We start from the raw sequence: 55286 nt of genomic DNA, 5'->3' as shown, positions 1-55286 counted from the left end.
GCAGCACCGTCCTGGAACAGATCACCACCCACCTCGGCACCCACCGCGCCTGGGAACGCTTCACCCCCCAGATCTGAGGACGGCGGACGGTCCGGGGAGGTCCGGCGGCCGGATCGTTCCCGGAGCGTTCGGTGAAGTGCTGTTCGCGGGGCAGACGTCCCCCGCGAACAGCACTTCTGTGCGACGCCGGCAATGAGCGAGGAGACGTGACATGGCTGTGCACCCGGGCGAGTCGCGCGGACACCTGCTGCCCGTGAGCATCCGGCTGCCGGGGATCCTGCTGGGGGTGGGGCTCGGCGGATTCGTCGACGGCATTCTGCTGCACCAGATCCTGCAGTGGCACCACATGCTCACCAGCACCGACGACGACCGGATCGGCGTGAAGTACTACTCGCCCCGCACGGTGTCCGGACTGGAGATGAACACCGTCTGGGACGGCGTCTTCCACGCGATCTGCTGGCTGGCGGTCCTGGCGGGCCTGGCCGTCCTCTACGCCCGCGTCACCCACGACCGGCGCAGCGTGTGGACCTCACGGGTGCTGTGGGGGTGGATCCTCGCCGGCTGGGGCCTGTTCAACCTCGTCGAGGGAGTGCTGGACCACCAGATCCTCGGCATCCACCACGTCCACGACGGTCCCCACCGGCTCTGGTGGGATCTCGGCTTCCTGCTGCTGGGTGCCCTGCTCCTGGTCGCCGGGTACCTCCTGCGGCGCGGCGGCCGGTCCTTCGACCCCGAGGCGCCGGAGGTCCCGGAGCGGCCGGACGCGACGGGGCGGCCGGACGCGACGGGGCGGCCGGACGCGACGGGGCGGCAGGGCTGACCGGCGCCGGCATGCACCTCACCCACACCGACGGCCACACCCACGTTCCCGCCGGGCACGACGGCACGGGGGAGACCTGGGCGCCTCTGGCGGCCGCCCTGCTGCTCGCCTGCGGGTACCTGCTGCTCGCCCGGCGGGCCCGGCGGCGCAACCCCGCCCGCGGGTGGCCGCGCCGGCGGACCGCGAGTTTCCTCGCCGGGTGCGCTCTGCTCGGCGCGGCGCTGGTCCCCCCCCGTCTCCACGTTCGGCCACACGGACTTCCGCGGGCACATGACGCAGCACCTGCTGCTCGGCATGTACGCGCCGCTCCTCCTGGTCCTCGGCGCGCCCGTCACACTGCTGCTGCGGACCCTGCCGGCCGCGCGCGCCCGAACGCTGACCCGGCTGCTGCACACCCGGCCGGTGCGCGTGCTCACCCACCCCGTTCCCGCGCTGCTGCTGAGCACCGGGAGCCTCGCGGCGCTGTACTTCACCTCCCTGTACGACGCACTGGCCCGCCGGCCGGACCTGCACGGGCTGACGCACGCCCATTTCGTGCTCTCCGGGTGCCTCTTCGCCCACGCGATCGCCGGCCCCGACCCCGCCCCCTCCAGGCCCGGCGTACCCGCCCGGATCGCGGTCGTCGGGGTGGCCGTCGCCGCCCACGCGACGCTGTCGCAGCTCATGTACGGGGGTTACCTCGTCGACGTGCACGCCCCCCTCGAACAGGTGCGGGGCGGTGCGGAGATCATGTACTACGGCGGTGACCTCGCCGAACTGCTGCTCGCGGCAGCCCTGGTCGCGACCTGGAGGCCGGCGCGGAGTCCCGGTGCCCGGAGCCGGCCCGGCTCCGCGACGGCCGGCGGCACGGGCGGACACGGTGAGCGCGGTGCGAGGGAGCCGGTCCGGCATGGCGGATGACGGGACGGCGGGCCGCGGGGCGCCGGGAATCCTCGCCCGTGCGGCGCGCTGGTGCGGGCGGGCCGTGCGGGAGGCGGACGCCGAGCGGAACACCCTGCTGCTGATCGGCAAGAGCACCCTGGCCGCCACCCTCGCCTGGCTGGTGGCGTACGACCTGATGGACGCCCCTTCCCCGGCGTTCGCGCCGTTCTCCGCGGTGACGATCATGTACGTCACCGTCTACCAGTCCGTGGTGCAGTCCCTGCGCTACGTCGGAGCGGTCGCGGCCGGGGTCGCCGTCCAGGGGGTGTTCGGCTTCCTCGCCGGCCCCGATCTGCTGACCTTCGTCCTGGTGGCGGTGATCGCCCTGGCGCTCAGCCGGGCACGGGTGCTCGGCGCGCAGGGCCCGCAGGTGGCGACCGCGGCGTTCTTCGCGTTCTCGACGTACGTCAGCGCCACCGACCCCGCGAGCAGAGCCGGGCAACTGGGACAGATCGTGCTGCTCGTCCTCATCGGCTGCGCCATCGGCACCGCGGTCAACGTCACCGTCGCCCCGCCGCTGCGCTACCGCAGCGCCGAGTACGGCGTGCGCGTGCTCGCCCGTACGCTCCACGAACTGACCGCCGACATGTACCCGGTGGTGCGCGAGGGCGGCCTCGACGCGGGGACCACCGCCGGCTGGCGCGACCGCGCCGCCCGGACCGGCGGCCTGATCGAACAGGCCAGGGCCGGCCTCGACACCGCGATGGAGAGCGTCCGCTACAACCCGCGCCGCCTGGTGCGCCGCCACCGGCGCCATCTCACCTTCGAGGGGTACGCCTCCGTGCTCGGCGCCCTGGAGCGGACCCTGTACCAGTTGGCCTCCATGACCAGGAGCCTCGACCAGTGGCAGGACGAGGAGGACGCCTACGTCTACCAGCCGTTCCTGGACCGGTACGCCGCCTTCCTGGAAGCGGTGTCCGGTACGGCGCTCACCCTGAGCACGCTCGACGAGACGACGCTGCCGCAGCAGACGGAACGCCTCGCCCGGCTGGCCGGCGAGGCCGAGGACCGGTGCCGAGAGGTCGTCGAGGAGGCCGCGGCACGCGCCCTGCCGCTCGCCGACCCCGCCCGGCCCTACGGCGTCCTGGTCGTCGAGGCGACCCGCCTGTCGGAAGAGGTCCGCTACACCTGCGACACCCTACGCAGTTGGGTCGGGGCCTGAAGGGCCGGCTCGCGGCCCTTCACGCCGTCCGGACCGTGCGACCGTCCGGACCGGGCGACCGTCCGGACCGGGTCAGCCGGCCTCGCGGGCGATGCCGAACAGGGCGCCCTCCGGGTCGCGGACCATGGCGGCCCGCTCGCTCACCGGAAGCCAGCGCTCCACCGTCGCACCGCCGAGCCGCACCGCCTCCCGCACGGCCGCCTCGACGTCCGGCACCGGGAAGTGGGTGTTCCACCGGGGCCAGGCGGCGGCGCGACCGGGGCCCGCGCCGCCGCCGGAGGCGATACGGGCCGCCACCCGGCCCTCCTCCCGGAGCATCACCCCGTCGTCCTCGTAGGCCACCTCGCAGGAGCCCGGCACGTCCGGCGCCCAGTCCAGGACCTCGCCGTAGAAGATCGCGGAGGCGAACGCGTCGACCGCCTGGAGGTCCAGCCACCAGGGCCGCTGGGCCCGCCAGGAGGGCCAGTTCGGCACGAGCTCCCCCTGCCAGAGGCCGAAGCGGGCGCCGTCCCGGTCCGCGGCGATGGCGCCCCGGCCCACGGGGTAGCTGAGCGGTCCGACCGCGAGTGTCCCGCTGCGCTCCCGCACCCGGGCGGCGGCCTTGTCCACGTCCGCCACCGCGAAGTACGGGATCCAGTCGACCACCGTGCGCTCCACCGTGGGCGGCGAACCGAGCCCCGCCACCGGGACTCCGGCGCGCATGGCCACCCGCATCCGCTCGCCCAGTTCGGTGGGGCGGAACTCCCAGCCGAGCACGGCCCCGTAGAACTCCTCGGCCGTCTCGACCTCGGAGGTGCTGAGCTGGGTCCAGCAGGGTGCGCCGAGGCCGCCGCCCGGTCGGGTGCGCGCCCCCGGCTCCTCGGACTGCCGGTCGGTCATGAGGGGATCCCTTCCTGTCGCGCTCGATGGGTACCGCGACCCCGGTGAACCGGGTGCCGAGCCGTGGCCTGCCCGCCGGGGGACGCCGCCCGCACCCGCGCACCGGAGCCGACGCCGCTCACGGCGTCACCACCGATTGTGCCTGCACGGAGGTCCCGGAGGACGGCGCGGAGGTGCGCGCCGCGCGGCGGATCCGAAGCCGCGCACCGCCGGGGCGGGGCCGCGGGCGGCGCGGGCGGGCCGGGAGGACGGCAGGTCAGGACCGCGCGGGCGGGGCCGGCCGGGTCCAGGTCTGGCCCTGCAAACGCTCGATGTCGTGGTTGAACCGGGTGAGGTGGGCGGCGAAATCCGCGACCTCCTCGGCGGTCCAGTCCGCCATCACCGTCTCCAGCGACCTGATGCTGCTGGCACGGTCGGCCGCCAGCCGGCGCTCGCCCTCCGGGGTCATGCTGAACTTGCGGGCGATGCCGCCCTCCGGGTCGGGGATGCGCTCCACCACTCCGGCCCGCAGCATCGCGGCGGTCTGCCGGTTCAGGGTGGAGGCGTCCAGCCCGAAGGCGGCACTGAGCTCGCCGATGGACATCGGGCCGTCCATCTGGAGCCTGCTGAGCAGAAGGTAGGCGCTCTGGTCGAGCAGTCTGGTGGCATTGCGCTTGCGCGCGTTGAACAGATGCGAGTGCCGTCCCAGCAGCATCGCTTCGTACTCGACCAGATGAGTCGGCTTGTCCTCGTGCGCCATGCCCCCATTCTCACCCCCCGCCGGGCCGTGCCCGGCACCGGCCCGCCGCTCCCGGCCCCCGCCGAACGGTCCGGGCCCGCGCACGGCGTGCATCCCCGCCGGACGGCTCGTACCGGCGTGTACGTACCGGCGCACGCGTCGGTGCTCGCACCCGCGCCCGCGACCTCAGGAGGCCGCCTCCACGCGTCCCGCGTCCACCTGTCCCGCGTCCGCGGGATACGGGTCCGCGAGATTCGCGTCCGCGGTCCGCGCGCGCGGGACGACCACGGGGGAGCCGTCCACCGGGGCCCGGAGGATGTCCGCCTCCACCCCGTACAGGCTGCGCACCAGTTCCGCGTCGACCGTGTCGCGGGGGGCGCCCTCGCCGACCACCTCGCCGTCCTTCATCGCGATGACGTGGTCCGAGTAGCGTGCGGCGGCGGCCAGGTCGTGCTGGACCATGACGACGGTCCGGCCCTCGCGGGCCACCGTACGCACCAGTTCGAGGACGTCCACGACGTGGCCCAGGTCCAGTGCGCTGGTCGGCTCGTCGAGCAGCACGACCGGGGTCTGCTGGGCCAGCACCATCGCCAGCCAGCAGCGCTGGCGCTGCCCGCCGGAGAGCCGGTCCAGTCGTTCGCCCGCCAGTTCGGTGGTGGAGGTGGCCTCCAGCGCCTCGCGCACCGCCCGCTCGTCCGCGCGGGACCACTGGCGCAACAGCCCCTGGTGCGGATGGCGGCCGTAGCGGACGAGTCCCGCGACCGTCACCGCCTCGGGCGCGCGCGGCGACTGGGGCAGCAGGGCGATCCGGTGGGCGGCCTGCCGCTGCCCCGACTTCCACACGTCGGCCCCGTCCGCGAGCACGGTGCCCCGCGAGGGGCGGTGCAGCCGGGCGAGGGCGCGCAGCAGGGTGGACTTGCCGCAGCCGTTCGGGCCGACCACGGAGGTGACCGTTCCGGCGGGCGCGGAGAAGCCGACGTCCCGGACGACGGCCCGGCCGGGGTAGCCGACGTGCAGGCCGCGGACCTCGAGACCGGACGGCGACGACATGTTCTTCATGGGAGGGTTCACGCCTTTTCCGTGGTCCGGTCCGAGCGGAAGAGCACCCAGAGCAGGAAGGGGCCGCCGAGGACGCTGGTGATGACGCCGACGGGGAGTTCGACGGGGGCGACGACGCGGCCGAGCGCGTCCGCCGCGGTGGTGAGGGCCGCGCCGGTGAGCGCGGAGCCGATGACGGGTACCCGGGTGGGGCCCGAGAAGCGCTGGGCGAGGATCGGGGCCGCCAGCGCGACGAAGGCGATGGGCCCGCCGATGCCGACGGCGATCCCGGCCAGCGCGACCGCCAGGGCGAGCGCGAGCGCGCGCACCCGGCGCGGATCGACGCCGAGGGTGGTGGACACGTCGTCGTCGAAGCGCAGGTACTGGAGCCGGTGGGCGGCCGCCAGGGCGAACGGCAGCAGGATCGCCAGGGCGGTCAGCAGCGGTGTGCCGACCGACCAGTCACGCCCGTTGAGGCTGCCGACGGCCCACAGGAACACGCCGCCCGCGGTGTTGTCGTTCTCGCGCGACATCAGCAGGTCGCTCACCGCGCCGATGAACGTGGAGACGCCGATGCCGGTGACCAGGACGCGGTAGCCGGCGGTGCCGGCGCCCCCCGCGCACAGCACGACGAGGACCGCGGCGGCGACCGCCCCGACCGGGCCGAGCCACCAGACCCCCACCATGCCCACGGAGGAGCCGGCCGCGGCGGCCACCACGGCGGCGGTGGCGCCGTCGTTGACGCCGACCACGTCGGGCGTGGCGAGGCGGTTGCCCGCCAGGGTCTGGGTGAGGCAGCCGGAGACGCCGAGCGCGGCGCCGATCATGAGGCCGACGGCGACCCGGGGAAGACGGAACTCACGGATGATCATCACCGTGCCGGGATCGCCGGTGCCGAGAAGCCCGGAGACGGTGTCGGGGAGGCTCATGCCGGTCGAACTCGCCAGGATCGCGAGGACGACGAGGACGAACGCCACCGGCGTCAGCACCGCCGCGGCCAGTGCGCTGCGGCGCGGGAAGAGCCAGGAGTAGGCGCCGGCCCGCAGCACCGCGCTGTCCGGCGGGGTCACGTCCGGCAGGACGGCGGTGCCGGTCCGGTCCGGTTGCGGCTCCGCGGTGCCGGCCCGCTCGACGTACGAGTCCCTCATGCCGACGCTCCCGCCGTGGAGAGCCGGGACGAGCGGGCGATCCAGATCAGCAACGGCCCGCCCACGAAGGCGAGGAGCACGCTGACCGGGGTCTCCCAGGGCCGGATCACGATCCGGGCCAGGATGTCGGCGAAGATCATGACATTCGCCGCGATCAGTGCGGAGAGCAGGAGTTGGGCCGCCATCCGCGCTCCCGCCACGACGCGTGCCGCGTAGGGGGCCAGCAGCCCGAGGAAGGCGATCGGGCCGGCGATGGCCACCGCGCAGCCGGCCAGCAGCGACACCGCGCCCGCCACCACCAGGCGTACCCGTCCCGGGTGATGGCCCAGCGAGCGGGCGCTGTCGTCGCCGAGCCCGAGCGCCGACAGGGGGCGCGCGCAGGCGAAGGCGGTGGCCAGCCCCACGGCGATCAGCGGCAGCAGCGGCAGGAGCGCGGCGGCCTTGACCCCGGCGAGCGAGCCGATCGTCCAGTACCGGTAGGTGTCGAACGTCGACTGGGTGCCCAGCAGGACGTAGGAAGTGAGGCCGTGGAAGGTGGCGCCGAGCGCGGAGCCGGCGAGGACCAGGCGCAGGGGCGAACTGGAGGTCCGGCCGGAGGACGCCATCAGGAGGACCACCGCACTGGCGGTGATTCCGCCCAGAAGTGCCCATACCAGGAGTGAAGTAGAGGAGTTGGCGCCGAAGAAGGTGAGTCCGAGTACCACCGCGAAGGCGGCTCCGGCGTTCACGCCCAGCAGGCCGGTCTCCGCGAGCGGATTGCGGGTCGCGGCCTGCAGCAGGCAGCCGGCCGTCCCGAGGCAGATCCCCACCAGTGCCCCCGCGAACGTACGCGGCAGCCGTACGTCCATGACGGCGAGCCGCAGTTGGGCGTCGGCCCGCGCGGCCGGATCCCCCGTCAGGAACTCCCAGGCGCGGGCCGGTGAGCTCGATCCCGTTCCGACGAGCAGGGAGAGCAGTCCGAGGGCGAGGAGGGCGGCGAGGGCCACGGCGGCCCACCGGAAGGGGTGGCCGCCGGGCGGGACGGGCCGGCGGCCGGAGGGGAGACCGGAGGGCAGGGCCCTCGGGGGTGGGCCCACGTGCACAGACGACATATGGTTAGCCTAACCTAAGTGCGTCGGCCCGGAGCTGGCGGCCCCTGCGGCCGTCACCCTCCGACGAACCGTCTCATGGCCCGGACCAGGGGTGAATTGTGCCCCGGTCCGGCCCGGTGCTCCACCTGTCAGCGCGAGCGGGCCCCACCCGCACGATCAGCCCTCCGGAGGTTTTCAGGCCATGGCGCCGAACCCGTTCTCCCCGTCCCGTTCCACCCGCTACGCGCTCGTCGCCGCCGCCGGCGTCTGCGCGCTGGCCCTCACCGGGTGCGGATCCTCGGACGGGGACTCCGCTTCCGGAGACACCCGGAAAGCGGCCTCCGTCACCGTCACGGACGCGGCGGGCACCGAGGTGAAGGTCCCGGCATCTCCGAAGCGGGTCGTGGCGCTCAGCGAGATGGACCTCGACTCCGCCCTCGCCCTCGGCGTCGAGCCCGTCGGACTCACCGCGGGCCGCGGCCAGAAGGGCGCCCCCGGTTACCTCGCCGACCAGGCCGCGTCCATCCCCGTCGTCGGCGCCGTCACCGGCCCGGACATCGAGAAGGTCGTCCAGGCCGAGCCCGACGTGATTCTCGCGGGCCAGTCCGCCGACGCCCAGGTGCTCGCGCAGCTCCGCAAGATCGCACCGACCCTCGTGACCATCGGCGGCGACAAGGACTGGAAGAAGTCCCTCGAACTCACCGGCAAGGTCCTCGGCAAGTCCAACGAGGCCGAGAAGTTCCTCGCCGGCTACGACGAGAAGGCCGCCGCGCTCAAGAAGGACCTGGGCGACCGGGCAGGTTCCGAGGTCTCCGTCGCCCGCTACTCCGCCAAGGGCAGCGCCGTGATGCAGCAGGGCGTCTTCATCAGCGACGTGCTCAAGGACCTCGGCTTCACCCGGCCGGGCATCCAGAACGAGCAGGGCGAAGGCCACTCCACGCCCATCAGCGCCGAGAACCTCGACGAGATCGACGCCGACTGGCTGTTCATCGGCACCCTGACCTCCACCACGGGCGACACCGCGCTCCTCGGCGAACTGGCGAAGGAGCCCGCCTACCAGCAGCTAGACGCGGTCGGGAACGACCACGCCACCGTCATCGACGGCTCCAAGTGGACCAGCCTCGGCGGGGCGCAGGCGGCCGTGTCGGTGCTCGACGACATCCGGGCGGCGATGGTCAAGTGATAGCGGCGCACGAGGAGTTGGCCGGTCGTCTCGCGCTGGTCACCGGCGCGGGCCGGGGGATAGGAGAAGCGGTCGTCGAGGCGCTCGTCGCCCGCGGCGCCCGCGTCGTCGCCACCGACCTCACCGGTGACGGCGTCGAAGCCCTCGCCGCGGAACACGGGCCCCGCGTCGTCGCCCGCACGCTCGACGTCACGGACGCCGACGCCGTCGAGGCGCTCGTCGCCGACACCGAGGACACCGTCGGACCCCTCGACATCGCCGTCAGCGTCGCCGGCGTGCTGCGCCACGCGAACGTCGTGGACGTCACCGACGCCGAATGGGCCGCCACCTTCGCCGTGAACACCAACGGCCCCTTCCACGTGGGGCGTTCCGTCGCCCGGCGGATGGCGCCGCGCGGCCGGGGATCCCTCGTCACCGTCGCCTCCAACGCCGCGGGCGTCCCGAGGGCCGGCATGGCCGCCTACGCCGCGTCCAAGGCCGCCGCCGCCATGTTCACCAAGTGCCTCGGCCTGGAGATGGCCCCGTACGGCGTCCGCTGCAACTCGGTCTGCCCGGGATCGACCCTGACCGACATGCAGCGCGCCATGTGGACCGCCCAGGCCCCCGGCCAGGAGGAGCAGGCGGCCCGCCGCGTCGTCGAAGGCGACCTCGACGCCTTCCGGACCGGCATCCCGCTCGGCCGCATCGCCGACCCCGCCGACATCGCGGACGCCGTCGCCTTCCTGGCGTCGGACCGCGCCCGCCACATCACCCTGCACGACCTGTACGTGGACGGCGGAGCCACGCTCCGGGCCTGACCCCGGACCGGTCCCCGCCCGACCTTGTCTCGACGCTCGCGTCGCCCGGCGCGGCGCGAGCCCTCCCCCAGGAGACAGCCATGACCACCTTCCTGCCCGAAACGGCCGCCACCCCCGGGCCCGCGGTCGTTCCCGGCGAGGCGACCGCCCTGCTGGATGCCTACCGCCCCGGCACGGACCGCTTCCTCGCCACCCCCCGCCTGACCCTGCTCTGCACCGGCGCCGCGGCCGAACTGGCCGAGGACGACCGCCCGGTGACCGAACGCGTGCAGGAACTCCTCGACGCACGCCGGCTCGCGGGCGACCCGGAACCGATCGTCGTCGGCGCACTGCCCTTCGACCCGTCCGGCCGCCCGGCGCTCGTCGTCCCGGAGACCGTGCGCCGCGCCCCCGCCCTCCGCGAGGACCCGCTGATCGCGCTGCCCGCGCCCGAACCGTCCGACGGCGGCGGCTGGCACGTCCGCGAGGTACCCGCCGCCGCCGATTACCGCGACGCCGTCGCCGCGGCGGTGGACCGCATCAACGCCGGCGAACTCAGCAAGGTCGTGCTCGCCCGGACCCTGGAACTCACCGGCCCGCAGGACGCCGACCTGCCGGCCATGCTCGGCCGGCTCGCCCGCCGCGACCCCGGCGGCTACACCTTCGCCGTCCCCTCCGGCCCTCGCACCACCCTCGTCGGCGCCAGCCCCGAACTCCTCGTCGCCCGGAGCGGCGGCGTCCTGGTCGCCAACCCGCTCGCCGGCTCCACCCCGCGCAGCGCCGACCTCGCCGAGGACGTCCGACGCGCCGCCGCCCTGCTGGAGTCCGCCAAGGACATTCACGAGCACGCCGTCGTCGTCGACGCCGTGCGCGCCGCCCTCGCGCCGTTCTGCACCGAACTCGACGTGCCCGAGCGCCCCACCCTGGTGCGTACCGCCACCATGTGGCACCTGTCGACCACCGTCACCGGCCGGATCGCCGACCCCGGCACCACCGCGCTGGACCTCGCGTCCGCGCTGCACCCGACCCCCGCCGTCTGCGGCACCCCCGACGACACCGCCCGCCGGGTCATCGCCGACTCCGAGCCCTTCGACCGGGGCCTGTACACCGGCATGGTCGGCTGGCAGGACGCCGACGGCGACGGCGAATGGGTCGTCACCCTCCGCTGCGCCGAGGCCGAGGGCGCCACCCTGCGGCTGTTCGCCGGCGCCGGCGTGGTCGGCGACTCCTCGCCGCAGGCCGAGACCGACGAGACCGGCGCCAAGTTCCGTACGTTCCTGAACGCCGTGGGAGCCACACTGTGACCGCCGAAACCGTGACCGCCGCGGCCATCCCCGCACCCCTGGCCACCACCCCCGGCCTGGACGCCCCCACCTGGCCCGCCGCGTTCGCCGAGCGCTACCGCACCGCCGGCCACTGGCGCGGCGAGACCTTCCCCGGCATGCTGGGCGAACGCGCCGCGGCCCACCCGGACCGGACCGCCCTGATCGACCCGGCCCCCGAGCGGCGCACCTGGACCTACCGCCAACTCCACGAGCGGGCCGAGCGGCTGGCCGCCGGCTTCGCCGCCCGCGGCATCACCAAGGGCGACCGGGTCGTCGTGCAGCTCCCCAACACCGGCGAGTTCATCGAGACCGTCTTCGCCCTCTTCCGGATCGGCGCGCTGCCCGTCTACGCCCTGCCCGCCCACCGGGAGACGGAGATCGGACACTTCGTCTCCTTCTCCGAGGCCGTCGCCTACGTCGTCCCCGACCGGCACGCCGGCTTCGACCACCGGGCCCTCGCCTCGGCCGTCCAGGAGCGCAATCCGGGACTGCGGCACGTCTTCGTCGCCGGGGAACCCGGCGAGCACACCGCCCTCGCCGACGTGGACGGCGACCCGGCGGCCCTGCCCGCCGGACCGGAACCGCACGAACTGGCCTTCCTCCAGCTCTCCGGCGGCACCACCGGGGTCTCCAAGCTGATCCCGCGCACCCACGACGACTACCTGTACTCGCTGCGGGGCTCCAACGAGATCTGCGGCGTCGACGCGGACACCAGGTTCCTCGTCGTACTGCCCGCCGCGCACAACTACCCGATGAGCTCGCCCGGCTGGCTCGGCGTGCTCCACGCGGGCGGCACCGTGGTGCTCTGCCCCCGACCCGACCCGGCCACCGCCTTCCCGCTGATCGAGCGGGAGCGGATCACCATGACCGGCCTCGTCCCGCCGCTCGCCCTGGTCTGGACCGATGCCGCCCCCGCCGCCCCGCACGACCTGTCCAGCCTCGCACTCGTCCTGGTCGGCGGCGCCAAGTACAGCGAGCAGGCGGCCCGGCGGCTGCGCCCCGCGCTCGGCTGCACGCTGATGCAGGTCTTCGGCATGGCCGAGGGCCTGGTCAACTACACCAGGCTGGACGACGACGAGGAGACGATCGTCTCCACCCAGGGCCGGCCCATCTCCCCGGACGACGAGATCCGCGTCGTCGACGACACCGGGAGGGACGTCCCCGACGGCGGGTCCGGCCATCTGCTCACCCGCGGCCCGTACACCATCCGCGGCTACTGGCGGGCACCGGAGCACAACGCCCGCGCCTTCACCGAGGACGGTTTCTACCGCACCGGCGACATCGTCCGCCGCACCGCCACCGGCCACCTGGTGGTCGAGGGCCGGGCGAAGGACCAGATCAACCGCGGTGGCGAGAAGATCGCCCCCGAGGAGGTCGAGAACATCATCCTCGCCCACCCCGCCGTGCACGACGTGTCCGTCGTCGCCGTCGAGGACGAGTACCTCGGGGAACGCTCGCTCGCCTACGTCGTCCTGCGCGACGGGGCAGGCCCCCTGAAGCCCGTCGCGATCAAACGCTTCGTACGGGAACGCGGCATCGCCGCCTACAAGGTTCCCGACCAGGTGCGGTTCGTCGACGCGTTCCCGCAGACGGCCGTCGGCAAGGTCAGCAAGAACGGGCTGCGGTCCACCGTCGCCCCGCAGCAGCACTGAAGGAGCACACCCGTGGCACTTCCCGCCATCGCCCCGTACCGGCTCCCGGCCGGAGACGAACTGCCCGCCAACCGGGTCGCCTGGACGGCCGACCCCGCGCGCGCCGTGCTGCTCGTGCACGACATGCAGAACCACTTCCTGCGCGCCTTCCCGGCCGGCCGGGAACCCCTCACCGGCCTGATCGGCAACACCGCCCGCCTGCTGGAACGCTGCCGCGGCCTCGGCGTCCCCGTCGTCCACTCCGCCCAGCGCGGCGGCCAGACCCCCGAGGAGCGCGGCCTCCAGCTCGACTTCTGGGGACCCGGCGTCGCCGACGACCCCGAGGCGCTCCGCGCCCCCGACGCCGTCGCCCCGCTCCCCGGCGACCACGTCGTCACCAAGTGGAAGTACAGCGCCTTCGTCCGTACCCCGCTCGCCGACATCCTGCGCGAGACGGGCCGCGACCAGCTCGTCATCGCCGGCGTGTACGCGCACATCGGCGTCATGATGAGCGCCGCCGACGCCTGGCAGCGCGACATCCAGGCGTTCGTCGTCGGCGACGCCGTCGCCGACTTCTCCCGCGAGGACCACGACATGGCCCTGCGCTGGGCCGCCGGCCGCTGCGCGGTCGTCACCACCACCGACGCGCTCTTCACGGAGGTCTGAGACGATGCCGCTCACCCTGGAACTCATACGCGCCGACGTCGCCGACTGCCTCGGCGAGGACCCCGCCGACATCCCCCTCGACGAGAACCTCGTCGACCACGGACTCGACTCCGTCCGCATCATGGCCCTGCTGGAGCGATGGCGCCGCGACCACGGCGTCACCGCCGACTTCGCCGACCTGGCCGAACAGCCCGCCATCGAGGCCTGGGCGCCCCTGCTGGGGGCCGCGTGAACACCGGGACCGCCGCCCCGGCCCGCCCGCCCGCCGAGGCCGCCGACACCGTACTGCCCCTGACCGCGGCCCAGTTGGGCATGTACTACGCCCAGGCGCTCGATCCGCTCAGCCCCGCCCAGAACACCGCCGAGTGCCTGGAGATCGCGGGCCCGATCGACCCCGGTCTCTTCGCCGCGGCGCTGCGCCGGGTCGTCGCAGAGACCGACGCCCTGCGCGTCCGCGTCGAGGAGACCCCCGACGGCCCTCGCCAGCACGTGCGAGCCACCGTCGAACTGCCGCTGACCGTGCGGGACCTGCGCGGTGCGAAGGACCCGGAGCAGGAGGCCCGCGCCTGGATGCGCGACGACCTCGCGCAGGTCTGCGACCTCTCCACCGGTCCGCTCTTCCGGCACGGCCTGTTCCGCACCGGCGACGACCGCTGGCTCTGGTACCAGCGCATCCACCACCTCGTCATCGACGGATTCGGCTACTCCCTGCTGGTCCGCCGTATCGCCGACGTCTACTCCGCGCTCGCCGCGGGCCGGGAGCCCGGCCCGCGCACCTTCGGCACCCTCGCCTCCCTCGTGGAGCAGGACGCCGCCTACCGCGCCTCCGAGGCGTACCAGGACGACCGGGTCCACTGGACCGAGGCGTTCGCCGACCGGCCGGAAGCCCCGCACCTCGCCGGGCGCGGCGCACTGCCGTCCCGCACCTTCCTGCGCCGCACCGCGCACCTCCCCACGGCCACCGCCGACCGGCTGAAGGACCTCGCCGGAACGCTCCGCGCCACCTGGCCCGAGATCGTCGTCGCCGCCCAGGCCCTCCACACCGCCCGCGCCACCCACCGCACCGACGTGGTCCTCGGGCTGCCCCTGATGGGCCGGATGGGCTCGGCCGCCCTGCGGATACCGGGCATGGTGATGAACGTGCTGCCGCTGCGGCTCACCGTCGCCCCCGACGACACCTTCGCCGGACTCGTCCGCCAGGTCGTCCTCGGCATCCGCGGCGCCCGCCGCCACCAGCGCTACCGGTACGAGGACATCCGCCGCGACCTCGGCCTGCTCGGCGAAGGCCGCGCCCTGGTCGGCCCGCTGGTCAACGTCATGCCCTTCGACTACGACGTCTCCTTCGCCGGCGCCCCGGCCACCGCGGGCAACCTCTCCGCCGGACCCGTCGAGGACCTCACGGTCAACGTCTACGACCGCGCCGACGGGCGCGGACTGCGCGTCGACCACGACGGCAACCCCGCCCTCTACGACGAGGCCGCGCTCGACGCCCACCAGGCACGCTTCGTCTCCCTGCTGGAACGCCTCGCCGGCACCGACCCGGCCCTGCCGCTCGCGGTCCACTCCCTCGGCACACCCGCCGAACACGCCCTGGTGGTCGAGGAGTTCAACCGCACCGACCGCGACCTCCCGGCCACCACACTGATCGGCCCGATCGAGGCACGCGCGCGGGCCAGGCCCCACGCCACCGCCCTCGTGCACGGCTCCGTCACCCTCACCTACGCCGAACTCAACGACCGCGCCAACCGGCTCGCCCGGCACCTGCGGACGCTCGGCGCCGGCGTCGACACCGTGGTGGCGCTCAGCCTGCCGCGCTCCGTCGACCTCGTCGTGTCGCTGCTCGCCGTCCTCAAGACCGGCGCCGCCTACCTGCCGCTCGACCCGGACTACCCGGCGGAGCGACTCACCGGCATGCTGGCGGACGCCCGCCCCGTCTGTGCCGTCACCGACACCGCCGACCGGCTCCCCGCGGACGCGGGCACCCCCCGCGTCGTCCTCGACGGCCTCGACCTCTCCGGCCACCTCGCCATCAACCCCGCCCGCCCGCTGACCCCCGCCCACCCGGCGTACGTCATCTACACCTCCGGCTCCACCGGCCGTCCCAAGGGCGTCGTGGTCTCCCACGGGGCGATCGACAACCGGCTGCGCTGGATGCAGCACGCCTACCCGCTCACGCCCGAGGACCGGGTGCTCCAGAAGACCCCGTCCTCCTTCGACGTCTCGGTCTGGGAGTTCTTCTGGCCGCTGCGCCAGGGCGCCACCCTCGTCGTCGCGGACCCCGGCGGCCACAAGGACCCGGCCCACCTCTCCCGCGTCATCGCCGAACAGGCCGTCACCACCTGCCACTTCGTGCCTTCCATGCTTCAGGTCTTCCTCGCGGAGGCCGACGCCGGGCAGTGCGGCGGACTCAAGCGCGTCTTCTGCAGCGGGGAGGCGCTGCCGCGGGAGACCGCGCACGCCTTCGCCCGCGTGCTGCCCGGCACCGAACTGCACAACCTGTACGGGCCGACCGAGGCCGCCGTCGACGTCACCCACCACCCGTGCAGCCCGGAGGACGACGGGCCGGTGCCGATCGGCAAGCCGGTCTGGAACACCCGCCTGCACGTCCTCGACCCGGCGCTGCGGCCCTGCCCGCCCGGCATCCCCGGAGAGCTGTACCTCGCCGGACGCCAGCTCGCCGACGGCTACCTCGACCGGCCCGGCCTCACCGCCTCCCGGTTCGTCGCCGACCCGTTCGGCGCCCCCGGCAGCCGGATGTACCGCACCGGCGACCTGGCCCGCTGGACCGCCCTCGGCGAGGTCGAATACCTCGGCCGCACCGACCACCAGGTCAAACTCCGCGGCCAGCGCATCGAACTCGGCGAGATCGAGGCCGCCCTCGCCGCCCAGGACGGCGTCGACGGCTCCTGCGCCCTGGTGCGCGAGGACCGCCCCGGAGACCAGCAGCTCGTCGGCTACGTCACCGGCGGCGCCGACCCTTCCGCGGTGCGCGCCGGCGTCGCCCGCCTCCTGCCCGAGCACATGGTGCCCACCGCCGTCGTCGCCCTCGACGCGTTCCCGCTGAGCCCGGCCGGAAAGCTGGACCGACGCGCTCTGCCCGCACCGGTGTTCACCGGCACCGACGGCGCCCGCCCGCCCGCGAGTCCGTTGGAGGAGACCCTCACCCGGCTGTTCGGTGAGGTGCTCGGAGCCGAGCGGGTCGGACCCGACGACGCCTTCTTCGACCTCGGCGGCACCTCGCTGCTCGCCATGCGGCTGGTCGCCCGGGTCCGCGAGGAGTGCGGCGCCGGACTGACCGTCGGCTCGCTCTTCGCCGCACCCACCCCGGCCGCCCTCGCCGCCCGCTTCGAGAACGGGCAGGTGGCCGAGGAGGACGCCCTCGACGTCGTCCTGCCGCTCCGCACCGGCGGCTCCCGCCCACCCCTGTTCGCCTTCCACCCGGCGGGCGGCATCTCCTGGTGCTACGCGGGCCTCGCCAACCGCCTCGGCCCCGACCAGCCGCTGTACGGGGTCCAGGCCCGCGCCCTCACCGAAGACGGCCCGCTGCCCGGCTCACTGGAGGAGGAGGCCGCCGACTACGTCGCGCGCATCCGCGAGGTCCACCCGCACGGCCCTTACCGGCTGCTCGGCTGGTCCGTCGGCGGAGTCCTCGCCCAGACCGTCGCCGTGCTGCTCCAGGAAGCGGGGGAGGAGGTCCAACTGCTGGCCCTGCTCGACGCGTTCCCCGCCGAACAGTGGCGCGAGAGGCCCGCGCCCGAGGAGGGCGACGCGCTCACCGCGGTGCTGCGGATGGCCGGCCTGGAGCGCACCGGCGAACGCACCCGCGAGGACGTGCTCGCCACCCTGCGCGAGGCGGGCAGCCGGCTCGCCGGACTCTCCGACCGCACGCTTACCCGCGTCGTGGACGTCGTCCCGAACCACGCCCGCCTCATGCGCGAGCACCGGCAGCGGACCTTCCGCGGCGACCTGGTCTTCTTCACCGCCGCCGCGCCGAGGGCCGAGGACTGGCTGACCCGCGAGGCATGGCGGCCGCACGTGACGGGTAGCGTCGTCAACCACGACCTGGACTGCACCCATCCACAGATGCTGCGGGACCAGTACCTCGACCGGATCGGCGACGTCCTCGTCGAACGCCTGAAGGAGTGGGACGCGTGAGTGCCGCACCCGGACCGTTCGCCCCCGGCCCCCGGCCGGGGCGGCCCAGCCGTTCCGTGCCGGCGGGCGCCGCCGGACCGCGGTCGCCGTGGCCCGTCGAGCACGAACGGCCGGACGGCCGGACCGTGCGCTCCGGTCCCGCTCCGCGGCGCGAGTGTGCGCGGCGGACCGGCGCCGGCGCGGCGTGAACGCGCCCGCCGTGCTCCGGCCCGACCCCTGGACCGGGCCGCCGAGCCGCCCCGCCGCACCGGGGCCCGTGCCCCGGCTGTGGCTGGTCGGCGCGGCGGCGTTCCCGGCACACGGACCCACCGTCCTCGACGCCGCCGAACGCCGGCGCGCCGACGCCTTCCGCCGCCCCGCCGACCGCGCGGTCTACGTCGCCGCCCACCAGGCACTCCGTCAGGTGCTGGGCGCCCACCTGGACACGGACCCGGCCGCCGTCGAAATGACCCGGCTGCCCTGTCCGGGCTGCGGCGCCCCGCACGGCCGCCCCGCCGTCGCGGGCCCGGCCGGCGACCGGCTGCACTTCTCGCTCTCGCACACCCACGGTCTCGCCCTGATCGCCGTGGCCGACGCCCCGGTGGGCGCGGACATCGAGCAGCTCCCGGACCCGGAGCTCATCGAGGACGTCGCCGCCGTGCTGCACCCCACCGAACGCGAGGAACTCGCCCGCGCCGGGGCCGGGTCACGGCCTGCCGCGTTCGCCCGCTGCTGGACCCGCAAGGAGGCGTACGTCAAAACCACCGGCGAGGGCCTCTCCGGCCCTTCGGTCGCCGGGGTCTACCTCGGCTGCGGCCCGCACCCGGCCGCCCCGCCCGGCTGGACCGTCGCCGACGTGGAGGTCCCGGCCGGGTACGCGGCGGCCTGCGCGGTGGGGCCGGTGGACGCCTGAGGTCCGGGAAGGGCCGTTTCCGTACGGCCGCCGTGTGCCGAAGTGCCGGAAGGAGTCCCTCCGCGGCCGTTCCCGGCTAGTGTCCGTCGGATGACGCTCAAGGGGAAGTTGCGTGCCAGGACGACGGTGGCGCTGGCCGGTGCTGCTGCCGTGCTGGTGCTGGGTGTGGGCGGAGCGATAGCCGTGTCCGCCGAAGGCGACGGGCGCTCCGGCGCGACGCCGGTGTCCGATCAGACGCCGAGCACGGGAACCGCCGGTGTCACGGGCGGTGGAGTGAGCGGCGGTGGATCCGACGGCGGTGGTGACGCCGGGGGCACGGACACCGGCGGTGCGGACGGTGGTTCTGTCAGCGGTTCGGGCGGCACCGACGGCGGCACCGACGGCGGCGTCGCCGGTGCGGATGCGGGAGGTTCGACCGGGCCGGGGGACACCTCGGGGACGTCCGAGTCCCCGGGCGCCACGGACGCCCCGACACCGACCCCCACAGCTCCGGCGGACCTGGACGACCTGGCGGAGCGCATCGACGGTCTGGAGAAGAAGGTGGATGACCTACCCACCAAGCAGGAACTGGCCGACGCCCTCCGCGCCTTCGCCGACGCGCTGGAGCAGCAGGACTCGTAGTGCTCTTACGGATCACTGACAGAGAGATCGCAGGACCTGCTGGTCGCGACGAACGTGTTGCCCGCGACGATGCGCTGTGAGCTACGACCTTGCTGTGTGGGACGGCGACCGCCCATTCGACGACCGTGCTGCGAGCTCGACGTACGACGAGCTCTACGGGCGTCACCTGGAGTCGGACGATGTCGCCGTGCCTCCGGCGCCGCGCATCGTGGCGTATGTGGAAGCCCTCGTCGCACGGTACCCGGACGACGCCGACCACAGTGTCGTGTGGGCGTCGCCCCGAGTCATCGACGAGGCATCGGGCCCGATCGTGTACCTGCTCATGTCCTACGGCAAAGCCGAGGAAGTATCCGCGTACGCCGCTGCACTGGCCCGCGAGCACGGCTTGGTCTGCTTCGATCCGCAGGAGGAGTGCCTTCGGTCGTAAGTCGCCCGTGCTTCAGGGGGCGGCAGCCGAGGCTTCAGGCCGTCATCCCACGGCGCCGGCCTTCACCCCGCCCCACTCGCCCTATGACTTCGCCAGCCGGTAGCGCAGCCCCGGAGGCCGGCCCCCTCTCGGCCTCTCAGTGTCCGCCGAACGCTTCCACCAGCCCGTCGGCCAGTTCGGTGCGCCAGCACAGGTAGTCGTGACCGCCGTTGAACGGCACGTACACCGCGTCGTCGTACCCCGCCGCAGTGAGCGCGTCCCGCAGCCTCGCGGCGGCCGGCAGCGCCACCCACTCCTGGTCCCCGAAGGAGAGCCGCAGGCGCACCGGTACGCGCGGTGTCGAGGCGACGTACGAGGTCAGCCACTCGGCGTCCGGGCCGTCCGGCCACCAGAAGGAGCCCGACTGGGCCAGCACGTGGCCGAACCGGTCGGAGGCGGTGAGTCCGGCGTAGGCGGCGGTGAGCCCGCCCAGGCTCTGTCCGGCGATCGCGGTGCGCGCCGGGTCGTCCGTCAGCGGCAGCGACGCGGCCGCCCACGGCAGCAGTTCGTCCGTCAGGAAGGCGGTGTGCTCCGGGCGGCAGGTCAGCCGGTCCCAGCGCGTGTCCGGGTCCACCGAGTCGCTGAGCAGAGCGACCAGCGGCGGGATGCTGCCGTCGGCGATCAGGTTGTCCAGCAGGTGGGGGAGGCCCAGCAGCGGCCCCCAGTGCTCGCCGTCCAGCAGCACCAGGACGGGCAGGTCTCCGGCGGGCCGGTAGCCGGCCGCAGGTTCGTACCGCCACACCCGGCACCGGGCGCCGAGGTGTTCGCTGTCCAGTTCGTGCTCGGTGAGGACGCCGTGCGGCACGTCGTCGCGCGGGGTCCAGTCCACCGCCCGCGGCGCGGCCGGCAACTCCGCGTACGGGACCGGGTCCGCGCTCCAGCGCCGGGGCAGCCACGCGGGGTTGAGCGGGTCGCCGTGACGGCGGGTGCGCAGAGCGGGCCAGTAGCCGGGGTCCTCGGGCGCCGGGCCCTCGCCCTCGTCCACGTAGAAGTCGTACGTGCCCCGCCAGTCGTGGCGCAGGCGCAGTGTCCAGTGCCAGACGTCCGTCCCCGCCAGCCGCTCCATCAGGTTGCCCTCCGGCGCGCGGGGGTCGCCGATCTTGTTGGGCAGCACCTGGACCGCGCGGGTGGCCGGGGTGCCGCGCCGGAGGAACGTCACCGCGACGTGGTCCCCGCTGCCCTCCGGATCGGGGGTCACCAGCGGTGTGCCGCGCCGGCTCACCTCCCGCCAGTACGCCTCCACGCCTTCCGGGCCGGGCAGCGCGGCGGCGGGGGTGGCGATCCTCGGGACCGCGTCGGGGCGCGGGACGCGGGGCGGGCGGCGCGGGGCTCCGGTGGGGGGCGGGGAGACAGGCATGGCGCACTTCCGACGAGGGGTGACGGTGAGGTGGACCTTACCTTCGCAGGTCGGAAGCTGTGAAAGCGGCCTCCGAGTCACGATTTACTCGTTTGGTTAGGCTAACCTAAGCACGCACCTCCGGCGTTTCCTCGTGAACGCCGTCGACCGGTGCCACACGCGCTTCCGCCTTTCCTCTTCTCTGCTCAACAGGAGTCGAACCCATGAGTTCTGACAGACCCACCGGGACCAGCCGCATACCGGCGCAAGCGGCACGCGGCGCACGGGCCCGGCTGGTGCGGGTCGCCACCCTCACCGCCGGCGCGACCATCGGTCTCGGCGTGTTGTCGATGCCGATCGCCGCTGCGGGCGGGACCGGAGGGGTCGGACCGGCCGCGCTGGCGGCCGACGAAGTCGCCGCGCCCACCGTCACGCTCGCCTCCGCCACCGTGCGGGCCGGTGGCGACGTGGGGTTCACCGTCACGGGATTCCCCGCCTCGGCCAAGCTGAGCGTCAAGCTCGACGACGGCGCGCTCCTCCAGGCGTTCACCACCGATGCCGACGGCGGCTTCTCCGGCGCGGTGACCGTCCCCGCCGACACGGTGGCCGGCGGCGGTCACTGGCTCCGCTTCCTCTCGCCGGGCACCAGCGTCAAGAGCGAAGCCCTGACGGTGACGGCGGCCACCACCCCCACCCCGACACCCACCCCGACACCCACCCCGACGCCCGCTCCGTCCCCGACGAAGCCGGCCGAACCCGCTGCCCCCGCGGTCCGGCTGACGGGCACGAAGGTCGCCGCGGGCGGCAGACTCACCTTCGCGCTCTCCGGTTTCGCGCAGGGTCAGAACGTCACCGTCAAGCTGGACGACGACGCCATCCTCGCCCAGTGGACCGGCGCGGTGAAGGCGGACGGCACCTTCACCGGCACCGTCACCGTGCCCTCCGGCACCGGCGCGGGCGCCCACTGGCTGCGCTTCCTGGCCCCGAACCCGTCGACCAGCCTCAAGGCCGACTTCACCGTCACCTCCGCCGGCTCGGGAGGCTCCTCCGGTTCCGGCGGTTCCGGCGGTTCCGCGGGTTCGGCCGGCGGCTCCACGGGCGGCGGCGGCTCCGCCGGAGGCAGCGGGTCCACCGGGGGTTCGGGCTCCGGCGGGAGCGGTTCCGCCACGAACGGCTCAGGCTCCACCGGCTCCACCGGCTCCACCGGCTCCACCGGCTCCACCGGCTCCACCGGCTCCGGCTCCGGCGGGACGACGGGTGCGACCGGTGCGTCCGCGACCATCACCGCCGGCTCCAGCGTCGCGGCGGGCGGAAAGGTCTCCTTCCGGGTGACCGGCTTCCCCGCCGGCCAGCAGCTGACGGTGAAGCTCGACGACAGCGAGATCATCGGCCAGTGGTCCGGTGGGATCGGCGCCGACGGTTCGTTCTCCGGTTCCGTCACCGTCCCCCCGGGCGCCACGAAGGGCGCGCACTGGCTGCGCTTCCTCGCGCCCAACCCGTCCACCAGCCTGCGGGCCGACTTCACCGTCACCACCGGCGCCGAACCCGCCGCCGACGCCTCCGGTTCCGCCTCGGGCGGGTCGGCGGCCGGTGGATCGTCCTCCGCCGCCCCGGTCCCGGAGGCGACCGGCGATCCGGCCAGCGCCTCCAACGCGGCGGGCGCCACGGCGGAGATCACCGCAAGCGAGGTCCAGCCCGGCGGCACCCTGCACTTCAGGGTGAGCGAGTTCCCCGCCTCGCAGACCGTCACCATCAAGCTGGACGACGACGCGATCCTCGGCCAGTGGAAGGCCGACGCCTCAGGTGCGTACGAGGGCGACGTGGAGATCCCCGCCGACGTCACCGCCGGCGCTCACTGGCTGCGGTTCCTCGCACCCAACCCCTCGACCACCCTCAAGGTCGACTTCACGGTGATCGAGCCCGCCGCGGACGGCGCGGCCGCCGTCTCGTCCTCGTCCTCGGCGGAGGGTTCGGACGACTCCGGCGCGGCGCTCAGGACCGCCGCGTCGGTCTCCTCCCCGGACGACGGCGTGTCCTGGTCGACCATCGCCTGGGCCGCCGCGGCGGCCGCGGTGGGCGGTGCGGCGGGCGCCGCCGGAGCCACCACCTTCGTCCTGCGCCGCCGCACGCCGGAGACCCCGCCGGCGGTCTGACGGCCCCCGGCGCCGGCGGGCGCCCCTCGGCCCGGGCGGTCTGACGACCTCCGGGGCCGGGGTGGCACCCGCCCCGGCGCCCCGGGCCCGGCGGGCGTGCCCGGCCCGCGCGGCACCCGGTACGGGCATCCCGCACGGCCCGGCCCGCCCCGTACGGCATCCCGCACCGGCCCCCGGCCCGCCACGCGCGGGCATCCCCGTACGGCCTCCGGGCGCGGCACTCGCCCGTCCGGCTTCAGGGCGCCTTCGTGCCCGCGCGAGCGGTAGCCGCGCGGCCCTTCGGCATGCCCGGACGTTCCTCCCATGAACACCCAACTCCCTTACTGCGCACGATTTCTGACTGTGCGACGGATCACATCGGGAACGGCCAAAGTTAGGTAAGGCTAAGCTAACCTTTCGTTGTCGCTCCCCACTGCGGGGAGCCTCTGTCTAGGAGTTGACGGCATGTCTTCTGCCACCACCCGCATCCGCAGCATCGCCACGGTCGTCGTCATGGGAACGTCCCTCGCGCTGACCGGCACCGTGACCGCCCAGGCGTCCAGCCACTCGGCCACCGCCACCGCCACCGCCGAGACCTTCACGCTTGGCAAGGGCCTCTACCAGACGGCGTACTCGGAGCGGAACCACGTCCTGTGGGCCACCACGGCCGTCGGGCGTCCGCCGGTCACCAGCTCCAGCCTGCTGAAGGTCGACCCCCGCACGCTGGCGGTCAAGCAGACGATCACCCCGCCCACCACCAACGCCACCACCGGCGCGGTGGAGGCCGTGTACGGCGTAGCCGTCGACGACGAGCACAACACCGTCTGGACGACGAACACCCGCGACAACAGCGTGGCCGTCTACGACCAGCGCACCGGCGCCCACCTGGCCACCCTCCCCGGCGTGGCGCACGCCCGTGAGATCGTCGTGGACGAGCGCCACAACACCGTCTGGGCCAGCGCGTTCGGCGAGGGCAGCGTCGTCGCCTTCGACAGCCGCACCTTGAAGGAGAAGGAGCGCCTCACCGTCGAGGGCTCGGCCCCGACCGGTCTGGCCCTCAACGAGAAGACCGGCGACCTCTACGCCGCCGACCTGAACAACGACCGGGTCATCGAGTTCGGCCACAAGGACGACGAGCCGCGCTTCCTGCCGGCCGGCGACGGTCCGATCTCGGTCTCCCTGTCGAAGAACGGCAAGACCGCCTACACCGCCAACCAGACGAGCGGCGACCTGTCGGTCATCGATCTCAAGAAGGGTGCGGTCGCCGCGACCGTCGCCACCGGCGCGGGCGCCCTCGCCGTGGCCACGGACGAGAAGTCCGGCCGCGTCCTCGTCGCCAACCGCACCGCGGCCAACGTGACGATCGTCGACCCGAAGAAGGCGGCCGTCGTCCAGACGCTGGCCACGGCCGCCAACCCGAACCACATCGAGATCGCGAACGGCTCCGCCTACGTCGTGGACAAGTCCGGCGCCGGTGCCGACGGCCAGGACCAGGTCACCCGCATCCGCCTCGCCCGCTGATCCACCGGGCCGGGCGACCTCCCGGCCCGTACGGTGCGGCGCACCGCGGGGACACCGGCGGCGCACACCGCCGCCGGCCACGCGGCAGGGGTCCACCCGCGGGACGGGAGCCTCCCGTCCCGCGAGCAGACCCTCCGTGCGTAAAGGTGTGGATGGCATGCGGACCCGTCCCTACGATGGCGCGATGACATCGATCAAGACGGTCCAGATCACCTTCGACTGCGCGGACCCCGAGCGGGTCGCCCGGTTCTGGTGCGAGGTGCTGGGCTACGTCGTCCCGCCGGCCCCGGAGGGCTTCGCCGACTGGGCCGCGTACGACCGTTCGCTGCCGGCCGAGCGCCGGGGTGCCGCGTTCGCCTGCCTCGATCCCACGGGCGCGGGCCCGCGCCTCTTCTTCCAGCGCGTGCCCGAGGGCAAGACCGTCAAGAACCGGGTCCACCTCGACGTACGCGTCGGCACCGGGCTGGTGGGCGAAGACCGGCTGGCCGCCCTGGAGGCCGAGTGCGCGCGCCTCGTCGCCCTCGGCGCGGTGCGCGGGCCGTTGCTGCGGGCCGACGGCTTCAACGAGTCCTGCCAGGTGATGCAGGACGTCGAGGGCAACGAGTTCTGCCTCGACTGAGCCGCCGGGGGCGGCGCCGGGGCCCGCCGGAAGCTCGCGCCCGCCCGCGGCGCGCCGACCGGTGCGCCGCCCCCGGCCGGCCCACGGCGGTCACCGGATGCGCCGGGCGGTGGTGCGTGATCGGATACGAGGGTGCCACCGCCCTCCCGTCCGCCGAGGACCAGTCCGCCGGACCCGTCGCCGCCCCCGCCGGGGCGGCTGCGGCAGGCCGCGGAGCGCCGACTGGAACGGGCCGTGTACGTCCTCCCCACGAGGCTCAGGCGCCGACGGCTGGGCTGGCTGCTCCCGCTGGCGGCTCTGGTGGGAGTCGCCTTCACCGACTGGAACACCTCCGGCGACTTCCGGGTGCTGTCCTGGATCGTGATGGTGCCGGGCCTCTCCGCCGCGCTCTGCCCGGTCTGGGTCACCGCGCTGTTCGGGTTCCTCTCCGTCGTGGCGTACCTGGGGCTGGACGCCGCCTGGTCGCACGAGTACACCGCCGGTCTGCCCGACTTCATCCTGGTCGCCGTGGCCAGCGTGCTGGCGGTCGTCGCCTGCTGGTTCCGGCTGCGGCGCGAGGACAGGATGCTGCACATCCGCAACGTCGCCGACTCGACCCGCGCCACCGTGCTGCGCGACATCCCGCCGCACATCCACGGCATCGAGAACGCCCACGTCTATCTGCCCGCCGACGCCGTCGCCCGGCTGGGCGGCGACTTCTACGACCTCCAGCCGAGCGCCTACGGAGCGCGGGCCCTCATCGGCGACGTCCAGGGCAAGGGGCTCGGCGCGCTGTCGGCCGCCGCGGCGATCCTCGGCTCGTTCCGCGAGGCCGGCTACCACGTGCCGAGCCTCAGCATCGTGGCCGGCCGGCTGGAAGTGCGGATGGAGCGCCAGCGCCGCTACGGCGTGGCCATGGGATACGCCCAGCCCGACCGGTTCGCGACCGCCGTCCTGCTGGGCTTCCCCAACCCCGGCTGCGGCGAGTCCTGGGTGGACGTCGTCGACTTCGGCCACGAACCGCCGCTGGTGGTGAGCCCACGCGGGGTCCGGGTCCTGCAGGTGACCCCGCGGCTGCCCCTCGGCCTCAGCGACCTGGACCCCGCGGGGACGGCGTCCGTGGTCCCGCACCGCTTCCCGTTGTCCGACGACGACATCATCGTGCTGACCACCGACGGGGTCACCGAGGCGCGCGACGCGGCGGGCGACTTCTTCCCGCTCCGCACGTTCCTGGAGGACACGGTCGCCCGTGACCCCGGCGCCGTGGCGTCCGCGCGCCAGGTCGCCGCGCTGGTCTCCGACGGGCTGCTGCGGCACTCGGGAGGACGGCTCCACGACGACACGACGATCTTCGCGCTGCGGTTCTCCGCCACCGACGAGACGTACTGGACGCTCCCGCCGAACGAGACCACGTCACGGGCGGCCGGCCCGCTTCCCGCCCACCGCCACGAACCGCTCCAGCAGGGCATCGTCCGGCTGAGGACGCAGCCCGTGCACCCCACGGACGGCGCGGACGGTACGGACGGCGCGCGCGAGCGCGACTGAGCGGGTGCCCACGACCGGTCGCCGGCCACAACGCGCCACGGCCCCGTACCGCCACAGCCCCTCGTAGCGCCATCGTCGCCCCCACACCTCACGCCCCGTCCGGCGCCGGACGGGGCGTGAGGTGGCGCCGAGGGCCCCGAGCGAGGCGCGCGTCACCGCCGGGCGCGCGCCCTGTACCTCCGTGCGCCGTCCCCCGTCCGGTGTGGCAGGGCCGGGGTCCGGGCAGTGCCCTGGTGCCCGGACCGCAGGAGGACCATCCGGACGGCGGGTGCGAGGAGAGGGCGCGACGCATGACCGACATCAGTTCCCTGGAGCCGCTGGCGACGTTCTGCGGAAACTGCGACTGCGGCTGTCCGCAGTTGTTCGTCGACGAGTCCGCGCCGGCCGAGCGCAGAATCGTGATCACTGACGACTTCGGCCAGAGGGTCGAGATGAGCGCCGACCAGTTCGGCTCCATCGTGGCGGACGCCAAGGCCGGAAAACTGGACACGGTGGCCGCCCTCTGACGTGAAACCGCCGTCCGGCGGTTCCGAACGCCCGGAGCCGCCGGGGCGGGCGGGTCAGACCTGGACCCCGGCCACCCCGTCCTCCACCACGACGCTCGCCCGGGTGCTGATCGGCGCGTCCGGCTTCGTCACGTACGGCATCACCCGGAAGTCGCTCGTCCACCGCTCGCGGTCGACGGTGACCCGCACGTAGCCGCGCTGGCCGTTGAAGAACTTCATGTGCGGGTTGGCGGCGAGGAACGTACGGCCCTGGTCGGTGAGGTCCGCGCCGTCGCCGCCACTGGTGACCGAGGTGCCGACGAACTCCGAGCCCACCGTCGCCGAGTCCGGGTCGGCGTAGTCCCGCTTCAGGTCCCAGGCGTAGTTCTGGTGCCGGTCGCCGGTGATGACGACGAGGTTGCGCACCCCGCGGGCGTCCGCCTCCGCGAGCAGCCGGTTGCGCTCGGCGACGTAGCCGTCCCACGGGTCGGTCCAGACCGTGACGCCGGACCCGGGGTCCTGGTCGGTCTGGCCCATCGGCGCCTGGTTGCCGAGGATCTGCCAGCGCGCCGTCGAGCTGCCGAAGCCGCGCGCGACCCAGTCGCGCTGCGCGGCCCCGAGCAGGGTCCGCGCCGGGTCGAACCGCTCCGCGCAGTCGGCCGAGGTGCCGTCGCCGCACGCCTGGTCGTCCCGGTACTGCCGGGTGTCGAGCATCGTGAAGTCCGCCAGCCGTCCGTAGCGCAGCCGCCGGTACATCCGGACGTCCGGGCCCTTCGGCATCTGCGCACCGCGCAGCGGCGCGTGCTCGTACAGCGCCTGGAAGGCGGCGGCCCGGCGCAGCAGGAAGGTCGCGGGGTCCTCGTCGTTCTCGGAGGTCTCGTCCGCCCAGTTGTTCTCGACCTCGTGGTCGTCGAACGTCATGATCCAGGGGAACCGGGCGTGCGCCTCCCGCAGCGGCGCCTCCGACTTGTACAGGCCGTACTGCAGCCGGTAGCGGGCGAGGTCCACCGTCTCCGTGTGGAACTTGGGCGCGGTGACGACCCCGCGCTTGTTGGTTTTGACGCCCGACTCGTAGAGGTAGTCGCCGAGGTGCACCACCAGGTCGAGATCCTCCTGCGCCATGTGGTGGTACGCGGTGAAGTAGCCGTCCTGCCACGCCTGGCAGGACGCGAAGGCGAACTTCAGCTCGCGCGGGGAGTCGCCCGGCGCCGGGGTGGTGCGGGTGCGGCCGACCGGTGAGAGCGCGGAACCGGCCCGGAAGCGGAAGTAGTACGTGCGGTCCGCGGCGAGACCGCGCACCTCGGGGTGGACCGAGTGGGCCAGTTCGGGGGTGGCGACCACGCTGTCCCGCCGCACGATCCGGCGGAACCGTTCGTCGAGCGCGATCTCGTAGTGCACGCGCACCGGCTTCGGCTCCATGCCGCCGAGGCCGTCCTCGGCCAGCGGATCGGGCGCCAGCCGGGTCCACAGCACGACGCCGTCCGAGGTCGGGTCGCCGGACGCCACCCCGAGGGTGAACGGATCGCCCCTCAGCGTGGGCGCGGCGAACGCGTTCCCGGCGCTCCACGCCCCCGTTCCCAGCATCAGCGCGGCGGCCGCCCCGCCGCCGTATGCGAAGACCTGCCGACGGGACACGGAACCTGCGACCACGGTGCCTCCTGCGTAGAGCCGTTGCTTACCTCCGTCAGGCTGCGCGGCCGTTATGACATGCCCACGTTCGCCGAATGGCCCGTGGTCGATCAGCACGTGAACGCGGGCCGCGCCCGTACGGTTACGGCCGGTGGAGTGGCCGGCGCGGAACGACGGACTCCGGGGGGCGTGCGCGGGGGGTGCCGGGGGAAGGGCGAGAGGATGACCTCACCGCACGCAGCAGGACCCGGCCCCCGGCACCGGCGCCCCGAAGGGGTCGGCGACGCCACCGTCGAGGCGCTGGGCGCCCTGTCGAAGGCACTGGAGACCACCGAGCGCGCCCGTGGGGCGCTGTACACCTTCCATCAGCTCACCGGCACCGCCGACCTCCAACTGGACGACGCGGTACGGCTGCTCCGCGAGGCCGGCCACGGCGAGGAAGCCGACCGGGTCGAGCGCGAGATCCTCGGACGCAACGTCATCCCCGGCCACTGGACCTTCCAGATCGTGGAGGCGTACGACCGCACCTACTACCGCCCCTTCGCGGCGACGGAGCGGCAGTTGACCGACGACCTCGCCGACGGCCGGCCCCACCTCTTCGAGGCCGAGCTCAAGGAGTCCCGCCGGACCCACGGCCACCCCGACCACACGGCCCGGCCGGAGGGAGGCTGAGCGGCGCCGGACCGCCCGCCCGCCTCCGGACCGTCCGCCCGCCCCACCCGCCTCCCTGCCCCCGCGGGCCCGTACCGCACACTGGTCTTCCACACCCGCACGAGCGAGGCGAGCCATGGCTTTGCAGATCAGCGCCACCAACCCCGAGCACCCCGCGCGCCTGCTCGCCCTGCCCTGGGGACTGCCGCTGGAGGAGTGGCCCGAGGAGATCCTGGTGCCGCTGCCCCGGGGCATCTCCCGTCACGTGGTGCGGTACGTCCGTGCAGGGGACGAGGTCATCGCCGTGAAGGAGCTCGCGCAGCGCCCCGCGGTCCGCGAGTACGAGCAGTTGCGCACCCTCGACCGCCTCGGGATACCCGCGGTTGACCCGCTCGCCGTGGTGACCGGGCGCACCGGCGCGGGCGGCGCCCCGCTGGAGCCGGTGCTGATCACCCGCCATCTCAACGGTTCGCTGCCCTACCGGTCGATGTTCGAGACCACCATGCGCCCGAGCACCGTGCACCGGCTGATGGACGCCCTCGCCGTGCTGCTGGTCCGGCTGCACCTGGTGGGCTTCGCCTGGGGCGACTGCTCGCTCTCCAACACCCTGTTCCGGCGGGACGCCGGCGCGTACGCCGCCTATCTGGTGGACGCCGAGACGGGGGAGACCCACCCCCGGCTCAGCGACGGGCAGCGCGCCTACGACATCGACCTGGCGCGGGTGAACATCAGCGGCGAGATGCTCGACCTGGAGGCGTCCGGCGCCCTCCACCCCTCGGTGGACCCGATCGCCTTCGGCAACGAGATCGTCCGCCGCTACGAGGACCTGTGGCGGGAGCTGACGCGCACGTCCGTGTACCCGGCGGGCAAGTACCACTACATCGAGCGCCGGATGCGCCGTCTCAACGAGATGGGCTTCGACGTCGCCGAGATGCAGATCGAGAACTCCCCGGACGGCGACACCGTCACCTTCGTCCCCAAGGTCGTCGACGCCGGTCACCACCAGCGCCAGCTGCTGCGGCTGACCGGCCTCGACACCGAGGAGAACCAGGCGCGCCGGCTGCTCAACGACCTGGAGTCCTGGATGGCCACCCAGGACGACTACGCCCCCGGTGACCCGCTGGGCGCCCGGACCGAGGTGCTGGCCCACCGCTGGGTCCGCGACGTGTTCCGGCCCACCGTGCGGGCCGTGCCCCCGGAGCGGCGCGGCACGATGGACCCGGCCGAGCTCTACCACGAGCTGCTGGAGCACCGCTGGTTCCTGTCCGAGCGGGCCGCGCACGACGTCGGTCTCGAAGCGGCGGTGCGGGACTACGTGGCCAAGGTGCGGCCCGAGGGCCCCGCGGAGGAGACCCCGGCGTCCTGAGACCGCCGCCCGCCCGGCACGGTGCCCCCGCACCGGGCCGGGCGCGGACGCGGCTCCCGGCGTCACTCCGCCGTGTGCAGCCGGTCCCGGCAGTGCCGGACGAACGCCTCCAGTGCCAGGTCGAACGCCGCGTCGGCGCGCCGCGCCCCCGGGCCCGCCCCCTCGCCCGCCACGGCGAGCGCCTCCGCGAGCAGGGGCGTCGTCGTGTCGTCGGGCAGTTCCCACATCGTCTCCGGGGCGGCGAGGTCGAGCGCGGACCCGAGTACCAGGTTCTCCAGAGCGGTGATCACCGTCATCACCTCCGCCTTGGCGAAGCCCACGCCCAGCAGCAGCCGCACCGCGCGTTCGTACTGCTCCAGGACGACCGGCGCCCGCACCGGCGTCGTCATCAGCAGGGCGACCGCGTACGGGTGGGCGGCGAAGGCGGCACGGTAGGAACGCGCCCAGGCGGTGACCGCCTCGTCCCACGGTCCGCTCCCCAGGGTGTCCGCGTCGATCGCCGCGCACACCCGTGCGCGGATCAACTCCACGACCGCCGCCCGGTTGTCCACATGGTGATAGATCGACCCGGTCCGCACCCCGAGCCGCGCGGCGACCTGGGGAAGGCTGAACTCGCCCTGCTCACGCAGGAGTTCCAGCGCGGTCGTGGTGATGCGCTCCGGGTCGAGCAGCGCCGTGCGGGGCCGTCCCATCTGCGGTTCTCCTGATCTGGCGGTGTCGGAAAAATCTGGTGGCGGCCACCCGGAAGGTCTTCCCGGAAACCTGGCCGTGAGGTTACATTGCGGAAACCGAAAGGCTTTAGGTTTCAGAGTTCCTGCTCCTGTCCGCCGCAGAAGGGCTCCCTCCGCATGTCCGCGCCCACACTTCGCAGAGGCACCCTCGGCACCGCCGACATCGCCTTCTTCGTCATTTCCGCCGCCGCCCCGCTCACCGTGATGGCCGGGGTCGCGCCGCTCGCTCTGATGCTCGGCGGCATCGGCGCCCCGGTCGGTTACCTGCTCGCCGGCGTCACCCTCGCGGTCTTCGCCGTCGGCTTCACCACGATGAGCCGTCACGTCCGCAGCGGGGGAGCCTTCTACGCCTACATCGCCCGCGGCCTCGGCAAGCCGCTGGGCATCGCCGCCGCGCTGATCGCCCTGCTCGGCTACAACGGCATGGAGATCGGCGTCTACGGCCTTCTCGGCTCGGCCACCACCGAGACCGCCCACGCGCTCTGGGGGGTCGACCTGCCCTGGCTGCCCGTCTCCCTCGTCGGCCTGCTGGTCATCTGGTACGGAGGCTTCCGCTCCATCGACTTCGGCGCCAAGGTCCTCGGCGTCCTCCTCGTCGCCGAGACCGGCATCCTCCTCCTGCTCGCCGGCGGGGTGCTCCTCGACGGCGGCGCCGAAGGCATCTCCTTCGCCTCCTTCGCCCCCGGAAACGTCTTCGTACCGGGCATGACCGCCGTCCTGGCCTGCGCCTTCGCCGCGTTCACCGGCTTCGAGTCCACGGTCATCTACCGCCGCGAAGCCAAGAACCCCGACCGGACCGTGCCGCGCGCCACCTACATCGCCGTCGCGTTCCTCGGCCTCTTCTACGCGTTCGTCGTCTGGACCGTCGTCCAGGCCTTCGGCGACTCCCGCGTGGTGGCCGCCGCCGGCGACGACCCGGCCGGCCTCTTCTTCGCCGCCCTCACCACCTACGTCGGGTCCTGGGCCGCCGACCTGATGCACATTCTCATCGTCACCAGCGTTCTCGCCTCCCTGCTCGCCTTCCACAACGCCATCAACCGGTACGTGCTGTCGCTGGCCGAGGAGGGCGTCCTGCCCGCCGCGCTCGGCCGGGTGCACCCCCGCCACCGCTCACCCCACCTGGCCGGCGTCGCGCAGACCGTGCTGGGCGCCGTCGTCGTCATCGGCTTCGCCGCCGCGGGCGCCGACCCGTACGGCCAGCTCCTGCTCTGGGTCAACACCCCCGGCATGATCGGCCTGATGGTGCTCCAACTGATGGCGGCCGTCGCCGTCCTGATGTTCTTCCGGCGCGTGCGACACGACGAGGGACCCTGGCGCACGGTGGTCGCCCCGGTCGTCGCGACCCTGCTGCTGGCCATCGTCATCGTCCTGGTCACCTACAACGTCGATCTGTTCTCCGGCGCCTCGCTCCGGGTGAACACCGTCCTGGTCGCCCTGGTGCCCGCCGTGTTCGCCGCCGGACTCGCCCTCGCCCACCGTCTGAAGCGCCGCAAGCCCGGGGTGTACGCCCGCTTCGGCGCGGAACCGGACGGAGCCGACGACGACACGCCCGGCCCCGCCGCCCGCCCCGCCGCGACCTCCGCCACCGCCCTCTGACTTCCGTACGCCCCTCCCACCCCAAGGAGCCCCAGGTGCCCGCAGCAGACCTCCTCCTCACCGGAGCCCGTGTCCGCACCCTCGATCCCGCCCGCCCCGAGGCCACGGCCGTCGCGGTCACGGACGGCCTGGTCACGGCCGTGGGCGACGCGGCGGACCTCGCCGGACTGCGCGGGCCCGGCACCGAGGTCGTCGACCTCACCGGGGCCACCCTCACCCCCGGCCTGGTCGACGCCCACAGCCACCCCGTCTGGGGCCTGGAGATGTCCGCCGGGGAAGATCTCACCGGCGTCCGCGACCTGGACGGGCTGCGGGCCGCGCTCGCCTCCGCCGCCCGCGTCGACGGCTGGGTGACCGGCTGGGGCCTCGACCACAACGCCTTCGGCGGGCGCCCCCTCGACCGGGCGCTCGTCGAGGACGTCCTCGGCGGCGCGCCCGCCTTCATCCGGCTCTACGACGGCCACTCCGCCCTCGCCAGCGGCGCCGCCCTCGACCGGGCCGGCATCACCGGCCCCCGCGCCTTCGCCCAGCGCTCCAGCATCGCCTGCGACGCGGACGGACGGCCCACCGGCCACCTCGTGGAGCACGCCGCGATGGACCTGGTCGGCGACCTGCTCCCCAAGCCCGCGCCCGCCGAGCGCCGCCGCCGCCTCGTGGAGCTGCTCGCCTCCATGGCCGCGACCGGACTCACCGGCGCCCATGTCATGGACCTCGGCGACGGCACCGTCCCGGACCTGCTCGCCTCGGTCGAGGAGGAGACCGATCTGCCGCTGCGGCTGCGGCTGGCACCCTGGTGCATGCCCGGCGCCGACACCGCGTCCCTGGACGAACTGGTCCGGCTGCAGAAGGAGTCGGGGCGGCTGTGGCGCGTCGGCGGGGTGAAGTTCTTCATGGACGGCACCGTCGAGGGCGGCACCGCCTGGTTGGAGCGCCCCGACTGCCACGGCGAGGGCACCGACGCCTTCTGGCCCGACCCCGCCGCGTACACCGCCGCCGTCCACCACCTGCACCGCGCCGGGGTCGGGACCGCCACCCACGCGATCGGGGACGCGGCCGTCGCCCATGTGCTGGACACCGTCGAGGCGCTGGGGGAGAGCGGCCGGCTGCGCCACCGCGTCGAGCACATCGAGACCGTGCCGCACCGGCTCGCCACCAGGATCGCCGAGCTGGGCGTGATCGCGTCGATGCAGCCCACGCACACCGCGTACACCCGCGCCGACCACACCGACGAGTGGTCCAAGCGCCTCGGGGACGAGCGCGCCGACCGCGCCTGGCGCTGCCGCGACCTGCGCGACGCGGGCGCCTACCTCGCGCTCGGCTCGGACTGGCCGATCGCCCACTACGACGTCCGCCAGGTGCTCGCCACCGCCCGGCTCCGCCGCCTCCCCGGCGCGTACGACACCGAGCCGGTCACCGGGGCGCAGGCCCTCACCGGACTGATGGCACTGGAGGGCGTGACCTCGCACGCCGCCGTCGCCGCAGGCGAGCAGCACGTCGCCGGCCGCATCGCGCCCGGATACCGCGCCGACCTCACGGCCTTCGGCCTGGACCCGGTGGACGCCCCGGCGGACGAGGCCGGCGAGGCACCGGTGGCCCTCACCGTCACCGGTGGCAGGATCGTGCACCGGGCGGTCTGAACGCGTCCGGGCAGCGGGGGCGCGTCCGAGGAGCGGGAGCGCGTCCGAGGCGTGGCGGGCCGCCCCGAGATGCGTGCGCGGCGCGCCGCTGGTTCGCTGGAGAGCGTCGGTTCCCCAGCGGACGAGGAGTGGTGATGAGCCCAGCGGACGAGCCCGCCGAACTGGCGCGGCGCATGCGGGACAAGGCACAGCAGCTTTCCGACGATGCGGAGCGCGCGACCGACCCGCAGGAGCAGGCGCGCCTCAAGGACAAGGCCCGCAAGATGCGGGACCGCAGCGAACAGCAGACCGGCATGAGCAGCGGAGACATTTACCCGCAGCGGTGACGCGCGACCCGGCCGCCCCCGTTCCCCTGCTCCGGGGGAACGGGGGCGGCGGCACGTGCGGGCCGCCGGCCCGCCCCGCGCCGCGCACAAATCCCGCGACACCGGCGTCGTCCGCTGTTACCGTGGACGGCGGAAGTTTCCGCGATCAAGGAGAGCGACATGGTGGGTGACGACGACATCTCCGGGTGAGACCCGGCGGTGACAAGCCACCGGCAGGCGCGTCAGTGCGCCGCCGCGAGTGGCTGAGTTCGTCGTACCTCGCGCTCCTTCACGCCTCCGGGCCCGCTCCGCCGCGCCCGCGTCACCCTTCGAGGACCCACCATGTCCGCATCGCTCACCTGCTCCCGGCTCTCCTTCTCCTGGCCCGACGACACCCCCGTCTTCCACGACCTCTCCTTCACCGTCGGCACCGGACGCACCGGGCTCGTCGCACCGAACGGCGCCGGCAAGAGCACCCTGCTGCGCCTGCTCGCGGGCGAACTGCTCCCCACCGCCGGAACCGTCACCGTCGACGGCGTACTCGCCCACCTGCCGCAGAACCTCCCGCTCTCCGGCGACCTCACCGTCGCCGAGGTGCTGGAGGTGGACGCCGTGATCGCCGCCCTCGACGCCATCGAGTCCGGGGACACCGACGAGCGGCACTTCGCCGCCGTCGGCGACGACTGGGACGTGGAGGAACGCACCCGCGCCCAGTTGGAGCGGCTCGGCCTCGGCCAGGTCGCCCTCGACCGCCGCCTGCACACCCTCAGCGGGGGCCAGGCCGTCTCCCTCGGCCTCGCCGCCCAGCTCCTCAAGCGCCCCGACGTGCTCCTGCTCGACGAGCCGACCAACAACCTCGACCTCGACGCCCGGCGCACGCTGTACGGCGTCATCGAGGAGTGGAACGGCTGCCTGCTGCTCGTCAGCCACGACCGCGCCCTGCTCGACCGCATGGACCGCATCGCGGAGCTCGACAGCGGCGAGCTGCACTTTTACGGAGGCGACTTCACCGCCTACGAGGAGGCCGTACGGGCGGCCCGCGAGGTCGCCGAGAAGAACGTCCGCAACGCCGAACAGGACGTGAAGCGGGAGAAGCGCGAGATGCAGCAGGCCCGCGAGCGGGCGGCGCGCCGCTCCAGCAACGCGGCGAAGAACATCAAGAACGCCGGGCTGCCCAAGATCCTCGCCGGGGCGCGCAAGCGCAACGCCCAGGAGTCCGCGGGCCGCGCCGACGGGACGCACGCCGCCCGCGTCGGCGACGCGAAGGCCCGGCTCGACGAGGCCGGCCGCGCCGTCCGCGACGACGACCGGATCGTGCTCGAACTGCCCGGCACCCGCGTCCCGGCCGGCCGCACCGTCTTCCTCGGCGAGCGGATGCGGGTCGACCTCGGCGGCCGGCCGCTGTTCGCGGGCGAGGGCGTCGACCTGGAGATCCGGGGCCCCGAGCGCATCGCCCTCACCGGCCCCAACGGCGCCGGGAAGTCGACCCTGCTGCGGGCGGTCCTCGGCGACCAGGAGACGTCCGGCGGGGGCACCCGGCGGGCCGACGGGCGTATCGCCTACCTCTCCCAGCGCCTGGACCTCCTCGACCCCGCGCGCACCGTCGCCGAGAACTTCGCGGACGCCACCCCCGGCATGCCGGAGGCGGACCGGATGAACACGCTGGCCCGGTTCCTGTTCCGGGGCGACCGCGCCCATCTGCCGACCGCCGTCCTGTCCGGCGGCGAACGGCTGCGCGCCACCCTGGCCTGCGTCCTGTGCGCGGAGCCCGCGCCGCAGCTCCTGCTGCTGGACGAACCGACCAACAATCTCGACCTGGTCAGCGTCGGGCAGCTGGAGGGCGCGCTCAACTCCTACGAGGGCGCGTTCGTCGTGGTCAGTCACGACGAACGGTTCCTGACGGAGATCGGCGTCGACCGATGGCTGCGGCTCGACGGCGGCCGGCTGCGCGAGGCGGGGGCGCCCGCCGAGGTGTGACGGGCGGCGGGGGCGCCGGGTGCCGCCCGTCCGGCGCCCGGAACCCCCTCCGTGGTCGGTTCCGGCCCCCCGCACCGTCGTTACCGCGCCGGAATCGGGTAGGCCCGGAGGAAGGAACGGACGGCATCGGGTACAAATCGTGGTGATCGTCCGTCCCCGGGACGGTGGCCCGGTCCGAGTGGTCCGGCCGACGACGAACGAGGAGAACCGATGGTGCACGCACGGGCCGGGCAACCGGCACAGTCCGACGACCTGGTCGACGTGGCGCGGCTGGTGACCGCCTACTACGCCCTCCACCCGGACCCGGCCGAGGCCGGACAACGGGTCGCGTTCGGCACCTCCGGGCACCGGGGCTCCGCCCTGGCGACCGCGTTCAACGAGGACCACATCGCCGCCACCACCCAGGCGATCTGCGAGTACCGCGCCCGGAGGGGCACCGACGGCCCGCTCTACCTGGGCGCCGACACGCACGCGCTCTCCGAGCCCGCCCGGGTGACCGCCCTGGAGGTGCTGGCCGCCAACGGCGCCACCGTGCTCATCGACTCCGAGGACGGCTACACCCCGACCCCCGCGGTGTCGCACGCCATCCTCACGTACAACCGCGGCCGCACCGACGGGCTCGCCGACGGCATCGTGGTCACCCCGTCGCACAACCCGCCCGCCGATGGCGGCTTCAAGTACAACCCGCCGAACGGCGGCCCGGCCGGCTCCGACGCCACCTCGTGGATCCAGGACCGCGCCAACGAACTGATCGCGGGCGGGCTGAAGGAGGTGCGCCGCATCCCCTACGCGCGGGCGCTGGCCGCCTCGACCACCGGCCGCCACGACTTCCTCACCGGGTACGTCGACGACCTGCCGTCCGTCCTCGACCTGGACGCGGTCCGCGACGCGGGCCTGCGGATCGGCGCCGATCCGCTCGGCGGGGCCTCGGTGGCGTACTGGGGCCGCATCGCGGAGCGCCACCGCATCGACCTGACCGTGGTCAACCCGCTCGCCGACCCCACCTGGCGCTTCATGACGCTGGACTGGGACGGCAAGATCCGGATGGACTGCTCCTCGCCGTACGCCATGGCCTCGCTCATCGCGCAGCGCGACGCGTACGCGATCTCCACCGGCAACGACGCCGACGCCGACCGGCACGGCATCGTCACGCCCGACGGCGGGCTGATGAACCCCAACCACTATCTGGCCGTCGCCATCCAGTATCTCTACAGCCACCGTGACGGCTGGCCCGCCGGGACGGGGATCGGCAAGACGCTGGTCTCCTCCTCGATGATCGACCGGGTCGCCGCCGACCTCGGCCGCACCCTGGTCGAGGTGCCGGTCGGCTTCAAGTGGTTCGTCGACGGCCTCTTCGACGGCAGCCTCGGCTTCGGCGGCGAGGAGTCCGCCGGGGCGTCGTTCCTGCGCCGCGACGGTTCGGTGTGGACCACCGACAAGGACGGCATCCTGCTGGCCCTGCTGGCCTCCGAGATCACCGCGGTCACCGGCTCCACGCCCTCCCAGCACTACGCCGGGCTGACCGACCGCTTCGGCGACCCCGCCTACGCCCGCGTGGACGCCCCCGCGACCCGCGAGGAGAAGGCGGTCCTGGCCAAGCTGTCGCCGCAGCAGGTCACCGCCGACACGCTGGCCGGCGAGCCGATCACCGCCGTCCTCACCGAGGCCCCCGGCAACGGGGCCGCGATCGGCGGCCTCAAGGTCTGCACCGACAGCGCCTGGTTCGCCGCCCGCCCCTCCGGCACCGAGGACGTCTACAAGGTGTACGCGGAGAGCTTCCAGGGCCCCGACCACCTCGCCCGGGTCCAGGACGAGGCCCGCGCCCTCGTCTCCGAGGCGCTGGGCGGCGCCTGAGCGACCGGCGCGGCGGCGGCGGCCCGAGGCGTTCCGGGGGGACGGCACTCCCTGACGGTCTCGCCGGCCGGGGGCCGTCGCGCCGGCCTCCTGGACGTGGATCACCGCGCTGCGGGCGGCCGGCGTGTGCGGGCCCTCGAAGACATCTCGGGGGCGGCGGGGGCGAGATGTCCTCGAGGGCCCGCGGGTCTTGATCACTGTCGGGGCCGCTGGTTGTGTGGCCCACATGGAGGATCTCGGACCCGTCGCGTGGCCGCCCGCACCGATCCGGACCGCGAGGCCCGTGTTGCGTGAGCCCGAAGCCCGGGACCGTGCGACGTTCATCGCACTGTATTCCTCGGGGGAGGTGCACACCTACCTCGGCGGCCCCCGCCCGCGTGACGAGCCGGAGCGCGGGATGCCCGAGACCCCCGGGCGACAGCCCGGGAACTTCGTCGTGGAGCTCGACGGGGCGATGATCGGCCAGGTCCTGCTCAGGAGACCGACGGAACCCGTCTGCGCCGCTGCCGTGGGGAAGGTGGACCTCGTCGGCTACCTGTTCCTACGGCGGGCGTGGGGCTTCGGGTATGCCGCCGAGGCGTGCGCGGCGGCACTGAGCCGGCTCGAAGCCGTCCTTCCGGGCGAGCCGGTGGTGCTCGTGACTCAGACCGCCAACATCCGTTCGACGGGCCTCGCGGCAAAGCTGGGGTTCACCGAAGCGGGACGGTTCCGTGCCTGGGACGCCGATCAATGGCTCGGCCTGCGGACCCCGCTCACGGTCGGTCGATACCACCGGACGGCCCGCAGGGTCTCGTGCGGTCCGGTCCCGCGTGCCTCCCGCAGCGCCGCCGCGGGGCGCGTCAGGCCTTCGGGGCCGTGGACCGCAGCAGGCGGACGAAGGCGGCGTTGTCCGGGGTCGTACGGATCCTGTCGAGCAGGGCCTGGAGCGCGCCCTGACCGTCCCGGCCGTGCAGTGCCCGCCGCAGCCCCTTGACCGCCGCCAACTCGTCTGCGGGCACCAGGAGTTCGTCGCGTCGGGTGCCGGACGGGGCGATGCCGATCGCGGGGAAGACCCGCTGCTCGGCGAGCGTGCGGTCCAGCCGCAGCTCCATGTTTCCGGTGCCCTTGAGCTCCTCGAAGAAGAAGTCGTCGGCCCGCGAGCCGGTGTCCACCAGGGCCGTGGCCAGGATGGTCAGCGACCCGCCTTCCTCGGCCAGCCGGGCCGCGCCGAACAGCTTCTTCGGCCCGGCCAGCGCCCCGGCGTCCACGCCGCCGCTGAGCGTGCGGCCGCCGGCGCCCGCGGCGGTGTTGTGCGCCCGGCACAGCCGGGTCAGCGAGTCGAGCAGGATCACCACGTCCTCGCCCTGCTCCACCAGCCGTTTCGCGCGCTCCACCGCCAGGTCGGCCAGCGCGATGTGCTCCTTGGCGGGACGGTCGAACGTCGAGGAGTACACCTCGCCGCGCACCGAACGGCGCATGTCGGTCACCTCCTCGGGGCGCTCGTCGACGAGCACCACCATCAGGTGCGCCTCGGGGTGGTTGGCGGTGACCGCGGCGGCCAGTTGCTGGAGCAGCACCGTCTTGCCGGTCCGGGGCGGTGCGACGATCAGGCCGCGCTGGCCCTTGCCGACCGGGGCGATCAGGTCCACCACCCGCATCGCGGGTCCGCCCGAGGGGGTCTCCAGGCGCAGCCGCTCACGGGGGTGCAGCGGGGTGAGGTCGCGGAAGTGCCGCCGTCCGTCGAGGGCGCCCGCCTCGCGGCCGTTGATCCGCTCCACGGTCGCCAGATCGCGCGGCCCGTGCGCCGTACCCGCCACGGCGTCGCCCTTGCGCAGGCCGTGACGGCGTACGAGGGCGGGGGAGACCCGCACGTCCTCGGGGCGGGCCCGGCCGTCGGGGTCGCGCAGCAGGCCGTGGCCGCCGGCGACGAGGTCGAGCAGCCCGGCCGCCGGAACGGCCGGCGCCCGGTCGGTGCGGGACGCGGCGGTGCGGGACGCGGCGGTACGGGACGCGGTGCCACGGGGTGTCGTGGTCCGGGACGCGGCGGTCCGGGACGTCGTGGGGTGTACGAGTGTGCTGGTCATGGGAGGTCCTTTCGCGGACAAGCCTGGGAGAGGCCCGGCGAAGGGAGGGGCGGCGTCGTCACGCCCGTCACCGCGGGCGTGGAGCCCGCACCGGACCGGGGTACCGGGGCACGGGACGCGCCGGGGTACCAGGAGGGAAGAAGAACGCTGGAGGCCCACCAGGCGTCTGAGCCGTGGGGGATGCAGCGGGAGGGAAGAAGCACCGGCGCCCGGCGAACGGGGCGTGCACGACGTGCTGGTCGCACCGTAGCACAGGGTGTCCGCCGCGGGAAGGGGGAAAGGGGTGGTTCGGGGGCCGTCCGGGAGATCGCACGCGCCGATGAGTTCCGGCCCGTCCGGGAGTCAGCACCGGTGAGAGGCGCGGGACGCCGTACACCGACGTGTCCGGCACGACCCGTGCCGGGCGACCCGCACGGCCGCGAGCCGCCCGGCACGGACCATGCAGCCTCGGAACGCACGACCACGAACCACACCGGAGGACGCCATGAGCACCACACCCGGCCACGCGAGCAGCGCACCTCCCGGAGGGCCGCCGGTCGTCGGCCTGGCCGCCTGGGAGGCGGCACGCGAGGGACTGCTGGTCCGCGAGAAGGCCCACACCCGCGAGGGCGACGCGATCGCCGCGGCCCGGCGGCGGCTGCCGAGGGTCGAGATCGACGCCACCGCCGAGGTCGTGGGGGCCGACGGCCCCATCCCCTTCCTCGAACTCTTCCAGGGGCGCGACGAACTGGTGATCTACCAGCACATGTGGTGGGACGGGGCGCCGCATCAGGGGCAGTGCGAAGGATGCACCAACGCGGCCTGGCACCTGAAGGACACCGAGTACCTCAACGCCCGTGGCGTCTCCTTCGCCGTCGTGACCACCGGCGCGTGGGACGAGGTGGCCCCGTTCGTCGCCTTCATGGGTTACACCCAGCCCTGGTACTCGGTACGGGGGCTACCGGCGCCGGTCGGCGGCGACATGGGCCATCTCGTCTGCTTCCTGCGCGACGGCGACCGGGCGTTCCTCACCTACTCCACGACGGGCCGCGGCAACGAACCGGCCAACGGGACCTTCGGCCTGCTCGACATGACGCCCTACGGCCGCGGTGAGGCGTGGGAGGACCGCCCCGAGGGCCCGTCGGAAGTGGACGACGGCGGCCGACGCCGCCCGCCCACCGACCGGGACGCGTGCTGGTACTGGCGCTCGGACGCCGACGGCGTCGCCACCTGGGGGCCGACGAGCCGCCCCGTGCCGCAGTGGACCCGCCCCGGCGCCGGGCCCGTGGAGACCCTCGGTCGGGAGGGCTCCCACGGCTGACGCGCCGTGAGGTGCGGACGCGCGCATTCCGTCGGCCCCCATGAAGTTTCCGGCACTTCGCGTGAATCGGATGCAACCATCCGTGCCGCACGAGGGTCTATCAAGTGCGAGCAAAACGCTCGCACAGTCACATGGGGGAAATCATGGGATACATGCGTAATGTCGCGGCCGTCGGCGCGGTGACCGCACTCGTGGCGGGTGCCACCGTCCTGTCCGGCGCCACCGCCCAGGCGGCGCCGAACGTCACTCCGCAGGGGGTCTGCGGCAGCGCCTACAAGACCGTCAACTCCGCGCCGATCGGCTCGCTGGGCACCGTCTACCTGACGTACAACTCCACGAACGGCAAGAACTGCGTCGCGACCATCCGCTCCACCCCGGGCACCGCCAAGGCCATGTCCACGTACGTCTACGTCCCCGCGACGGACGAGTACGCCGGCGACGACGGCAACTTCACCTCCTACGCCGGCCCGGCCCGGGTCTACGGCAAGGGGTACTGCGTGAGCTGGGGCGGCGCCATCGCCAACGTCTACGTCTCCGTGGACAACTCCAACTGCGCGTCCCGGAAGGAGAGCCGGGTCACCACCGTCCGCTGACGCACCCGGCAGGCCCGGCCACCCGGTGGACGCCTCGGGGGAGGCGTCCACCGGCGAGGGCGGGGGAATGATCAAGCGGTCCAAAGCCGGTCGTGGGGCGCGTGCCCCGCGACCGGCCGGACCGGTCGCCGGGTCAGTCCCGGCCGAACACCTTCCGGCTCGACCCCAGACGCAGGAACACCGTCTCGCCCGTGGCGTCCTCCACGCCGTCGTTGTCCGTGACGGCGTAGACCCGGCCGTCCCCGCCGACCGCCAGCCCCTCCAGCTTCTCCTGGGTCCAGCCGCCGGTGGCGCGCAGTTCGGGCAGCACGTCCTCGGCCAGTGTCTTGGGCAGCACCGGCAACTTCCCGGCCGGGGCGGCGGACTGCGGCAGACCGACCGTGTAGATCCGCTTGACCGCGGCGGCGGGACCGTTCAACTTGTCGCGTTCGACCAGTGCGAGCCGACCGCCGACCGCGGTGATCTCGGAGAGGCCGATCCAGTCGCCAGGGGTGCCGGTGGCGCCGATCCGGTAGCCGTACCAGCTCCAGGTACCGGCCCGCACGTCGTACCGGCCCAGGCGCACCACACCGGCCGGGTCGCCCGCGACCTCCCGCTGCAGGGTTGCCCAGAGGATCTCGTGGCCCTCGCGGTCGGCGGTGGCGGTGACCCCTTCGAAGCCCTGCTTGCCCAGCCCGGCGGCGACGTCCGCCGGGAGCGTGACGACCTGCTGGGTGACGCCGTCCCGGTCGAGCCGCACCAACTGGTTCCCGGCACCGGTCGCGCCCTCGACGGCGAGCCAGAAACCGCCCCGGGGGCGGGCGTGGATGCCTTCGGCGTCGTAGCCGACCGGCTCGCCCGCCGCGTCCTTGACGGTCAGCGAGCGGGTGATGACCGCCGGCCTGCGGGCCGTGTCGACGGTCAGGATCCGGGTCACGTCGTACGCGGCGTCGGTGACGGTGTACAACTCGTGCGGACGGCCGGGGACGGCGGACAGCGCGCCGAGCGCGCCCCAGCCGATCGGCGCGCCGGCCGGGTCGTCGGCCGACACGATGCCGGGGAAGGCGGAGGCGCCCCTGCCCAGCCGGAAGAGGCTGACGGAGGCCCGGACACCGGCCGAGGCGTCGTCCTCCTCGCTGGAGACCGCGAGCAGGCCGCGGGACGGGATCGGCAGCAGCCCTTCGGGACCGTTGGTGGTGGCGAGCAGCTGGCGGAAGACCGGGGCCGTCGGCCGGCTCAGGTCGTACACGGCGACGAAGTTGCTGCGCTCGGAGCCGACGAAGGCGTAGCGCACGCCGTCGAAGGTGGCGACCGTCACGCCCTCGGGCTCGGTGCCCTTCTTCGCCGAGCGGTCCTCGTTGTGCAGGCCGTGACGGACCGCCAGGCGCTCGAAGGAGTTGCCCGCGTCCCACACGACCTTGCCGGTGCGGCTGTCGAAGACGGACCAGCCCCGGGTGCCGCCCTTCCAGTCGCCCTCGTTGGCCGTGGCCAGGTAGCGGTCGTCGATCCAGCTCACCGCGTCGGGCTCGCGCGCCACACCGGTGATCGAGCCGGTCTGGTCGATCACCCCGTCCTTGACGGTGTCGATGCCGCGCACGGTGGCCGTCCCGGCGCTGAAGGCCTTGGTGATCCGGCCGGTCGGCAGGTCGACCAGCACGACGCCGTTGTTCTCCTGCAGCGTGACGGCGAGCTGACCCTTGCCGTTGACGGTGACGTACTCCGGCTCCGGATCGGTCGGCGCGGCGATGCCGGCGGCGCTCAGCGCGGGCAGCGCGGTGCCGTCGGGCCGGGTGAACGGCACGGCGCGGGTGCGCCACTGCTGGGGCGAGGTGCCCTTCAGGTCCACGATCTGCACGAATCCGGCGGGCGCCTGCGGGAGGTCGCCCTCTTCGCCTCCCGGAGGGGTCGCCTCCTCGTCGCGCTCGTTCTCGACGGCGACGGCCGCGTACCGCTCGTCCTTGGTGATCGCGATCGAGTCCGGCTGCCCGCCCAGGTCGAAGGTGGCCACCCGGCGGCGGTCGCGCAGCGAGATGACGTCGAGGCGCCCGGACGGTTCGGCGTAACCGGCGCTGGTGTTGACCACGACCAGGACGTGCTCGCCGACCACCGCGACCGAGGTCGGCTCGTCCTCGGCGTCGCCGAGCCCGGCCAGGGAGAGGGTGCCCAGTCCGCGCGGCGCGGCCGGGTCGCTGATGTCGAGGAATCCGATGCGGCGGGCCACGGCGTCCGTGTAGACCAGGGTCCGGCCGTCCTCGCTGGTCGCGGAGATCTCGGCGACGGTCGCGGTCGCCGGGTCCTCACCGGCCGGCCGGTTCTGGAACACCGGGTAGGTGGCGGTGCGCTGGAACGCCGAGGGCCCCTGCGGCTGAGGCTGCGGCCGCTGATGCGCGCTCGCCGCTCCCGAACCGGCCAGCAGGCCGCCGGCGACGACCAGGGCGCCGAGGGCGGCGTACGTTCTCTTGGGGGGCATCGGTCCTCCGTTGCACGACAGTGCGCGCCGGGTGCGCGCCGAGTGACGGAGCGGATGGTCGCAGCCGGGGGCGAGCGGGAGGCGGCGGCCGGGTGAACTCCCGGCGTCGCCCGGCGGCCCTCCGTGTGTCCACGACCGCAGGTCCGGGCTCGCCGTGCGTCCAACGGCCGCCGGGCCCGGCCCGGAGCGGACCGGACCCGGCGGCGCGTCACCCGGCGCGGGCGGGTCGGCCGCCGCCGTGCCGGCGGGGCGGGCGATTCGGGGCGGCACCCCCCTTGGGGCAGGGGGTTAACTTAGGCTAACCTTGCTTCGTGGCGAAAACCCCCAGGCTCATGCCTGAGCAACCCGGTCTGTTCCGCGGCCATGTGGTCCGCAGCCTGCGAGTCTCCCCCTCCATGCAACGGGTGACGGTCACCGGCGACACCCTCGGCGACTTCCCGTGGATGGGTTACGACCACTGGTTCCGCCTCTTCGTGTGCCTGCCGCACCAGGACGAGTTCGTCCTCCCGGAGCTGACCGGCGCGCGGTGGTGGGACCCGTACTACGCCCTCCCCGAAGCAGTGCGGCCGCACTGTGCCAACTACACCGTCGCCGGCTTCCGTCCGGACGTGGCCGAGTTGGACGTCGAGTTCGTCGTGCACTGCGGCCCGGCGGGCGAGCCCGAGGGCGCCGCGGCGATCTGGGCCTGCGCGGCCCGGCCCGGCGACCCCGTCGCCCTGCTGGACCAGGGCCTCATCTTCGACCGCCCGGACGACGCCACCGAGGTGCTGGTGGTCGCCGACGAGAGCGGCCTGCCCTCCACCGTCGGAATCCTGCGCTCCCTCCCGCGCGACGCCGTGGGCCGGGTCATCCAGGAGGTCCCGCTCGCGGGCGACTGCCGCACGCTCGACGCGCCGGCCGGCGTCGCGGTGACGTGGGTCGTCCGTGACGACGCGTCCGCGGTGCCCGGTGAGGCGGCACTGGAGGAACTGCGCCGCCACGAGTCGTTCGACGCCGCGGGATACGCCTTCGTCGTCGGCGAGTCGACGCTCGCCACCGAGGGGCGTCGCCACCTGGTCCGCGCGGGGCTCCCCAAGGACCGCATCACGTTCTCCGGCTTCTGGAAGAGCGAGAAGAAGGCCAAGGTCGCCCGCGTCCGCGAACGCGTGGCCTGACAGCCCACCTGCCCCGACCCCGCCTGCCACCTGACGGGCGTTCGCGTTCCCGGCCCCTGCGTGCCGGGAACGCGTGCTGGGAACGCGTGCCGGCAAGGCGTGCCCGGCCGGGACCACGCCCGGACGCCAGTCGTGCGCGCGCCGAGCACGCGTCGACGCGCGGAAGTCACGCCTTCCCGGCGTCCCCCCGGAACGCGCCGAGGATGCGTTCCGCCGCCAGGGTCGGCGTCAGTCCGCCCTCGCGCACCCGCCGTTCCAGTTCCGGCGCGAGCGCGCGGACGGCGGGGTGGGCGCGCAGGCTGTCCAGCAGTTCGTCGCGGACCATGGTCCAGGTCCAGTCCACCTGCTGCTCGCGTCGCTTCGCCGCCAGCCGTCCGGTGGAGTCCAGCAGCTCGCGGTGCTGCTCCAGCCGTTCCCACAGGGTGTCCAGCCCTGTCGACTCGCGGGCGCTGCAGGTGAGCACCGGCGGCGTCCAGGCGGCGTCGGCCGGGTGCATCAGTCGCAGCGCGCCCGCGAGTTCGCGGGCCGCCGACCGGGCGTCCCGCTCGTGCGGACCGTCGGCCTTGTTGACGGCGATCGCGTCCGCCAGCTCCAGCACGCCCTTCTTGATGCCCTGCAACTGGTCACCGGTGCGGGCCAGCGTCAGCAGCAGAAAGGTGTCCACCATGTTGGCGACCGCGGTCTCCGACTGGCCCACCCCCACCGTCTCCACCAGCACGACGTCGTAACCCGCCGCCTCCATCACCACGATGGACTCACGGGTCGCCTTCGCCACCCCGCCGAGCGTCCCGGCGGTGGGGGAGGGGCGCACGAACGCCCGCGGGTCCACCGCCAGCCGTTCCATCCGGGTCTTGTCGCCCAGGATGGACCCGCCCGTCCGGCTGGAGGACGGGTCCACGGCGAGCACCGCGACCCGGTGGCCGAGGCCGGTCAGCAGGGTGCCGAGCGCGTCGATGAACGTCGACTTGCCGACCCCGGGCACTCCGCTGATGCCGATCCGCCGGGCCCGCCCCGCGTGCGGCAGCAGGTGGCCCAGCAACTGCTGGGCCAGCGCCCGGTGGTCGGGCCGGGTCGATTCGACCAGGGTGATGGCGCGGGCCACGTAGGCCCGCTGCCCGTCGAGCACGCCCTTGGTGTACCTGTCGATGTCGATCGTCGGAGCCATCCGCTCAGCGGCTCACAGCTCGTGGCCGAGCGCGGCGCCGAGCCGCGTGACCAGGTCGAAGGCGGCGTCCGGGATGACCGTGCCGGGTGGGAACACCGACGCGGCCCCCGCCTCGTGCAGCGCGGGGATGTCCTGCGGCGGGATCACCCCGCCGACCACGATCATGATGTCCTCGCGTCCCTCCGCGGCGAGCTCCTCGCGGAGCGCCGGGACGAGCGTGAGGTGTCCGGCGGCCAGCGACGAGACGCCCACGATGTGCACGTCCGCCTCGACCGCCTGCCGGGCCACCTCGCCCGGCGTCTGGAACAGCGGGCCGACGTCCACGTCGAAGCCGAGGTCGGCGAAGGCGGAGGCGATCACCTTCTGACCGCGGTCGTGGCCGTCCTGGCCCATCTTGGCGACCAGGATGCGCGGGCGGCGGCCCTCCGCCTCCTCGAAGTCGTCGACCAGCTTGCGGGTCCGGTCCACGGAAGGGGACTCTCCTGCCTCTTTGCGGTACACCCCGGAGATCGTACGGATCTGCCCCGCGTGCCGCCCGTACACCTTCTCCAGCGCGTCCGAGATCTCGCCGACGGTGGCCATCGCCCGCGCGGCGTCCACCGCGAGCGCCAGCAGGTTGCCCTCCAGGTCCGGGCCCGGCGCGCGGCCGGCGGCCCCGGTCAGCGCGCGCAGCGCTTCCTGGCAGGCCGCCTCGTCGCGTTCCTCGCGCAGTCGGCGCAGCTTCTCGATCTGCCGGGTGCGGACGGAGGAGTTGTCGACCTTGAGGACGTCGATCTTCTCGTCCGTCTCCACCCGGTACTTGTTGACGCCGATGACCGGCTGGCGCCCCGAGTCGATGCGCGCCTGGGTGCGGGCGGCGGCCTCCTCGATGCGGAGCTTGGGGATGCCCGCGTCGATGGCCTTCGCCATCCCGCCGGCCGCCTCGACCTCCTCGATGTGGCTCCACGCCCGCCGCGCCAGGTCGTGGGTGAGGCGTTCGACGTAGGCGCTGCCGCCCCACGGGTCGATGACCCTGCCGGTGCCCGACTCCTGCTGGAGCAGCAGCTGGGTGTTGCGGGCGATCCGGGCGGAAAAATCGGTGGGCAGTGCCAGCGCCTCGTCCAGCGCGTTGGTGTGCAGCGACTGGGTGTGTCCCTGGGTCGCCGCCATCGCCTCCACGCAGGTGCGGGTGACGTTGTTGAACACGTCCTGCGCGGTCAGCGACCAGCCCGAGGTCTGCGAATGGGTGCGCAGGGAAAGCGACTTGGCGTTCTTCGGCTCGAACTCCCGGACCAGCTTCGCCCACAGCAGCCGCGCCGCCCTCAGCTTGGCGATCTCCATGAAGAAGTTCATGCCGATCGCCCAGAAGAACGACAGCCGCGGCGCGAACGCGTCCACGTCGAGCCCGGCCTCCCGGCCCGCCCGCAGGTACTCCACCCCGTCCGCCAGCGTGTACGCCAGCTCCAGGTCGGCCGTCGCCCCCGCCTCCTGGATGTGGTAACCCGAGATCGAGATGGAGTTGTAGCGCGGCATCTTCCGCGAGGTGTACGCGAAGATGTCGGAGATGATCCGCATGGAGGGCGCGGGCGGATAGATGTAGGTGTTGCGGACCATGAACTCCTTCAGAATGTCGTTCTGAATGGTCCCGGCCAGCTTCTCCGGAGGAACGCCCTGCTCCTCGGCCGCCACGATGTACAGCGCCAGCACGGGCAGCACCGCGCCGTTCATCGTCATCGACACCGACATCTCGTCCAGCGGGATGCCGTCGAAGAGCTGCCGCATGTCGAGGATCGAGTCGATCGCCACGCCCGCCATGCCGACGTCGCCGGTCACCCGCGGGTGGTCGCTGTCGTACCCGCGGTGGGTCGGCAGGTCGAACGCGACGGACAGGCCCTTCTGCCCGGCGGCGAGGTTGCGCCGGTAGAAGGCGTTCGACTCCTCCGCCGTGGAGAACCCGGCGTACTGACGGATCGTCCACGGCTGGTTGACGTACATCGTCGGGTACGGGCCCCGCAGATACGGGGCGATGCCCGGATAGGTCTCCAGGAAGTCGAGGCCCTCCAGGTCCTGCCCGGTGTACAGCGGCTTCACCGCGATGCCCTCGGGCGTCTCCCACACCAGGTCCTCCGCGGAGGAACCGGTGGACTCCTTCACCGCCGCCCGCCACCGATCGGCGGACACCGCCTCCGTCCGCGGCTCGCCCAGGGGCAGCGCGGAGAAGTCGGGGACGGGGCTCTCGGGTGCGTTCGGCGTCTGCATCACGCCACTCCCATGCGGTCGAGTACGGAGGACAGGACGGCCACCGCGTCGCAGCCGGCGAAGACGTAGTCGTCCACCCCGGCGTGCTCGCCGGGCCGGCCCGCGAGGTACACGCGCGGGGCCCCGGCCGACGCCAGCGCCGCCGCCACCGGGGCGGCGGCCTCGGCGTACAGCGGGTCGGACGAGCACAGGCAGGCCAGGCCGGCGCCGCTCGCGGCGAACGCGGACCCCGCCACACCGGGGGAGTCCACCGGAACCGTCGCGGTCACCGGCTCGATCCCGGCCGCCCCGAAGAAGTTCGACGCGAACGAGACGCGGGCGGTGTGCGCGGACGCCGGTCCGATCGCCGCCAGGAAGACCCGTGGCCGCGAACCGGTCGCCGCCAGATGGGCGTCCGCACGCCGGCGCAGCGCCTCGAACGCCTCGTCGCGGCGCACCCTCGGCAGCCCGCCGCCGGGCACTGCCGGGGCGGGCTCGCGCTCCGGCAGTCGTTCCGTCAGGTTCGGGAACTCGCTGACCCCGGTCACCGGCTCCTTGCGCCGGGCGAGATCGCGCGAGCGCGCCGCCCAGGTCGCCGCGAGCCTCTCGGCCACCAGGCCCGAGGCGAGTGCCGCGGACAGCCCGCCGGCCCGCTCGGTCTCCTGGAAGAACGCCCACCCGGCCTCGGCCAGTTCGTCCGTGAGCCGCTCCACGTACCAGGAACCGCCCGCCGGGTCGACGACCCGTGCCAGGTGCGACTCCTCGATCAGGATCGCGGAGGTGTTCCGCGCGATCCGCCGGGCGAACGCGTCGGGCAGCCCCAGCGCCTCGTCGAACGGCAGCACGGTGACCGCGTCCGCCCCCCCGACGCCCGCCCCCAGGCAGGCCAGCGTGGTGCGCAGCATGTTCACCCACGGGTCGCGGCGCGTCATCATCACCGTCGACGTCACCGCGTGCTGCCGCTGAGCCCCCGCGCCCGGCGCCCCGCACGCCTCCGCGACCCGTGCCCACAGCCGGCGGGCGGCCCGCAGCTTGGCGATGGTCAGGAACTGGTCGGCGGTCGCCGCGTAACGGAACTCCAACTGTCCGCAGGCCGCTTCCACGCTCAGACCGGCGGTGGTCAGCTCGCGCAGCCAGGTGACGCCGGTGGCCAGCGAGAGACCCAGCTCCTGCGCGGCCGAACCGCCCGCCTCGTGGTAGGGCAGCGCGTCCACGCTCACCGCGCGCAGCCCCGGATACTCCCGGTCGCACACCCGCGCCCAGTGCACCGCCTCCGAAAGGTCCGGCTCGGCGCCGGTGCGCGCCGCGCGTCCCCACGGGTCGGCGCCCAGGGTGCCGCGTACCGCGCTCTTCGCCACGCCCCGCTCGGTGTGCAGCCGCAGCAGCTCCGCCGCGGCCGCCCCGAACTCCTCGGCGGCGTCCAGCGCCACCGGCGCCAGATCGAGATGGACCCCCTCCAGCGCCCGCCCCAGTGCCGCGACCGGCACGCCCGAGGGGCCGCCGACCGTGAGCCAGAGCGAGGACACCCCGTTCTCCAGGTCGGCCAGCAGCGCCTCGTTCAGCCGGGCCGGGTCGGCGAGCGCGTGGCGCTGCCGCACGTCCCAGCCGCCCGTCGCGGTGCCCGCGGCGGTGCCGCCTCGGGTGAACGGGGCGAAGCCCGGCAGACCGGACGGGGGAGCGGAGTCGCGCGAGGTGTAGAGGGGGCGGGTGGTGACCCCCTCCTCCAGGGTGGTGGACAGCGCTTCCTCCGCCGCCGCGCCCCCGACGTCCTTGCCCGACTTGCGCAGCACGCCCTCGACGAGGTGCTGCCACTGGTCATGGGAAGGATGCGGGAATGCGGCGGCCAGGGAAAGCCCGTCGGAAGGCAGGACCGTCATGCCCAGATGCTAGGACAGCGGGCGCGGACCGGAGCAGAGGAAGCCCCTGTGACCTTGCCCTCCCAAGGTCGTTCTTGATCCTTTCCCGGGAGTGGCGTACGCCCCGCCCGCGCCGCCCGGCACCGGCGCGCCCCGGCCGGAGACGGACAGTTCGTTGGAACACCGGTGGTCTCCCGGCGTTTTTCGTTGGTGTTTTCGTCCGTACATGCGACGTTGATCAACAAATAGGGAAAACGTCGGGAAAGAGGCATGTCATCGTGCAGACCGCTCGGGCCGTCCCGGCCACCACCGTCGTCAATCTGCGCGATCTCGGCGGCATCGCCCTGGAACCCGGCCGCCACGTCCGCCACGGGGTCGTCTTCAGGTCCGGGCAGCTCAGCGACCTGGATCCGGAGCACGACATGGCGGTGGCCGCGCTCGGCATCCGTACGGTCGTCGACCTGCGCACCGCCGACGAACGCCACTGGGCCCCCGACCGGCTGCCGGTCGGCGCCCGGCTCTTCGTCGCCGACGTGCTCGGGAACAACCCGGGCGTCGCCCCGGCCCGGCTGCGCGCGCTGCTGGCCGACCCGGAGGCGGCGCAGGAGGCGCTCGGCGGCGGCCGGGCCGAGGAACTGTTCGCCGAGACCTACCGGACCATGGTCCTGTCGCCGGGCGCGTCGGCGGCCTGCCGCGCGTTCCTGGAGACGGCCGCCGACGCCGCCGCACGGCCGGTGCTGTTCCACTGCACGGCCGGCAAGGACCGCACCGGGTGGGCCACCGCCGTGCTGCTGATGATCCTCGGCGCCGGACGGGACACGGTCCGCGAGGAGTTCCTGGCGGTCAACCCGGCGGTGCGCACGGCGTTCGTCCCCCAGGTCCAGCGCTTCCTCGACGCGGGCGGCGATCCGGACATCGCCGCCGCCGTCATCGAGGTGCGCCCCCGCTACCTGCAGGTCGCCCTGGACGCGGTGGACGAACGCTGGGGCGGCCTGGAGGGGTATGTCGAGAAGGGCCTGCGGCTGCCGGAACCCGTACGCGAACGCCTGCGGGACGGCCTGGTGGCGACCGGCTGACACCGCACACGCACACCACCGCAGGCCCGTCGCGGCACACCCACATCGCGGCAGGGCCGTCGCCGCAGGGGCAGCGTGAGGGGCCGGTCCGGACGCGGCGACGGGCCGGTGCGGTGGCCTGCGCGGCCTTTCGCACCGGCCCGTCGGGGCCCGGCATCCCGGCTACAGGTGCAGCAGCCGCTCGGTGAGGTCCCGGTACCGCTGGAGCGTGAGACGCAGCTCCTCGGTCCGCTCCCCGGCCGCCTCGCCCTCGCCGGACCGCGCGGAACCGCCGGCCCGCAGCTCGTTCCCCTGCTTCTCCAGCGCCTTGGTGAGACCGGCGACGATCTCCTCGAAGGTGCTGCCGGCCTCCTGCACCGCGTGGTGCGGGTCCTCCACGAAATCGCTCACGGCGTGCCGCATCCGCTCGTTCCAGGCGTCCTGCTCGGCCGCCGGGATGAGGCCGCCGGGGCGGTCGCGGTCATGGCCGCCGGCCTTCGTGCCCGGGTCCCGGCCGGCCTTCGTGCCGAGGTGCCCGTCCGCCTTCGCGGAGACGTCGCGGCCGTCGCGGCCGGCCGTCCGCGCGGAGACGTCGCGGTCCGCGTCGTGGTCCACCGCGCCGCGCCCGGTGGTCCGGTGGCCGTCCTCGTCGCCCCGCGCGGGGGTGACCGGCACGGCCGTGGCCTGCGTCCTACCGTCGTGCAGCCGCTGCTCCGGCACCGCCGGCGGCTCGGTCGGGGCGGCGGGCGCCGCTCCCCGGCTCTCCCGCCCGTCGTCCGCGGCGCCCCGCGCGGCGGTGTCCTGCCTCCCGGCGCGGTCCGTGCCGGCCTCACCCACGGCGGTTTTGCGCGTGCTCCCGTCGGTGGCCGGCTTCTCACCGGGCGCGGTGCCGCGGCCGTCCCTCCCGGGGAGCACCTTCCCGGCGACGTCCTTCTCCGCCGCGTCCGGGGCGGCGGCCGGCCGGTTCGTCCCGGCCGGGGAGACGCCTCCGGCCTGCTCGGGGCGCTCGGGGACGCGCCCCGAGATCCTGGTTCCGTCCTCGCGCTCGGCGGCGCGGTCGTCTTCGGTCGATCCGTACGTCATGAGGTGACACTTCCCTTCGTGGGGTGGCGGTGCTGGTCGTCGGTGGCCGGGGCGCTCTTGTCGCCGCCCAGCAGCGCGTCGAAGAGACCGCGTGCCTCGACGAGGGACTCGCGCATCTCCTCCGTGCCGCCTCCGCCGTTCAGAGCGGCGTGCACCCGGCGGAAACCGTGGACGTGGTGGGGGTGGTGCACCGACAGGGCGTCCGCCCGCTCCTCGAACCGCGCGTCGGCGGGGAAGCCCCGGTCGCGGGAGAGTTCGGTCAGCAGGGCGTCGGCCTCGGCGACGGCTTCCTGCGGCGAGTCGACGAACCGCTCCTGGACGTGGGTCCAGCGGGCCGTGTACTGCTCACGCGCCCCGGCCGTCAGCGGCGGGCGCGTCAGCGAACCGTGCCGCTTCACCCGCTCGGAGAGTTCCAGCTCGGCCGCCTTGGTGTCGCCGTCGTGCCGGGCCACCACCCGGTCGTACTCGGGGCCGAACCGGCGGCGCAGTCCGTGCCCGCCCCCGGAGCGTCCCCGCAGGACGAAGTAGGCGGCGGCCGCGACGACGACCACCACGAGGAGAATGATCAGTGCGGTCTTCACGGCTGCCGCTCCCGTCGCCCGTCGTCCGGTACCCAGCTCTCTCGCACGGTGGCCAACTCCCCTCGGTCGTGCCCGGCGGTCGGTTCCGGCCGGACCGGTGCGTCCAGTCGTGTACCCGGCATCCGCCGTTCGAGGCGGACGAGTTCGCACCGGTCGCCGGAGGGTCACGTTCCGCGCTCCGCGTCCGTGCCGGGCGGCGGGGCGGCCGGGCCTGTGATACTCGCCGTATGAGGCCAGGAACCACCCCGACCGCCGCGACGCCGATCAGGCGCGCCGTCCCCCGCGACGCCGGGCGCCTCACCCGCGTCGTCCGCACCTCACGGGCCTACGCGGACCGGTACGCCTCGGCGGTCGCCGGCTACCGGGTCGGACCGGACTACCTGGCGGCCCACCGCGTCTTCGTCGCCACCGAGGGCGACGGCGGCCCGGTCCTCGGTTTCTACGCCCTCGTCCTCGGCCCTCCGGGCCCGGCCGAACTGGACCTGATGTTCGTCGCCGACGCGGCCCAGGGCCGGGGCATCGGCCGGCTGCTCGCCGCCCACCTCGCCGCCGAGGCGCGGGCGGCGGGCGCCACCGGGGTGCGGATCGTCGCCCACCCGCCCGCCGAGGGCTTCTACCTGACCGTCGGCGCCCACCGGGTCGGCACCGTCCTCGCCTCCCCCTCGGTCCCCTGGGACCGCCCCGAACTGCTGCTCCCGGTGGACGGACCCGGCCCGGAGTGACCCGAAATCCGCCGGCCACGTGAGGACACACCCGTCCCTGTGGTGCTATCGCGCCCCAATGGGGACGATGGCGGGATGGGAGACACCGCACTCATCGTCATAGACATGATCAACAGCTACGAACACGAGGACGCGGACCTGCTGCTGCCCTCCGTGGAGAAGGCGGTGCCCACGATCGTGGGCCTGCTGGAGCGGGCCCGCGGGCGGGTTCCGG

At 74.0% G+C, this 55286-nt stretch carries 45 protein-coding genes and 2 pseudogenes (1 of these 47 running past the window's edge); 32 read left to right on the top strand and 15 right to left on the bottom strand.

All coding sequences use genetic code 11. The features are described from left to right. The first annotated feature begins 211 nt into the window (after positions 1–211). The 3 genes and pseudogenes from Q0994_RS18700 (at position 212) to Q0994_RS18690 (ending at position 2903) form a co-directional block, all read left to right on the top strand. On the top strand, positions 212–820 hold the full coding sequence (locus tag Q0994_RS18700; protein ID WP_299536211.1) for a DUF2243 domain-containing protein: 609 nt from the start codon (positions 212–214) through the stop codon (positions 818–820). 86 nt (positions 821–906) lie between these two features. Further along, positions 907–1720, top strand: a pseudogene (locus tag Q0994_RS18695) (cytochrome c oxidase assembly protein). Then, on the top strand, positions 1710–2903 hold the full coding sequence (locus tag Q0994_RS18690) for an aromatic acid exporter family protein (RefSeq protein WP_299536209.1): 1194 nt from the start codon (positions 1710–1712) through the stop codon (positions 2901–2903). The pseudogene Q0994_RS18695 and the gene Q0994_RS18690 overlap by 11 nt, the downstream one beginning before the upstream one ends. Before the next feature lie 72 nt (positions 2904–2975). Here Q0994_RS18690 and Q0994_RS18685 read toward each other — a convergent pair whose 3' ends face one another. From Q0994_RS18685 to Q0994_RS18665, 5 genes are all read right to left on the bottom strand, one after another. Continuing rightward, complete coding sequence (locus Q0994_RS18685; protein WP_299536207.1) at positions 2976–3782, bottom strand: VOC family protein; 807 nt, start codon at positions 3780–3782, stop codon at positions 2976–2978. A 256-nt stretch (positions 3783–4038) separates the two neighbouring features. Then, a complete protein-coding gene (locus Q0994_RS18680; RefSeq protein ID WP_299536205.1) occupies positions 4039–4521 on the bottom strand; it encodes a MarR family winged helix-turn-helix transcriptional regulator in 483 nt (160 codons plus the stop codon). A gap of 165 nt (positions 4522–4686) precedes the next feature. After that, entirely contained in the window at positions 4687–5559 is an 873-nt protein-coding gene (locus Q0994_RS18675) for an ABC transporter ATP-binding protein (protein WP_299536240.1), read from the bottom strand. Positions 5560–5567: 8 nt separating this feature from the next. Further along, positions 5568–6686 (bottom strand): iron chelate uptake ABC transporter family permease subunit, encoded by a 1119-nt coding sequence (locus tag Q0994_RS18670; protein WP_299536203.1) that lies wholly within the window; start codon positions 6684–6686, stop codon positions 5568–5570. Beyond that, positions 6683–7777: an iron ABC transporter permease gene (locus tag Q0994_RS18665; RefSeq protein ID WP_299536200.1), complete on the bottom strand. Its 1095-nt coding sequence runs from the start codon at positions 7775–7777 to the stop codon at positions 6683–6685. Before Q0994_RS18665 ends, Q0994_RS18670 begins: the two co-directional genes overlap by 4 nt. A gap of 181 nt (positions 7778–7958) precedes the next feature. Between Q0994_RS18665 and Q0994_RS18660 the strand changes: the two genes are divergently transcribed. The 10 genes from Q0994_RS18660 (at position 7959) to Q0994_RS18615 (ending at position 19432) form a co-directional block, all read left to right on the top strand. Beyond that, positions 7959–8939, top strand: a complete 981-nt coding sequence (locus Q0994_RS18660; RefSeq protein WP_299536198.1) for an ABC transporter substrate-binding protein — start codon at positions 7959–7961, stop codon at positions 8937–8939. Further along, positions 8939–9736 (top strand): 2,3-dihydro-2,3-dihydroxybenzoate dehydrogenase, encoded by a 798-nt coding sequence (locus tag Q0994_RS18655; RefSeq protein WP_299536238.1) that lies wholly within the window; start codon positions 8939–8941, stop codon positions 9734–9736. The genes Q0994_RS18660 and Q0994_RS18655 overlap by 1 nt, the downstream gene beginning before the upstream one ends. Before the next feature lie 80 nt (positions 9737–9816). Next, complete coding sequence (locus Q0994_RS18650; RefSeq protein ID WP_299536196.1) at positions 9817–11019, top strand: isochorismate synthase; 1203 nt, start codon at positions 9817–9819, stop codon at positions 11017–11019. Between the two features lie 38 nt (positions 11020–11057). Beyond that, on the top strand, positions 11058–12692 hold the full coding sequence (locus Q0994_RS18645; RefSeq protein ID WP_299536235.1) for a (2,3-dihydroxybenzoyl)adenylate synthase: 1635 nt from the start codon (positions 11058–11060) through the stop codon (positions 12690–12692). Positions 12693–12704: 12 nt separating this feature from the next. Further along, positions 12705–13337 (top strand): isochorismatase family protein, encoded by a 633-nt coding sequence (locus Q0994_RS18640; RefSeq protein WP_299536194.1) that lies wholly within the window; start codon positions 12705–12707, stop codon positions 13335–13337. Between the two features lie 4 nt (positions 13338–13341). Beyond that, positions 13342–13569, top strand: coding sequence for a phosphopantetheine-binding protein (locus Q0994_RS18635; RefSeq protein ID WP_299536192.1), 228 nt, complete (start codon positions 13342–13344; stop codon positions 13567–13569). Further along, entirely contained in the window at positions 13566–17492 is a 3927-nt protein-coding gene (locus Q0994_RS18630) for an amino acid adenylation domain-containing protein (protein ID WP_299536190.1), read from the top strand. Before Q0994_RS18635 ends, Q0994_RS18630 begins: the two co-directional genes overlap by 4 nt. A 184-nt stretch (positions 17493–17676) precedes the next feature. Next, positions 17677–18384: a 4'-phosphopantetheinyl transferase superfamily protein gene (locus tag Q0994_RS18625; protein ID WP_299536188.1), complete on the top strand. Its 708-nt coding sequence runs from the start codon at positions 17677–17679 to the stop codon at positions 18382–18384. A gap of 90 nt (positions 18385–18474) precedes the next feature. Further along, a complete protein-coding gene (locus Q0994_RS18620) occupies positions 18475–19005 on the top strand; it encodes a hypothetical protein (RefSeq protein WP_299536186.1) in 531 nt (176 codons plus the stop codon). Between the two features lie 76 nt (positions 19006–19081). Beyond that, positions 19082–19432 (top strand): hypothetical protein, encoded by a 351-nt coding sequence (locus Q0994_RS18615; protein WP_299536184.1) that lies wholly within the window; start codon positions 19082–19084, stop codon positions 19430–19432. A 136-nt stretch (positions 19433–19568) separates the two neighbouring features. On the opposite strand, the gene fes is transcribed toward Q0994_RS18615, so the two are convergent. Further along, positions 19569–20828, bottom strand: a complete 1260-nt coding sequence (gene fes, locus Q0994_RS18610) for an enterochelin esterase (protein ID WP_299536181.1) — start codon at positions 20826–20828, stop codon at positions 19569–19571. Between the two features lie 203 nt (positions 20829–21031). Between fes and Q0994_RS18605 the strand changes: the two genes are divergently transcribed. From Q0994_RS18605 to Q0994_RS18585, 5 genes are all read left to right on the top strand, one after another. Then, positions 21032–22960 (top strand): hypothetical protein, encoded by a 1929-nt coding sequence (locus Q0994_RS18605; protein WP_299536178.1) that lies wholly within the window; start codon positions 21032–21034, stop codon positions 22958–22960. Between the two features lie 444 nt (positions 22961–23404). After that, complete coding sequence (locus Q0994_RS18600; protein ID WP_299536176.1) at positions 23405–24460, top strand: YncE family protein; 1056 nt, start codon at positions 23405–23407, stop codon at positions 24458–24460. A 184-nt stretch (positions 24461–24644) separates the two neighbouring features. Continuing rightward, positions 24645–25079 carry a VOC family protein gene (locus Q0994_RS18595; RefSeq protein ID WP_299536174.1) on the top strand — a complete coding sequence of 145 codons (435 nt, stop codon included), beginning with the start codon at positions 24645–24647 and terminating at the stop codon, positions 25077–25079. A gap of 234 nt (positions 25080–25313) precedes the next feature. Continuing rightward, entirely contained in the window at positions 25314–26603 is a 1290-nt protein-coding gene (locus Q0994_RS18590; protein WP_299536172.1) for a PP2C family protein-serine/threonine phosphatase, read from the top strand. A gap of 290 nt (positions 26604–26893) precedes the next feature. Further along, entirely contained in the window at positions 26894–27109 is a 216-nt protein-coding gene (locus tag Q0994_RS18585) for a hypothetical protein (RefSeq protein ID WP_299536170.1), read from the top strand. Between the two features lie 54 nt (positions 27110–27163). On the opposite strand, the gene Q0994_RS18580 is transcribed toward Q0994_RS18585, so the two are convergent. Further along, complete coding sequence (locus Q0994_RS18580; protein ID WP_299536168.1) at positions 27164–28738, bottom strand: alkaline phosphatase; 1575 nt, start codon at positions 28736–28738, stop codon at positions 27164–27166. Positions 28739–28939: 201 nt separating this feature from the next. Between Q0994_RS18580 and Q0994_RS18575 the strand changes: the two genes are divergently transcribed. Both Q0994_RS18575 and Q0994_RS18570 read left to right on the top strand, forming a co-directional pair. Continuing rightward, on the top strand, positions 28940–29389 hold the full coding sequence (locus Q0994_RS18575) for a hypothetical protein (RefSeq protein WP_299536166.1): 450 nt from the start codon (positions 28940–28942) through the stop codon (positions 29387–29389). Positions 29390–29504: 115 nt separating this feature from the next. Beyond that, positions 29505–30734 (top strand): DUF4032 domain-containing protein, encoded by a 1230-nt coding sequence (locus Q0994_RS18570; RefSeq protein ID WP_299536164.1) that lies wholly within the window; start codon positions 29505–29507, stop codon positions 30732–30734. Positions 30735–30796: 62 nt separating this feature from the next. On the opposite strand, the gene Q0994_RS18565 is transcribed toward Q0994_RS18570, so the two are convergent. Then, positions 30797–31426, bottom strand: a complete 630-nt coding sequence (locus Q0994_RS18565; RefSeq protein ID WP_299536162.1) for a TetR/AcrR family transcriptional regulator — start codon at positions 31424–31426, stop codon at positions 30797–30799. Between the two features lie 156 nt (positions 31427–31582). On the opposite strand from Q0994_RS18565, the gene Q0994_RS18560 reads away from it, so the two are divergent. The 6 genes and pseudogenes from Q0994_RS18560 to Q0994_RS18535 all read left to right on the top strand — a co-directional run. Beyond that, positions 31583–33061, top strand: coding sequence for an APC family permease (locus Q0994_RS18560; protein ID WP_299536159.1), 1479 nt, complete (start codon positions 31583–31585; stop codon positions 33059–33061). Positions 33062–33096: 35 nt separating this feature from the next. After that, a complete protein-coding gene (locus Q0994_RS18555) occupies positions 33097–34698 on the top strand; it encodes an amidohydrolase (RefSeq protein ID WP_299536156.1) in 1602 nt (533 codons plus the stop codon). 134 nt (positions 34699–34832) lie between these two features. Further along, positions 34833–35024, top strand: coding sequence for a DUF6381 family protein (locus Q0994_RS18550; protein WP_299536153.1), 192 nt, complete (start codon positions 34833–34835; stop codon positions 35022–35024). Between the two features lie 321 nt (positions 35025–35345). Further along, complete coding sequence (locus tag Q0994_RS18545; RefSeq protein ID WP_299536150.1) at positions 35346–36980, top strand: ABC-F family ATP-binding cassette domain-containing protein; 1635 nt, start codon at positions 35346–35348, stop codon at positions 36978–36980. A gap of 210 nt (positions 36981–37190) precedes the next feature. After that, positions 37191–38834 (top strand): phosphoglucomutase (alpha-D-glucose-1,6-bisphosphate-dependent), encoded by a 1644-nt coding sequence (gene pgm, locus Q0994_RS18540; protein ID WP_299536147.1) that lies wholly within the window; start codon positions 37191–37193, stop codon positions 38832–38834. A 226-nt stretch (positions 38835–39060) separates the two neighbouring features. After that, positions 39061–39591: pseudogene (locus tag Q0994_RS18535) on the top strand (GNAT family protein); the annotation flags it as partial. 82 nt (positions 39592–39673) lie between these two features. Here Q0994_RS18535 and rho read toward each other — a convergent pair. Further along, positions 39674–40897 (bottom strand): transcription termination factor Rho, encoded by a 1224-nt coding sequence (gene rho / locus Q0994_RS18530; protein ID WP_299536144.1) that lies wholly within the window; start codon positions 40895–40897, stop codon positions 39674–39676. A gap of 484 nt (positions 40898–41381) precedes the next feature. On the opposite strand from rho, the gene Q0994_RS18525 reads away from it, so the two are divergent. Next, positions 41382–42197: a DUF899 family protein gene (locus Q0994_RS18525; protein ID WP_299536141.1), complete on the top strand. Its 816-nt coding sequence runs from the start codon at positions 41382–41384 to the stop codon at positions 42195–42197. Between the two features lie 143 nt (positions 42198–42340). Beyond that, complete coding sequence (locus Q0994_RS18520) at positions 42341–42790, top strand: spore-associated protein (RefSeq protein WP_299536138.1); 450 nt, start codon at positions 42341–42343, stop codon at positions 42788–42790. Between the two features lie 133 nt (positions 42791–42923). On the opposite strand, the gene Q0994_RS18515 is transcribed toward Q0994_RS18520, so the two are convergent. Continuing rightward, positions 42924–45239, bottom strand: coding sequence for an esterase-like activity of phytase family protein (locus Q0994_RS18515; RefSeq protein WP_299536136.1), 2316 nt, complete (start codon positions 45237–45239; stop codon positions 42924–42926). Between the two features lie 311 nt (positions 45240–45550). Here Q0994_RS18515 and Q0994_RS18510 point away from each other — a divergent pair, with 311 nt between their 5' ends. Beyond that, positions 45551–46393: a siderophore-interacting protein gene (locus Q0994_RS18510; protein WP_299536133.1), complete on the top strand. Its 843-nt coding sequence runs from the start codon at positions 45551–45553 to the stop codon at positions 46391–46393. A 166-nt stretch (positions 46394–46559) separates the two neighbouring features. On the opposite strand, the gene meaB is transcribed toward Q0994_RS18510, so the two are convergent. The 3 genes from meaB to Q0994_RS18495 are packed head-to-tail and all read right to left on the bottom strand — an operon-like array spanning position 46560 to position 51652. After that, positions 46560–47558: a methylmalonyl Co-A mutase-associated GTPase MeaB gene (gene meaB / locus Q0994_RS18505; RefSeq protein ID WP_299536130.1), complete on the bottom strand. Its 999-nt coding sequence runs from the start codon at positions 47556–47558 to the stop codon at positions 46560–46562. Between the two features lie 12 nt (positions 47559–47570). Next, positions 47571–49796, bottom strand: a complete 2226-nt coding sequence (gene scpA, locus Q0994_RS18500) for a methylmalonyl-CoA mutase (RefSeq protein WP_299536127.1) — start codon at positions 49794–49796, stop codon at positions 47571–47573. Next, positions 49796–51652 carry a methylmalonyl-CoA mutase subunit beta gene (locus Q0994_RS18495; RefSeq protein ID WP_299536123.1) on the bottom strand — a complete coding sequence of 619 codons (1857 nt, stop codon included), beginning with the start codon at positions 51650–51652 and terminating at the stop codon, positions 49796–49798. The genes scpA and Q0994_RS18495 overlap by 1 nt, the downstream gene beginning before the upstream one ends. Positions 51653–51909: 257 nt before the next feature. Between Q0994_RS18495 and Q0994_RS18490 the strand changes: the two genes are divergently transcribed. Further along, positions 51910–52707 (top strand): tyrosine-protein phosphatase, encoded by a 798-nt coding sequence (locus Q0994_RS18490; protein WP_299536121.1) that lies wholly within the window; start codon positions 51910–51912, stop codon positions 52705–52707. 162 nt (positions 52708–52869) lie between these two features. On the opposite strand, the gene Q0994_RS18485 is transcribed toward Q0994_RS18490, so the two are convergent. Together Q0994_RS18485 and Q0994_RS18480 are read right to left on the bottom strand one after the other, a co-directional pair. After that, complete coding sequence (locus tag Q0994_RS18485) at positions 52870–53769, bottom strand: hypothetical protein (RefSeq protein WP_299536119.1); 900 nt, start codon at positions 53767–53769, stop codon at positions 52870–52872. Further along, on the bottom strand, positions 53766–54350 hold the full coding sequence (locus Q0994_RS18480; RefSeq protein WP_299536117.1) for a hypothetical protein: 585 nt from the start codon (positions 54348–54350) through the stop codon (positions 53766–53768). Before Q0994_RS18480 ends, Q0994_RS18485 begins: the two co-directional genes overlap by 4 nt. 227 nt (positions 54351–54577) lie before the next feature. On the opposite strand from Q0994_RS18480, the gene Q0994_RS18475 reads away from it, so the two are divergent. Together Q0994_RS18475 and Q0994_RS18470 are read left to right on the top strand one after the other, a co-directional pair. After that, entirely contained in the window at positions 54578–55072 is a 495-nt protein-coding gene (locus tag Q0994_RS18475; RefSeq protein ID WP_299536115.1) for a GNAT family N-acetyltransferase, read from the top strand. Positions 55073–55147: 75 nt separating this feature from the next. Continuing rightward, positions 55148–55286, top strand: partial view of a cysteine hydrolase family protein gene (locus Q0994_RS18470; RefSeq protein WP_299536113.1) — the 5' portion only. It continues 413 nt past the right edge of the window; 139 of the gene's 552 nt are visible here — the first part of the coding sequence; it begins with the start codon at positions 55148–55150; the stop codon falls past the right edge of the window.

It is taken from the genome of uncultured Streptomyces sp., from assembly GCF_947488945.1.
Classification (GTDB): Bacteria; Actinomycetota; Actinomycetes; order Streptomycetales; family Streptomycetaceae; genus Streptomyces.
Note: the sequence above shows the minus strand (reverse complement) of the source record. Positions and strands in the feature narration are given on the sequence as shown.

What these genes read in the sequence shown, in the direction of transcription:
- Q0994_RS18700 (WP_299536211.1), top strand. Translation starts at nt 212, where the DNA reads ATGGCTGTGCACCCGGGCGAGTCGCGCGGACACCTGCTGCCCGTGAGC.
- Q0994_RS18690 (WP_299536209.1), top strand. Translation starts at nt 1,710, where the DNA reads ATGGCGGATGACGGGACGGCGGGCCGCGGGGCGCCGGGAATCCTCGCC.
- Q0994_RS18685 (WP_299536207.1), bottom strand. Translation starts at nt 3,782, where the DNA reads ATGACCGACCGGCAGTCCGAGGAGCCGGGGGCGCGCACCCGACCGGGC.
- Q0994_RS18680 (WP_299536205.1), bottom strand. Translation starts at nt 4,521, where the DNA reads ATGGCGCACGAGGACAAGCCGACTCATCTGGTCGAGTACGAAGCGATG.
- Q0994_RS18675 (WP_299536240.1), bottom strand. Translation starts at nt 5,559, where the DNA reads ATGAAGAACATGTCGTCGCCGTCCGGTCTCGAGGTCCGCGGCCTGCAC.
- Q0994_RS18670 (WP_299536203.1), bottom strand. Translation starts at nt 6,686, where the DNA reads ATGAGGGACTCGTACGTCGAGCGGGCCGGCACCGCGGAGCCGCAACCG.
- Q0994_RS18665 (WP_299536200.1), bottom strand. Translation starts at nt 7,777, where the DNA reads ATGTCGTCTGTGCACGTGGGCCCACCCCCGAGGGCCCTGCCCTCCGGT.
- Q0994_RS18660 (WP_299536198.1), top strand. Translation starts at nt 7,959, where the DNA reads ATGGCGCCGAACCCGTTCTCCCCGTCCCGTTCCACCCGCTACGCGCTC.
- Q0994_RS18650 (WP_299536196.1), top strand. Translation starts at nt 9,817, where the DNA reads ATGACCACCTTCCTGCCCGAAACGGCCGCCACCCCCGGGCCCGCGGTC.
- Q0994_RS18635 (WP_299536192.1), top strand. Translation starts at nt 13,342, where the DNA reads ATGCCGCTCACCCTGGAACTCATACGCGCCGACGTCGCCGACTGCCTC.
- Q0994_RS18620 (WP_299536186.1), top strand. Translation starts at nt 18,475, where the DNA reads ATGACGCTCAAGGGGAAGTTGCGTGCCAGGACGACGGTGGCGCTGGCC.
- fes (WP_299536181.1), bottom strand. Translation starts at nt 20,828, where the DNA reads ATGCCTGTCTCCCCGCCCCCCACCGGAGCCCCGCGCCGCCCGCCCCGC.
- Q0994_RS18605 (WP_299536178.1), top strand. Translation starts at nt 21,032, where the DNA reads ATGAGTTCTGACAGACCCACCGGGACCAGCCGCATACCGGCGCAAGCG.
- Q0994_RS18600 (WP_299536176.1), top strand. Translation starts at nt 23,405, where the DNA reads ATGTCTTCTGCCACCACCCGCATCCGCAGCATCGCCACGGTCGTCGTC.
- Q0994_RS18595 (WP_299536174.1), top strand. Translation starts at nt 24,645, where the DNA reads ATGACATCGATCAAGACGGTCCAGATCACCTTCGACTGCGCGGACCCC.
- Q0994_RS18585 (WP_299536170.1), top strand. Translation starts at nt 26,894, where the DNA reads ATGACCGACATCAGTTCCCTGGAGCCGCTGGCGACGTTCTGCGGAAAC.
- Q0994_RS18575 (WP_299536166.1), top strand. Translation starts at nt 28,940, where the DNA reads ATGACCTCACCGCACGCAGCAGGACCCGGCCCCCGGCACCGGCGCCCC.
- Q0994_RS18570 (WP_299536164.1), top strand. Translation starts at nt 29,505, where the DNA reads ATGGCTTTGCAGATCAGCGCCACCAACCCCGAGCACCCCGCGCGCCTG.
- Q0994_RS18565 (WP_299536162.1), bottom strand. Translation starts at nt 31,426, where the DNA reads ATGGGACGGCCCCGCACGGCGCTGCTCGACCCGGAGCGCATCACCACG.
- Q0994_RS18560 (WP_299536159.1), top strand. Translation starts at nt 31,583, where the DNA reads ATGTCCGCGCCCACACTTCGCAGAGGCACCCTCGGCACCGCCGACATC.
- Q0994_RS18550 (WP_299536153.1), top strand. Translation starts at nt 34,833, where the DNA reads ATGAGCCCAGCGGACGAGCCCGCCGAACTGGCGCGGCGCATGCGGGAC.
- Q0994_RS18545 (WP_299536150.1), top strand. Translation starts at nt 35,346, where the DNA reads ATGTCCGCATCGCTCACCTGCTCCCGGCTCTCCTTCTCCTGGCCCGAC.
- pgm (WP_299536147.1), top strand. Translation starts at nt 37,191, where the DNA reads ATGGTGCACGCACGGGCCGGGCAACCGGCACAGTCCGACGACCTGGTC.
- rho (WP_299536144.1), bottom strand. Translation starts at nt 40,897, where the DNA reads ATGACCAGCACACTCGTACACCCCACGACGTCCCGGACCGCCGCGTCC.
- Q0994_RS18525 (WP_299536141.1), top strand. Translation starts at nt 41,382, where the DNA reads ATGAGCACCACACCCGGCCACGCGAGCAGCGCACCTCCCGGAGGGCCG.
- Q0994_RS18520 (WP_299536138.1), top strand. Translation starts at nt 42,341, where the DNA reads ATGGGATACATGCGTAATGTCGCGGCCGTCGGCGCGGTGACCGCACTC.
- Q0994_RS18515 (WP_299536136.1), bottom strand. Translation starts at nt 45,239, where the DNA reads ATGCCCCCCAAGAGAACGTACGCCGCCCTCGGCGCCCTGGTCGTCGCC.
- meaB (WP_299536130.1), bottom strand. Translation starts at nt 47,558, where the DNA reads ATGGCTCCGACGATCGACATCGACAGGTACACCAAGGGCGTGCTCGAC.
- scpA (WP_299536127.1), bottom strand. Translation starts at nt 49,796, where the DNA reads ATGCAGACGCCGAACGCACCCGAGAGCCCCGTCCCCGACTTCTCCGCG.
- Q0994_RS18495 (WP_299536123.1), bottom strand. Translation starts at nt 51,652, where the DNA reads ATGACGGTCCTGCCTTCCGACGGGCTTTCCCTGGCCGCCGCATTCCCG.
- Q0994_RS18485 (WP_299536119.1), bottom strand. Translation starts at nt 53,769, where the DNA reads ATGACGTACGGATCGACCGAAGACGACCGCGCCGCCGAGCGCGAGGAC.
- Q0994_RS18475 (WP_299536115.1), top strand. Translation starts at nt 54,578, where the DNA reads ATGAGGCCAGGAACCACCCCGACCGCCGCGACGCCGATCAGGCGCGCC.